At 72.0% G+C, this 57,671-nt stretch carries 41 protein-coding genes; 18 read left to right on the forward strand and 23 right to left on the reverse strand.

From position 1 onward, the window contains the following. Nucleotides 1-74: 74 nt before the first annotated feature. The 5 genes from BIV25_RS41295 to BIV25_RS41315 are packed head-to-tail and all read right to left on the reverse strand — an operon-like array spanning nt 75 to nt 5,724. Nucleotides 75-1,385 (reverse strand): DUF58 domain-containing protein, encoded by a 1,311-nt coding sequence (locus BIV25_RS41295; protein ID WP_071377717.1) that lies wholly within the window; start codon nt 1,383-1,385, stop codon nt 75-77. After that, on the reverse strand, nt 1,385-2,374 hold the full coding sequence (locus BIV25_RS41300; protein WP_107486649.1) for a MoxR family ATPase: 990 nt from the start codon (nt 2,372-2,374) through the stop codon (nt 1,385-1,387). The genes BIV25_RS41295 and BIV25_RS41300 overlap by 1 nt, the downstream gene beginning before the upstream one ends. Continuing rightward, nucleotides 2,374-3,570 (reverse strand): DUF4350 domain-containing protein, encoded by a 1,197-nt coding sequence (locus tag BIV25_RS41305; RefSeq protein ID WP_071377719.1) that lies wholly within the window; start codon nt 3,568-3,570, stop codon nt 2,374-2,376. The genes BIV25_RS41300 and BIV25_RS41305 overlap by 1 nt, the downstream gene beginning before the upstream one ends. Then, complete coding sequence (locus tag BIV25_RS41310; protein WP_177235609.1) at nt 3,567-4,358, reverse strand: DUF4129 domain-containing protein; 792 nt, start codon at nt 4,356-4,358, stop codon at nt 3,567-3,569. Before BIV25_RS41310 ends, BIV25_RS41305 begins: the two co-directional genes overlap by 4 nt. Before the next feature lie 4 nt (nt 4,359-4,362). Further along, nucleotides 4,363-5,724: a glycerophosphoryl diester phosphodiesterase membrane domain-containing protein gene (locus BIV25_RS41315; protein WP_071377720.1), complete on the reverse strand. Its 1,362-nt coding sequence runs from the start codon at nt 5,722-5,724 to the stop codon at nt 4,363-4,365. Between the two features lie 140 nt (nt 5,725-5,864). Between BIV25_RS41315 and mtnA the strand changes: the two genes are divergently transcribed. The 7 genes from mtnA (at nt 5,865) to BIV25_RS41350 (ending at nt 14,653) form a co-directional block, all read left to right on the forward strand. Beyond that, complete coding sequence (gene mtnA, locus BIV25_RS41320; protein ID WP_071377721.1) at nt 5,865-7,007, forward strand: S-methyl-5-thioribose-1-phosphate isomerase; 1,143 nt, start codon at nt 5,865-5,867, stop codon at nt 7,005-7,007. A gap of 4 nt (nt 7,008-7,011) precedes the next feature. Continuing rightward, complete coding sequence (gene mtrA, locus BIV25_RS41325; protein WP_191870552.1) at nt 7,012-7,701, forward strand: two-component system response regulator MtrA; 690 nt, start codon at nt 7,012-7,014, stop codon at nt 7,699-7,701. Nucleotide 7,702: 1 nt separating this feature from the next. Beyond that, a complete protein-coding gene (gene mtrB / locus BIV25_RS41330) occupies nt 7,703-9,817 on the forward strand; it encodes an MtrAB system histidine kinase MtrB (protein WP_177235610.1) in 2,115 nt (704 codons plus the stop codon). Next, nucleotides 9,807-11,648 (forward strand): LpqB family beta-propeller domain-containing protein, encoded by a 1,842-nt coding sequence (locus BIV25_RS41335; RefSeq protein ID WP_256257131.1) that lies wholly within the window; start codon nt 9,807-9,809, stop codon nt 11,646-11,648. The genes mtrB and BIV25_RS41335 overlap by 11 nt, the downstream gene beginning before the upstream one ends. Nucleotides 11,649-11,784: 136 nt before the next feature. Next, entirely contained in the window at nt 11,785-12,699 is a 915-nt protein-coding gene (locus tag BIV25_RS41340; protein ID WP_071377764.1) for a ComF family protein, read from the forward strand. Between the two features lie 310 nt (nt 12,700-13,009). Next, complete coding sequence (hpf, locus tag BIV25_RS41345; protein ID WP_071377722.1) at nt 13,010-13,702, forward strand: ribosome hibernation-promoting factor, HPF/YfiA family; 693 nt, start codon at nt 13,010-13,012, stop codon at nt 13,700-13,702. Nucleotides 13,703-13,906: 204 nt separating this feature from the next. Continuing rightward, complete coding sequence (locus tag BIV25_RS41350; protein ID WP_071377723.1) at nt 13,907-14,653, forward strand: response regulator transcription factor; 747 nt, start codon at nt 13,907-13,909, stop codon at nt 14,651-14,653. A 28-nt stretch (nt 14,654-14,681) separates the two neighbouring features. Here the strand turns inward: BIV25_RS41350 and BIV25_RS41355 are convergent, their stop codons facing one another. Both BIV25_RS41355 and BIV25_RS41360 read right to left on the reverse strand, forming a co-directional pair. After that, nucleotides 14,682-15,857, reverse strand: coding sequence for a winged helix-turn-helix domain-containing protein (locus BIV25_RS41355; protein ID WP_071377724.1), 1,176 nt, complete (start codon nt 15,855-15,857; stop codon nt 14,682-14,684). Nucleotides 15,858-15,920: 63 nt separating this feature from the next. After that, entirely contained in the window at nt 15,921-16,490 is a 570-nt protein-coding gene (locus tag BIV25_RS41360) for a GNAT family N-acetyltransferase (RefSeq protein ID WP_071377725.1), read from the reverse strand. 252 nt (nt 16,491-16,742) lie between these two features. On the opposite strand from BIV25_RS41360, the gene secA reads away from it, so the two are divergent. After that, the gene (secA, locus tag BIV25_RS41365) at nt 16,743-19,553 is read left to right on the forward strand and encodes a preprotein translocase subunit SecA (RefSeq protein WP_071377726.1); all 2,811 of its coding nucleotides are present in this window, start codon (nt 16,743-16,745) and stop codon (nt 19,551-19,553) included. 114 nt (nt 19,554-19,667) lie between these two features. Here secA and BIV25_RS41370 read toward each other — a convergent pair whose 3' ends face one another. Next, nucleotides 19,668-20,183: an Rv3235 family protein gene (locus tag BIV25_RS41370; protein ID WP_071377727.1), complete on the reverse strand. Its 516-nt coding sequence runs from the start codon at nt 20,181-20,183 to the stop codon at nt 19,668-19,670. 290 nt (nt 20,184-20,473) lie between these two features. Between BIV25_RS41370 and BIV25_RS41375 the strand changes: the two genes are divergently transcribed. Together BIV25_RS41375 and BIV25_RS41380 are read left to right on the forward strand one after the other, a co-directional pair. Beyond that, nucleotides 20,474-20,989, forward strand: a complete 516-nt coding sequence (locus tag BIV25_RS41375; protein WP_071377728.1) for a hypothetical protein — start codon at nt 20,474-20,476, stop codon at nt 20,987-20,989. Between the two features lie 71 nt (nt 20,990-21,060). Then, nucleotides 21,061-21,729, forward strand: coding sequence for an HAD family hydrolase (locus BIV25_RS41380; protein ID WP_071377729.1), 669 nt, complete (start codon nt 21,061-21,063; stop codon nt 21,727-21,729). Between the two features lie 98 nt (nt 21,730-21,827). On the opposite strand, the gene BIV25_RS41385 is transcribed toward BIV25_RS41380, so the two are convergent. Continuing rightward, nucleotides 21,828-22,394 (reverse strand): DJ-1/PfpI family protein, encoded by a 567-nt coding sequence (locus BIV25_RS41385; protein WP_071377730.1) that lies wholly within the window; start codon nt 22,392-22,394, stop codon nt 21,828-21,830. A 569-nt stretch (nt 22,395-22,963) separates the two neighbouring features. Here BIV25_RS41385 and BIV25_RS41390 point away from each other — a divergent pair. After that, the gene (locus BIV25_RS41390; RefSeq protein WP_071377731.1) at nt 22,964-27,898 is read left to right on the forward strand and encodes an NAD-glutamate dehydrogenase; all 4,935 of its coding nucleotides are present in this window, start codon (nt 22,964-22,966) and stop codon (nt 27,896-27,898) included. A 103-nt stretch (nt 27,899-28,001) separates the two neighbouring features. Then, entirely contained in the window at nt 28,002-29,522 is a 1,521-nt protein-coding gene (locus BIV25_RS41395) for a hypothetical protein (protein ID WP_371273133.1), read from the forward strand. A gap of 58 nt (nt 29,523-29,580) precedes the next feature. Here BIV25_RS41395 and BIV25_RS41400 read toward each other — a convergent pair whose 3' ends face one another. The 4 genes from BIV25_RS41400 to BIV25_RS41415 form a co-directional block, all read right to left on the reverse strand. After that, nucleotides 29,581-31,257, reverse strand: coding sequence for a glycosyltransferase family 2 protein (locus BIV25_RS41400; protein ID WP_071377732.1), 1,677 nt, complete (start codon nt 31,255-31,257; stop codon nt 29,581-29,583). Next, a complete protein-coding gene (locus BIV25_RS41405) occupies nt 31,254-33,461 on the reverse strand; it encodes a CDP-glycerol glycerophosphotransferase family protein (protein WP_071377733.1) in 2,208 nt (735 codons plus the stop codon). Before BIV25_RS41405 ends, BIV25_RS41400 begins: the two co-directional genes overlap by 4 nt. Before the next feature lie 232 nt (nt 33,462-33,693). Then, entirely contained in the window at nt 33,694-34,518 is an 825-nt protein-coding gene (locus tag BIV25_RS41410) for an ABC transporter ATP-binding protein (RefSeq protein WP_071377766.1), read from the reverse strand. A 61-nt stretch (nt 34,519-34,579) separates the two neighbouring features. Next, nucleotides 34,580-35,491, reverse strand: a complete 912-nt coding sequence (locus tag BIV25_RS41415; RefSeq protein WP_071377734.1) for an ABC transporter permease — start codon at nt 35,489-35,491, stop codon at nt 34,580-34,582. 201 nt (nt 35,492-35,692) lie between these two features. On the opposite strand from BIV25_RS41415, the gene BIV25_RS41420 reads away from it, so the two are divergent. After that, entirely contained in the window at nt 35,693-36,319 is a 627-nt protein-coding gene (locus BIV25_RS41420; RefSeq protein WP_071377735.1) for a TetR/AcrR family transcriptional regulator, read from the forward strand. Between the two features lie 25 nt (nt 36,320-36,344). On the opposite strand, the gene BIV25_RS41425 is transcribed toward BIV25_RS41420, so the two are convergent. The 4 genes from BIV25_RS41425 to BIV25_RS41440 form a co-directional block, all read right to left on the reverse strand. Beyond that, entirely contained in the window at nt 36,345-37,307 is a 963-nt protein-coding gene (locus BIV25_RS41425) for an ADP-ribosylglycohydrolase family protein (protein ID WP_071377736.1), read from the reverse strand. Nucleotides 37,308-37,502: 195 nt separating this feature from the next. Continuing rightward, a complete protein-coding gene (galE, locus tag BIV25_RS41430; protein ID WP_071377737.1) occupies nt 37,503-38,483 on the reverse strand; it encodes a UDP-glucose 4-epimerase GalE in 981 nt (326 codons plus the stop codon). A 118-nt stretch (nt 38,484-38,601) separates the two neighbouring features. Beyond that, nucleotides 38,602-40,335, reverse strand: a complete 1,734-nt coding sequence (locus tag BIV25_RS41435; protein WP_079177216.1) for a glycosyltransferase family 2 protein — start codon at nt 40,333-40,335, stop codon at nt 38,602-38,604. Nucleotides 40,336-40,571: 236 nt separating this feature from the next. After that, nucleotides 40,572-41,105 (reverse strand): MarR family transcriptional regulator, encoded by a 534-nt coding sequence (locus BIV25_RS41440; protein ID WP_079177217.1) that lies wholly within the window; start codon nt 41,103-41,105, stop codon nt 40,572-40,574. A 98-nt stretch (nt 41,106-41,203) separates the two neighbouring features. On the opposite strand from BIV25_RS41440, the gene BIV25_RS41445 reads away from it, so the two are divergent. After that, nucleotides 41,204-41,617 (forward strand): organic hydroperoxide resistance protein, encoded by a 414-nt coding sequence (locus tag BIV25_RS41445; RefSeq protein ID WP_071377768.1) that lies wholly within the window; start codon nt 41,204-41,206, stop codon nt 41,615-41,617. On the opposite strand, the gene BIV25_RS41450 is transcribed toward BIV25_RS41445, so the two are convergent. From BIV25_RS41450 to BIV25_RS41470, 5 genes are all read right to left on the reverse strand, one after another. Next, a complete protein-coding gene (locus BIV25_RS41450; protein ID WP_071377739.1) occupies nt 41,607-43,835 on the reverse strand; it encodes a bifunctional glycosyltransferase family 2 protein/CDP-glycerol:glycerophosphate glycerophosphotransferase in 2,229 nt (742 codons plus the stop codon). The genes BIV25_RS41445 and BIV25_RS41450 overlap by 11 nt on opposite strands. Before the next feature lie 162 nt (nt 43,836-43,997). Further along, nucleotides 43,998-44,906 carry a carbohydrate ABC transporter permease gene (locus BIV25_RS41455; RefSeq protein ID WP_071377740.1) on the reverse strand — a complete coding sequence of 303 codons (909 nt, stop codon included), beginning with the start codon at nt 44,904-44,906 and terminating at the stop codon, nt 43,998-44,000. Beyond that, complete coding sequence (locus BIV25_RS41460; RefSeq protein WP_071377769.1) at nt 44,903-46,189, reverse strand: carbohydrate ABC transporter permease; 1,287 nt, start codon at nt 46,187-46,189, stop codon at nt 44,903-44,905. The genes BIV25_RS41455 and BIV25_RS41460 overlap by 4 nt, the downstream gene beginning before the upstream one ends. A gap of 79 nt (nt 46,190-46,268) precedes the next feature. Beyond that, nucleotides 46,269-47,651 (reverse strand): ABC transporter substrate-binding protein, encoded by a 1,383-nt coding sequence (locus BIV25_RS41465; protein ID WP_071377741.1) that lies wholly within the window; start codon nt 47,649-47,651, stop codon nt 46,269-46,271. 196 nt (nt 47,652-47,847) lie between these two features. After that, nucleotides 47,848-51,393 (reverse strand): FHA domain-containing protein, encoded by a 3,546-nt coding sequence (locus BIV25_RS41470; RefSeq protein ID WP_071377770.1) that lies wholly within the window; start codon nt 51,391-51,393, stop codon nt 47,848-47,850. 316 nt (nt 51,394-51,709) lie between these two features. On the opposite strand from BIV25_RS41470, the gene BIV25_RS41475 reads away from it, so the two are divergent. The 4 genes from BIV25_RS41475 (at nt 51,710) to BIV25_RS41490 (ending at nt 57,174) form a co-directional block, all read left to right on the forward strand. Continuing rightward, nucleotides 51,710-53,374 (forward strand): serine/threonine-protein kinase, encoded by a 1,665-nt coding sequence (locus BIV25_RS41475; RefSeq protein WP_071377771.1) that lies wholly within the window; start codon nt 51,710-51,712, stop codon nt 53,372-53,374. A gap of 143 nt (nt 53,375-53,517) precedes the next feature. Beyond that, nucleotides 53,518-54,738 (forward strand): serine/threonine-protein kinase, encoded by a 1,221-nt coding sequence (locus BIV25_RS41480; RefSeq protein WP_071377742.1) that lies wholly within the window; start codon nt 53,518-53,520, stop codon nt 54,736-54,738. Nucleotides 54,739-54,783: 45 nt separating this feature from the next. After that, a complete protein-coding gene (gene prfB, locus BIV25_RS41485) occupies nt 54,784-55,890 on the forward strand; it encodes a peptide chain release factor 2 (RefSeq protein ID WP_071377743.1) in 1,107 nt (368 codons plus the stop codon). Between the two features lie 297 nt (nt 55,891-56,187). Then, the gene (locus tag BIV25_RS41490; protein WP_071377744.1) at nt 56,188-57,174 is read left to right on the forward strand and encodes a hypothetical protein; all 987 of its coding nucleotides are present in this window, start codon (nt 56,188-56,190) and stop codon (nt 57,172-57,174) included. Between the two features lie 120 nt (nt 57,175-57,294). Here the strand turns inward: BIV25_RS41490 and BIV25_RS41495 are convergent, their stop codons facing one another. Continuing rightward, nucleotides 57,295-57,486 carry a hypothetical protein gene (locus tag BIV25_RS41495; RefSeq protein WP_071377745.1) on the reverse strand — a complete coding sequence of 64 codons (192 nt, stop codon included), beginning with the start codon at nt 57,484-57,486 and terminating at the stop codon, nt 57,295-57,297. Between the last annotated feature and the right edge of the window lie 185 nt (nt 57,487-57,671).

Genomic DNA, 57,671 nt, shown 5'->3' on the forward strand with positions numbered 1-57,671 from the left:
CACACCTTATGGTGTGGGCCTTTCTGCGTTTTCAGGGCCTTTCCGTTCCCGAGGAACGGCGGGACGGGCTCTGTTCAGAGCAGGCCCGCCGTCTTCAGAGCGAGATACGCGTCAGCCAATGCCGGTGCCAGATCTTCGGGGGATGCGTCCACCACCGTCACCCCATGACGACGGAGCTGTTCTGCCGTGTGCTCACGCTCGCTCTGTGCCTGAGCTGCCGCCGCGGCCTCGTACACCGCCTCTGCGTTGCCACGGGCCTTGCCCATGCGCGCGATGTGCGGGTCGGCCACCGAGGCGACCAGAACCGTGTGCCGCTGTGTGAGTTGCGGAAGCAGCGGGAGCAGGCCCTGTTCCATCGGGGCCGCGTCGAGTGCGGTGAGCAGGACGATCAGGGACCGGCGTGGAGCCGTACGGAGTGCTGTGGCGGTGAGGCCGCGTGCGTCCGTTTCGACGAGTTCCGGTTCGAGCGGGGCCATCGCGTTGACCAGGGCCGGCAGGACGTCGCCTGCGGACCGGCCCTGGACGAGGGCGCGTACCCGGCGGTCGTAGGCCAGGAGGGCCACGCGGTCGCCGGCCCGGGAGGCGAGCGCGGTGAGGAGCAGGGCCGCGTCCATGGAGGCGTCGAGACGCGGGGCGTCGCCCACGCGGCCGGCAGAGGTGCGGCCCGTGTCCAGGACCAGCAGGATGTGCCGGTCGCGTTCCGGGCGCCAGGTGCGGACGGCGACAGTGGACTGCCGGGCGGTGGCTCGCCAGTCGATCGAGCGAGTGTCGTCGCCGGGGACGTACTCGCGGAGGCTGTCGAACTCGGTTCCCTCGCCGCGTGTCAGCACGCTGGTGCGGCCGTCGAGTTCACGCAATCGGGCGAGCTTCGACGGGAGATGCTTTCGGCTGGTGAACGGGGGCAGAATCCGTAGCGACCAGGGCACCTTGTGGGTGCCCTGGCGGGAGAACAGGCCGAGCGGGCCGTAGGAGCGGATCGTGACGCGGTCAGCCCGCCGGTCGCCGCGGCGGGTGGGGCGCAGTCGGGTCGTCGCGCGCCCGCGTTCACCCGGGGGGATGGTCAGGCGGTGGCGGGAGGCCTCGATCTCGGTGCCGGGCTGCCAGCTGCTCGGTGGCCAGGCGTCCCGTAGCTGGGCCCGCAGGGGGCGGCGGGACGGGTTGGTGATCGTGAGTGTGACGTCGGCGGTCTCGCCGAGGCGCGTGGAGGTGTCGCCGGAGCGGGTCAGGGCGAGACGCCGTACAGGAGCCGCGAGCGCGAAGTCGCAGGCGCAGGCCAGTGCCAGAGAGCCGTTGACCGCGAGGATGCCTGTCCAGCCGGGGTCCAGGATGCCGACGGGGATCGAGCCGAGGGCCGCGAGGAGGGCGGCGCGTCCCGTGAGCGCCATCAGCGGGGGACCTGGACGTGGGCCAGGATCGCGTTGATGACGGAGTCGGCCGTCACGCCCTCCATCTCGGCCTCCGGTCGTAGTTGGACGCGGTGGCGCAGGGTGGGCAGGGCAAGTGCCTTGACGTCGTCGGGAATGACGTAGTCGCGGCCCGTGAGCCATGCCCAGGCGCGCGAGGTGGCGAGGAGGGCCGTGGCGCCGCGCGGGGAGACGCCGAGGGTGAGCGAGGGCGACTCGCGGGTGGCGCGGCAGATGTCCACGACGTAGGCGGTGAGCTCGGGGGAGACGGTGGTCTTGGCGACGGCTGCGCGGGCCGCGTCGAGGTCGGCGGGGCCCGCGACGGGGCGTACGCCGGCGGCGCGCAGGTCGCGCGGGTTGAAGCCGGAGGCATGGCGGGTGAGGACGTCGATCTCGTCCTGGCGGGAGGGCAGAGGGATCGTCAGTTTGAGCAGGAAGCGGTCGAGTTGGGCTTCCGGGAGGGGATAGGTGCCCTCGTATTCGACGGGGTTCTGCGTCGCGGCGACCAAGAAGGGGTCGGGGAGCGGGCGCGGGGTGCCGTCGACCGTGACCTGGCGCTCCTCCATGGCTTCGAGGAGGGAGGACTGGGTCTTGGGCGGGGTGCGGTTGATCTCGTCCGCGAGGAGAAGGTTGGTGAAGACCGGGCCTTGCTGGAAGGAGAACTCGGCGGTGCGGGTGTCGTAGAAGAGAGAGCCGGTGACGTCGCTCGGCATCAGGTCGGGGGTGAACTGGACCCGTTTGGTGTCGAGTTCGAGGGCCGAGGCGAGGGCGCGGACGAGGAGCGTCTTGGCGACTCCGGGGACTCCTTCGAGAAGGACGTGTCCGCGGCAGAGAAGGGCGACGACGAGGCCGGTCACGGCGGGGTCCTGGCCGACCACGGCTTTGGCGATCTCGGCGCGCAGGGCTTCCAGGGAGGCTCGGGCGGTGCCCGCGTCCCCGGTGGTCCCGGCGTTGTCAGTGGTCGGGTCCATCATGAATGGCGTACCTCTCTTTCGAGGGCGTCGAGTTGGTCGGTCAGTGCGATGAGGGCCGCGTCGTCGCGGGGCGGCGGTCCGAAGAGGAGGAGGTGCAGGGTCTGTCCGTCGCCGGAGCGGTGGGCGGACAGGGCGGGTAGGAGGGCCTCGGGCGCGTGCGCCTGGGTGACGGGGACGCCGACGAGGGGGGCGAGCCGGGTGCGGGTGGCGGAGCGAAGAGCGGCGGCCGCGCGGTCGCGGGCGTCGGCTTTGCGGTAGAGGCGGGCGCGGCCTTCGGCGGTTTCGGAGGCGCGGATCGCGACGGGGAGTCTTTCGGACACGAGGGGGCCGAAGCGGCGTGCTCGCCACAGGGCGGCGAGGCCGGCTGCGACGAAGAGCTGGAGCGTGCCCCAGAGCCAGCCCGAGGGGAGCAGGTCGAGGAAGTTCTTCCGGCCGTCGTCGTGAGCGGCCGAGGTGTCGGCGAGCGAGGGGAGGTACCAGACCAGATGGGGGCGGGAGCCGAGGAGTTGGAGGGCGAGCGAGGCGTTGCCCTGCTTGTCGAGGCGGTCGTTGAGGAGGATGTCGGGGGCGCCGAGCACGACGGTGTCGCCTCCTCCGGACGCCGCTGGGATGCGCAGCAGGGTGGGGAGGCGTGCGCTGTGGTAGCAGGAGTCGGCGTCGAGGCGGGTGGTGGTGTAGCGGATGCCGCCGGTGTCCGCACTGCCCGCGCGCCGGGCCTCGGGGAGGGCGCAGCCGGGGGCGAGCGTGTCACGGCTGCTGGTGGTGGGGTCCGCGGCGACCCCGGGGGCGAGCCGCTCGATGGACCAGCTGCCGGCTGCGACCAGGACGGTGCGTCCGCCGGAGGTCGCGGTCGCCTTGCGTATCTGATCCTGCTGGCGGGTCGTCAGCAGGTCGGGTACGGCGACCAGGAGGGTGGTGTCCGGTCCGGTGGCGGCTCGCGCCTGGCCGAGGGTGGTGACCACGCGGGTGGAAATGCCGCGGTCGGCGAGGAGTTGGGCGACGGCGCGGCTGCCGTAGGGGTCGGCGGAGCGCGGGTCCAGCTCGCCGTGCCGGGCGGTGGAGCGCGCGGCGGCCATGATGATGGCCGCCGCGAGGAGCAGGACGACGGCGAGTGTGATGCCGCGCGCGCGGGTCCACATCTGGCGGGCGGTGGGCGCTGTGGAGGTGGTCGGCGTGGTGGCCTCGGTGGTCACTCGGCTGTCCCCTGGCGCGTGTTGTGGCTTGTGCTGTCGATGCTGCTGCCGGCGCTGTGGGCGAGGGCGGGCCTGGTGCGTTCCAGGTCTCGGTCGAGTTCGGCGACGCGTTGGTACGACTGCTCGCTCGCGCTGCGTCCGCCGTACGTGACGTCGTCGAACTCCCGTGCCGCGGAGGCGAGCCGGTCCGTGTGCGCCGGGAGTGCGCGGCCCGCTTCGGTGGCCGCCTCGTCGGCGGTGCGGCCGGGGCGGACGTCGAGCAGGGCCCGTTCTTCCAGGGAGCGGACGATGGCCCGCATGCGTTCCTGGACGGCTTGGTTCCAGTGGCCCTGGGCCGCGTGTGCCTCGCCGGCCGCGCGGTGTTCGGCGGCGCTGCGGGGGCGGTCGTCGAACAGGACGGTGGCGGAGGCGGGTTGGCGGCGCGGGGTGCCCAGGCGCCACCACAGGGCGGCCAGGGCGGCGACGACGAACAGGATCACGACGACCAGGCCGAGCGTGCCGCCGGGTGTCGCGGAGGCGGCCGAGCTGAGCAGCCGGTCGAGCCAGTCCCAGAACGCGTTCAGGGCACGCTGGAACAGGCCGGGTTCGTTCTCGTGGTACATGCGCTTGGACAGCTCGCGCCGGGCCGCCTCCCGCGCGGGGTCGCGCGAGATCGTCACCGGCGGCTTGTCCCCCGAGCCGCCTGCTGCGCGGACGGCCGTGTCCGACACGCGCAGCAGGCCGCGTACGACCGTGTTGCCGACGCCGGCCGGGGCTGCCGCCGTGAGAACTCCCCCCGTGAGACTCACCGCATCAGCTCCCCGGGACGGGACCGGGTGTGCCGGTGCCGTAGCCCTGGACACCGGCGGCGCGGGCCAGTTCGAGGTCGAGGGCCTCGCGGCGGATGCGCTGGTCGATGTAGAGGAGCACGGTGACGCCGGCGCTGATGGGGAGGGTGAGCGTGGCGCCGACCAGCGCGCCGATCCCTTGGATGATCAGGGTCGTCCAGCCGATGTGCCCGCCGTTGGCGCCGAGCAGGTCGTTCATGCCGTCACCGCTCGCGGCAGCCCCGATGAGGGTGAAGGGGATGGTCACGACGGCCGAGACGATGAGAGTGATCAGGAGGGTGAGCAGCATGATGCCGAAGATGCGCCACCAGGAACCGCGTACGAGCTTCGCCGAGCGCTTCAGGGACTTCACGATGCCCTGCCGCTCCAGCATCAGGGCGGGGGCGGCGAGGTAGTAGCGGATCAGCAGCCACACGCCGACGACGGTGCCGCCGAGGAAGCCCAGGGCGAGCAGTGCCGTTCCGGCGTTGTCGCCGCCGCCGGTGATCAGGACGAGCAGGCCGGGCAGTGCCCCGGCGAAGATCGCCCCGACGAAGATCAGGGCCAGCAGGATGAGCAGACCGAGCAGTTTCAGGATCTGCGGCCGGGCGTCGCGCCAGCTCTCCCGGGTGGTGACCGGTCGGCCGAGGACGGCCCGGCTGGTGATGGTGGTGAGCAGGGCGGTCGCGACGAGCATGGCGGCCGTGCGGATCACCGAGAGGACACCGGTGCCGATCATGGTGTCGCGCAGGGCGTGGAGTGCTTCGGAGGGAGTGGCGTCGGGGTTGCTGACCGTGGTCTGGACGTCGTTGAGCACGAATCCCTGCAGGAGGACCATGCTGACGTTCATGACCAGGGCGACGGCCAGCGAGATGCCGAGCACCGTGCGCCAGTAGGTGCGCATGGTGGAGACGGCACCGTCGAGGATCTCGCCGACGCCGAGCGGGCGGAGCGGGATGACACCGGGCTTGGCCGCGGGCGGGGGGCCGCCCCAGCCGCCGCCCCAGGCTCCGTAGCCGCCGGGGGTGCCGTAGCCGGCGGGCGGGCCCGCGTAGCCGCCGCGGTAGCCGCCGGGGCCCGGTGTGCCGGGCTGCTGTCCGCCCCAGCCCGGGCCGGGCGGCGGGGCCTGGTGCGAGCCGGGGGCGCCGGTGGGGGCGGACCACTGGCCGGGTGGCGGCTGTTCCTTGGACCACTTCGCGCCTGGGCCCGGTGCGTCGGTGCCCGGCTGTGGCGCGGGCTCGGCGTCGCTGGGGCGGTCGGCGGGCTCGGCGGGGCCGGACGCGCCGGGTTCCCGCCCCTCGGACGACGGGGCGGATCCGGGCGAGGCCCAGCCCGGAGTGTCTGTCATCGAAGCTCCTTCTCGGTGCCGATCCGCTGTCGCGGCGGCAGGTTGGCAGCCATCGTGCCATGGGGCGGTTGTCCCGGGACCTGCCGCGGTGGGCGCCGGACTCCTTCAATTGTCCGCGGGATCCGGGGCAGACTGATCGCATGGCTGATCAGCAGGCGCGAACTGACGGGGACAGGCGGCCGACCGAGATACCTGTGGTCCGATGGGAGGAACCACCCGAAGGTCCTGTGCTGGTCCTTCTCGATCAGACGCGGCTTCCGGCGGAGGAGGTCGAGCTGGTGTGCACGGATGCGCCGGCGCTGGTGGAGGCGATCTGTTCGCTCGCCGTGCGCGGGGCGCCGGTGCTCGGGATCGCCGGGGCGTACGGCGTCGCGCTCGCCGCCGCGCGGGGCTTCGACGTGGCCGAGGCGGCGCGGGCGCTGGAGGCCGCTCGGCCCACCGCGGTGAATCTGGCCGTCGGGGTGCGCCGGGCCGAGGCCGCGCACGCGGCGGCGCTGGCGAAGAGCGGTGATCCTGAAGCGGCGGCAGCCGCCGCACTGGCCGCTGCGCGGACGCTGCACCGTGAGGATGCCGAGGCCAGCGCGCGGATGGCAGCGCACGGTCTGGCGCTGCTGGACGAGCTGCTGTCCGGCGGCGGGCACCGGATCCTCACCCACTGCAACACCGGTTCGCTGGTGTCGGGCGGGGAGGGCACGGCTTTCGCGGTGGCCCTCCAGGCGCACCGTGAGGGGCGGCTGCGGCGGCTGTGGGTGGACGAAACGCGTCCGTTGCTGCAAGGTGCTCGCCTGACGGCGTACGAAGCGGCCCGCAGTGGGATGGCGTACACCTTGCTCACCGACAACGCGGCGGGTTCCCTGTTCGCGGCGGGTGAGGTGGACGCGGTGCTGATCGGGGCGGACCGCATCGCGGCCGACGGTTCGGTGGCGAACAAGGTGGGGAGCTATCCGCTCGCTGTGCTGGCGCGGTACCACCATGTGCCGTTCATCGTGGTGGCGCCGGTGACGACGATCGATTTGGGCACCCCCGACGGGGCGTCCATCGAGGTCGAACAGCGCCCCGGCTTCGAAGTGACGGAGATCACAGCACCCCAGGTGCCGGTGACGGGAGCAGGAGGCGGGATTCCGGTGGCACCCCTGGGGACCCAGGCGTACAACCCGGCGTTCGACGTGACGCCGCCCGAGCTCGTGACGGCCATCGTCACCGAGGGGGGAGCCGTTTCGCCCGTGACCGCGGAGGCTCTTGCGGAGCTGTGTGCGAGGTCACGCCAGGTAACGATTAGCTAATGGGATGATGTCGTTTATGAAGGGACGAGTCCTTGTCGTCGACGACGACACCGCACTGGCCGAGATGCTCGGCATCGTGCTGCGTGGTGAAGGTTTTGAGCCGTCTTTCGTAGCCGACGGCGACAAGGCGCTGGCCGCTTTCCGCGAGACCAAGCCCGATCTGGTGCTGCTTGACCTGATGCTGCCCGGACGAGACGGCATCGAGGTGTGCCGGCTGATCCGGGCGGAGTCCGGGGTGCCGATCGTGATGCTCACGGCGAAGAGCGACACCGTCGATGTCGTCGTGGGCCTGGAGTCGGGCGCCGACGACTACATCGTCAAGCCGTTCAAGCCGAAGGAGCTGGTCGCCCGGATCCGGGCGCGGCTGCGGAGGTCGGAAGAGCCGGCGCCGGAGCAGCTGACCATCGGTGACCTGGTCATCGACGTGGCCGGGCACTCGGTGAAGCGGGACGGGCAGTCGATCGCGCTGACCCCGCTGGAGTTCGACCTGTTGGTCGCGCTCGCGCGCAAGCCGTGGCAGGTGTTCACGCGCGAGGTGCTGCTCGAGCAGGTGTGGGGCTATCGCCACGCCGCCGACACGCGGCTCGTCAACGTGCATGTCCAGCGCCTGCGCTCCAAGGTCGAGAAGGACCCGGAGCGGCCGGAGATCGTGGTGACTGTCCGTGGTGTCGGTTACAAGGCCGGACCGAGCTGACATGTCCGGGGACAGCGCCGCTTCGGCTCCCGGCCGGTCCGGGGCCCGTCAGGGGCGGCCTGTCGGCCGGAGTGCCGGTGCGCGGTTCAGGCGGCTCTTCGAGGGCGGGCTGCTCCAGGGCGGGGTCCAGGGCAGCCCGGTCCTGCGGCTGTTCCTGCGCTGGGTGCGCCGTCCGCTGCTGCCGGTGATGCGGCTGTGGCGGCGCAACATCCAGCTCAGGGTCGTCGCCACGACCCTGCTGATGTCGCTGGGCGTCGTCCTGCTGCTGGGCTTCGTCGTGATCGGGCAGGTGCGCAACGGCCTGCTGGACGCGAAGGTGAAGGCCTCGCAGAGCCAGGCCACCGGCGGGTTCGCGGTGGCGAAGCAGAAGGCGGACGAGGCGGCGAGCGGGACCGCGACGGGGACGAACGCGGCCACCGCCACGGGCGACGGCACCTCGACCGCGGACGGGCGGCAGTCGCAGAACGTCATCCAGTGGATGAGCGATCTCGTGGAGTCGCTGTCCAGCGGTGGCGCGGGCGCCTTCGACGTGGTGACGCTGCCCGTCGGTGACGACAGCGGCGGCGGACGCAGCCCGCGCGGCTCCGGGAACGTCAACCCGACCTCCAGCGTGCCCGCGGACCTGCGTGAGCGCGTCAACAGCGGTACGACGGCCGCCCAGAGCTACACGCGGATCGTCTACTCCAACGGCAAGGACTCGCAGCCGGCGCTGGTCATCGGCAAGCAGGTCAGCGACCCCAACGGGCGGCCGTACGAGCTGTACTACCTCTTCCCGCTCACGCAGGAGGAGAAGTCCCTGAGCCTGGTCAAGGGCACGCTGGCGACCGCCGGGCTGTTCGTCGTCGTGCTGCTCGGAGCCATTGCCTGGCTGGTGGTGCGGCAGGTCGTCACGCCGGTGCGGATGGCGGCCGGGATCGCCGAGCGGCTGTCCGCCGGGCGGTTGCAGGAGCGGATGAAGGTCACCGGCGAGGACGACATCGCGCGCCTCGGTGAGGCCTTCAACAAGATGGCGCAGAACCTCCAGGTGAAGATCCAGCAGCTGGAGGACCTGTCGCGGATGCAGCGGCGGTTCGTGTCGGACGTCTCGCACGAGCTGCGCACACCGCTGACCACCGTCCGGATGGCGGCCGACGTCATCCACGAGGCGCGTGAGGACTTCGACCCGGTGACCGCGCGGTCGGCCGAGCTGCTCGCCGACCAGCTGGACCGGTTCGAGTCGCTGCTGGCGGATCTGCTGGAGATCAGCCGGTTCGACGCGGGCGCGGCGGCGCTGGAGGCCGAGCCGATAGATCTCAGAGAGGTCGTCCGGCGCGTGGTCAGCGGTGCCGAGCCGCTCGCCGAGCGCAAGGGCACGCACATACGCGTGCTCGGCGACCAGCAGCCCGTGGTCGCCGAGGCGGACGCCCGCCGCGTGGAGCGCGTGCTGCGCAACCTCGTGGTCAACGCCGTCGAGCACGGCGAGGGCAGGGACGTCGTCGTCAAGCTCGCCTCCGCGGGCGGCGCGGTCGCCGTCGCGGTGCGCGACTACGGCGTCGGGCTCAAGCCGGGTGAGGCCACGCGTGTCTTCAGCCGGTTCTGGCGGGCGGACCCGGCACGCGCGCGTACCACCGGTGGTACGGGCCTCGGGCTGTCGATCGCCCTGGAGGACGCGCGGCTGCACGGCGGCTGGCTGCAGGCCTGGGGCGAGCCGGGGGGCGGCTCGCAGTTCCGGCTGACGCTGCCGAGGACCGCCGACGAGCCGCTGCGGGGTTCGCCGATACCGCTGGAGCCCAAGGACTCGCGCCGCAACCGCGGCCTGGACGAGGCCGGGCTGCCCGGCGGGGGCGGGGAGAAGCGGGCCACGGTTCCGGTGCAGCAGGGCGGCGCCCAGGCGCCCGCGCTGCCGCCGCGCGCGCCGATCGCGCCGCGGCTCGCCGGGATGACCCCGGCCGCCGACCCGACCGCCCTGCCCGGCAACGGCAACGGCGCCCGGGTGGTGCCCCGCCCCGGCGGCGGTGTGCGGCGCCCGGACGACGTGCCTGCCGCGGGATCCGCGGCCAGTGCGGACGCGGTCCGGCCGGATGCGGCCGCACCGGAGGACTCGACCCAGCCAGGGGAGGCATTTCGTGGCCGCTGACCGCACGGGGGGCGCCCGGCAAAGATCCGGGCGCGCGGTGGCGTACGCCGCTCTGGGAGCCGTCCTGCTGGCGGGGTGTGCCTCGATGCCCGACAGCGGGGACCTGCGGAACGTGGAGTCCACGCCCCGGCAGGACACCGGAGTGCGGGTGTTCGCGATGCCGCCGGCCGAGGGCGCGGGTCCGGCCGAGATCATGCAGGGCTTCCTGGAGGCGCTGACCAGCGACGATCCCTCGTACGACACGGCTCGCAAGTATCTGTCGGACGGCGCGGCGCGCACGTGGCGCCCGGAGCGGTCGACCACGGTCCTCGCGAACGGGCCGAGCATCGAGACCGACTGCCGCGCGGGCGCCGGCCAGGAGCCGACCGACAGCGTCACCTGTGTCCTCGCGGGCACCCAGGTCGCGACCGTGGACGCGCAACAGGCGTACGAGCCCGCCGACGGCTCCTACCGCAAGAAGGTGCACCTCACGCGGAGCGCCAAGACCGGGCAGTGGCGCATCGACGGGCTGCCCGACGGCGTCGTCATGGGCAAGTCGGACTTCCAGCGCAACTACACGTCCGTCGACAAGTACTACTTCGCCTCGGACACGACGGCCGGGGCGACGGGGCAGCCGGTGGCGGTGGCCGACCCGGTGTTCGTGCGCAGCAAGGTCGACGCGATGACGCAGATGGTCCGCTCGCTGCTGAGCGGCCCGACCAGCTGGCTCGGCCCGGTCGTCAGGTCCGGTTTCCCGACCGGTACGGCCTTGCAGAAGGACGTGTCGGGGCTGGCGCCCGACGACCAGAACAAGCTCACGGTGCCGCTGAACCTCAAGGCGTCCCAGGTCGCGCCGGGCAAGTGCACCGAGATGGCGACGCAGGTGCTGTTCACGCTGCGGAACCTGGCGCCGACGCTGGAGTCGGTCGAGCTGGAAGGCGCCGACGGCCGCAGGCTGTGCGACCTGAGCGAGGAGCGCGCCGAGTCCGCCGCCTGGCACGGGTCGGCCAAGAGCCCCGATTACCTGTACTTCCTCGACGGCAAGCACCGGTTGGTACGGATGCCGACGGGAAGCACGGGTACCGGCGCGCTTCCGGTGCCGGGTGTGTTCGGTGAGAGCGACAAGGGCCTGGAGTCGGTTGCCGTCTCGCGCGACGAGCACAGTGCGGCCGGGGTCGGTGACGCCGGGAAGTCGTTGTACGTGACGTCGCTGGCGTCGGGCGGTTCGCTCGGCAACGCGCTGGTGACCAGCGCGGGCCCGACCGAGAGCGACCGGCTGACGACACCGAGCTGGGACGCCCGCGGCGACCTGTGGGTGGCCGACCGCGACCCGCACCAAGCGCGGCTGTACGTCGTCGAGCAGGGCACCGCCAAAGCACAGGAGGTCGCGATCCCGGGGCTGTCCGGCCAGATCAAGGACGCCCGGGTGGCGGCCGACGGGGTACGGATCGCACTGGTCGTGGAGAGCAAGGACGGCAAGCAGTCCCTGCTCATCGGCCGGATCCAGCGCGACGGCGGCACCGGACAGGGCACCTCTGTGGTGGAACTGCGGTCGGCGGCGCCGGACTTGGAGCAGGTCAGCGCCATGTCGTGGGCCGGGGACAGCAGGCTGCTCGCGGTGGGCAGGGAGCAGGGCGGCGTGTTGCAGATGCGGTACGTCCAGGTCGACGGCTCCACGCTGGACGGTCCGGCGCCCGGTGCCCTCACCGGCGTCAAGTCCATCGCCGCGTCTGAGGACGAGCGGGTGCCGCTGGTGGCCTACTCCGAGGACGACGGGATCGTACGGCTGCCGTCCGGCGCGCAGTGGCAGAAGGTGGACAAGGACGGAACGGCACCGGTCTATCCGGGCTGACAGTCTGTCCGGACCCCTGTTCATCTCTCCCTGCTCCCCCGTGTGGGTGACGGGCGTTGCGCGGTGCCTCCGGTTGTCCACAGTGCGTTGTCCACAGGGGTGGCAGGGCGGCTTCGGCGTTGGCACAGTGGTGGACATGCGGGGGTGGTGGCGGGACCTCACCGACCTGGTGCTGCCGGCTGACTGCGCGGGCTGCGGAGCACCGCGTACGGTGCTGTGCCCGCGGTGCCGGGCCGTGTTGGACGGGCGCGCACCGCGGCGGGTGCGACCGGTGCCGGAGCCGGCCGGGCTGCCGGTGGTGTACGCGGCGGCTCCGTACGCGCAAGAGGTACGGGAACTGCTCCTGGCGCACAAGGAGCGGGGCGCGCTGACGCTCGCGGGAGTGCTGGGCGCGGCTCTGGCGGGGGCCGTGCGGGCGGGGCTCGGCGGGAGCGGCGGCGGTGCCCGCGTCCGTCCGGACGCCGGAGCCACCGGCGACGGGCCGGGCGGGGCGGTGGGTGAGCGGACCGTGGTGCTCGTCCCCGTGCCTTCCGCCCGGTGGGCCGTGCGGGCGCGTGGGCACGATCCGGTGCGACGGATGGCGCTCGCGGCGGCCGGGGAGCTGCGCCGTACCGGGACACCGGCCCGGGTGGCGGCCGTGCTGCGCCAGCGCCGGGCGGTGGCGGACCAGGCCGCGCTCGACGCGCGACAGCGCCTGGAGAACCTCTCTGGCGCGCTGGAGGTGACGGCGGGCGGTGGCCGGCTGCTGGACGTGGGACGGGTCGTGCTCGTGGACGACCTGATCACCACCGGCGCCAGCCTCGCGGAGGCGGCGCGGGCACTGCGGGATACGGCCCTGTCGAGTCGAGAAGAGGGGTGCGGAGTGAGAACCTCCGTGTACGCGGCCGTAACTCGGGAAGGAAGGGAAGAACGACAGAGCGGAACGCGGTCGGACGACGGGAAGTGGGTGCATGGTGCACCAGAAAAGACGGCGTCGAACGCCCTCGGGTACGCGCTCCGCGCGGCCGTGGTCGCCGCTCCTCGGGATTCTTTCGAAATAAACAGGAACTGACCGTCAACCTGCATCGTTGCAGGTAGCGAGAGGGGAATTTCACCTGAACGGAGGTACGCCGCAGTAGAGGGTGACGACATCCGTCCGGGCGAGATATGTTCGGTTGTGAGGAAAGGCGCAGGCCACACCTCTCATATCCGAATGCCGTGGCGCGGGTTTTCCGCAATCACCCGCGCCCATGGGGTGGAGAGCTCGCCCATGGGGGAGGAGGAGGTGAAGTCACCAAGTCCGAGGTCCGGTGCTGACCGGACCTGGTGCAAAGGGAGATGCTCCGCCGACCGAGCGGAGCGATCCGGGAACGGAGTTCTGCGTGGACATCGTCGTCAAGGGCCGCAAGACCGAGGTGCCCGAGCGGTTCCGCAAGCACGTGGCCGAGAAGCTGAACCTGGAGAAGATCCAGAAGCTCGACGGCAAGGTGATCAGCCTCGACGTCGAGGTGTCCAAGGAGCCCAACCCCCGACAGGCCGACCGCTGTGACCGAGTGGAGATCACCCTCCGCTCCCGCGGCCCGGTGATCCGGGCGGAAGCGGCGGCCAGCGACCCGTACGCGGCACTCGACCTGGCGGCGGAGAAGCTGGACGCCCGGCTGCGCAAGCAGCACGACAAGCGATTCTCGCGGCGAGGAGCCCGCCGGATCTCGGCGGCCGAGGTTCCCGACCACGTCCCCGGCGCGGCGACGCTGAACGGCAACGGCCTGCCCGTCCACGAGGAGGACATGGACGGGGTACCGACGAAGAAGATCGGCTCGCTGGAGGTCAAGGGGGAAGGCCCCCTCATCGTCCGCGAGAAGACCCACGTCGCCTCACCGATGACCCTCGACCAGGCCCTCTACGAGATGGAGCTGGTCGGGCACGACTTCTACTTGTTCGTCGACGCCGAGACGAAGCAACCGAGCGTCGTCTACCGGCGGCACGCCTACGACTACGGTGTGATCCATCTCGACCAGGACCAGATGGTCGCTGAGGCGCAGGCCCCCGCGGCGGGGGGCACGCTGGGCGGCTGATCCACCCGGAAGAAGCGGAAACGGTGCCCCTGGCGACGCGTGTGCGCCCCCAGGGGCACCGGTGTGCGACCAGTTCACGCCCCGCATGTCACCTCTGCGTCGCCCGGGCATGAAATCATGGCCGAACCGGCCCAACCGGTGGGCCGTTGCCTTGGGTTGGCGATGGCGCGGGACAACAGGCCACAGCCTTCAGGGGGAGGAACGATGGCGGACACCTTCGGACCGATGCGGGACGAAGATGCCGACGACGGTGTCATCGGCAGGGGCCCGGACGCGGGTTCTTCACGCAACGAGCCGATCAGGGTCCTGGTCGTGGACGACCACGCCCTCTTCCGGCGGGGCCTGGAGATCGTGCTCGCGGCCGAGGAGGACATCCAGGTCATCGGCGAGGCCGGCGACGGCGCCGAGGCCGTGGAGAAGGCCGCCGACCTGCTGCCCGACATCGTGCTGATGGACGTCCGCATGCCCAAGCGGGGTGGGATCGAGGCCTGCACCTCGATCAAGGAGGTCGCCCCCAGCGCCAAGATCATCATGCTGACGATCAGCGACGAGGAGGCCGACCTCTACGACGCGATCAAGGCGGGGGCGACCGGATACCTCCTCAAGGAGATCTCCACGGACGAGGTGGCCACCGCCATTCGCGCGGTGGCCGACGGGCAGTCGCAGATCAGCCCGTCCATGGCGTCCAAGCTCCTCACCGAGTTCAAGTCGATGATCCAGCGCACCGACGAGCGCCGGCTGGTGCCCGCGCCGCGGCTGACCGACCGGGAGCTGGAGGTCCTCAAGCTCGTCGCGACGGGGATGAACAACCGGGACATCGCGAAAGAGCTGTTCATCTCCGAGAACACCGTGAAGAACCACGTCCGCAACATCCTGGAGAAGCTCCAGCTGCACTCCAGGATGGAAGCGGTGGTCTACGCGATGCGGGAGAAGATCCTCGAGATCCGGTAGGGCATGACGGCGGCGGGCCCGGCGGAGGTCAGCCGAGGGTGCGGGCGAGCTCGCTGACCAGTGGCTCGCGCAGTTCTGGTGCCGTCACTCGCTCCACGCGGACCTCCGTGCAGTCCACCCAGCCCGCGGCCTCGACCAGGGCCTGGGCGACCGCGGGGACGGCCTTCGCGTCCTCCACAGTGACCTGTCTGGCCACCAGCGTGCGGCCCTCGCGGGCCGGATCCACCCGTCCGATCAGCCGGCCGCCCGCCAGGACCGGCATCGCGAAATAGCCGTGGACCCGCTTCGGCTTGGGGACGTACGCCTCCAGGCGATGGGTGAAGCCGAAGATCCGCTCCGTGCGCGCCCGCTCCCAGATCAGCGAGTCGAACGGCGACAACAGCGTGGTCCGGTGCCGGCCGCGCGGCGAGGTCGCCAGGGCCGCCGGGTCGGCCCAGGCAGGCCTGCCCCAGCCCTCGACCTCGACCGGCACCAGACCCGAGTCTGCGATCACCGCGTCGACCTGCTCGGCCTTGAGACGGTGGTAGTCGGCGATGTCCGCGCGCGTGCCCACGCCCAGGGACTCGCCGGCCAGCCGGACCAGGCGGCGCAGGCACTCGGTGTCGTCCAGCTCGTCGTGCAGCAGCGTGCCGGGGATGGCCCGCTCGGCGAGGTCGTACACCCGCTTCCAGCCGCGCCGCCGGACGCACACCACCTCGCCGTACATCAGCGCGCGCTCCACGGCGATCTTGGTGCCCGACCAGTCCCACCATTCGCTGGTCCTCTTCGCGCCGCCCAGCTCCGTGGAGGTCAGCGGGCCCTCCGCGCGCAGCTGCTTGATGACCTGGTCGTACGCGCCGTCGGGCAGCTCGTGGTTCCAGTGCGGGCGATGACGGTAGGCGCGGCGGCGGAAGGCGAAGTGCGGCCACTCCTCGACCGGGAGGAGGCATGCCGCGTGCGACCAGTACTCGAAGGCGTGCGTGCCGCGCCAGTAGGCCGATTCGACCGCAGTGCGGCCGACGGCGCCCAGTCGGGCGTAGGGCACGAGTTCGTGGGAGCGCGCCAGGACCGAGATCGTGTCGAGCTGGACCGCGCCGAGGTGGCGCAGCACCCCGCGGACACCGGCCCGCCGGTCGGGCGCGCCGAGGAAGCCCTGGGCCCGCAGGGCGATGCGGCGGGCGTCGTCCGCGGTGAGGGAGGTGGTCGGGCGCGGAAGGGTCGTCATGCCCCGGACCCTAGAGGCCGCCACTGACAATCCGTGCTGACCTGGGCGTTCGCCCCGAGCGGGTCAGCCGCGGGCCGGCAGGTACGGCGTCGTGGAGGGCAGACCCAGGTCCGAGGGGAGCAGCGAGCCGACCCAGCAGTCCCGCCGGACTCCCTTGTTGTTCAGCGCGGAGCGCAGGGTGCCCTCGATGGTGAAGCCCGCGCGTTCGGCCACCGCGCGGGAGGGGTGGTTGCCGATCTCGGCGCGCCATTCGACCCGGTCGACACCGACCTCGGTGAAGATCCACCGGCAGGCCGTGAGCGTGGCCTCGGTCACGTAGCCGCGCCCGCGGTGGTCCGCCGTCGCCCAGAAGCCGACCTCCGCCACGCCGAGCGAGCGCATGGTGAGACTGAGCATTCCGGCGAGTTCCCCGCCCGGCAGGAAGACGCCGAAGGTGAACATCGAACCCTGTTCCCAGCCGTCGGGGACCAGCTGCTGGGTGAAGCCGCTCGCGTGCTCGGGCAGGTAAGGGGACGGGACGGTGGTCCAGCGCTGGATGCCGGGGTCCTGGGCGGCCTCGTAGACCGCCCGCGTGTCGTGCGGACCGACCGCGCGCAGGATCAGGCGGTCCGTGGTGAGAGTGACGGGTTCCATCGACCGATTGTGCTGGGCGTCCCGCGCGCGGGCCGTCGTTTTTCGCTATGCGTGAGCGCGTGATCACATTTCGCGCAATTCCTCGCTCCGATGCGGCACTATCCCCGTGCCCCGTCCGTTGTCCTGGATGAGGCAAGCCGTCGGGCCGCCAGGCCTCCCGGCCCAGCCGGGTCCTCGCATACGATGGCCGTTGCTCAGTACGTAAAAGGAAACCGACCGTCCCAGGCCCGACCGGCAAGGAGACAAACCCCCGTGTCCGTCCTCTCGAAGATCATGCGTGCAGGCGAAGGCAAGATCCTGCGCAAGCTGCACCGCATCGCGGACCAGGTCAACTCCATCGAAGAGGACTTCGTCGACCTCTCCGACGCCGAGCTGCGGGCCCTCACCGAGGAGTACAAGCAGCGGTACGCCGACGGTGAGAGCCTGGACGACCTGCTCCCCGAGGCGTTCGCCACCGTCCGTGAGGCTGCCAAGCGCGTGCTCGGCCAGCGGCACTACGACGTGCAGATGATGGGTGGCGCGGCCCTCCACCTCGGCTACGTCGCCGAGATGAAGACCGGTGAGGGCAAGACCCTCGTCGGCACGCTGCCCGCGTATCTGAACGCGCTGTCCGGCGACGGCGTCCACCTGATCACGGTCAACGACTACCTGGCCGAGCGCGACTCCGAGATGATGGGCCGCGTCCACAAGTTCCTGGGCCTGAGCGTCGGTTGCATCCTCGCCAACATGACGCCGGCCCAGCGCCGCGAGCAGTACGAATGCGACATCACGTACGGCACGAACAACGAGTTCGGCTTCGACTACCTGCGCGACAACATGGCGTGGTCGAAGGACGAGCTGGTGCAGCGCGGCCACAACTTCGCCATCGTCGACGAGGTCGACTCCATCCTGGTCGACGAGGCCCGTACGCCGCTGATCATCTCCGGCCCGGCCGACCAGGCCACCAAGTGGTACGGCGACTTCGCCAAGCTGGTCACGCGCCTGAAGAAGGGCGAGGCCGGCAACCCTCTCAAGGGCATGGAGGAGACCGGCGACTACGACGTCGACGAGAAGAAGCGCACCGTCGCCATCCACGAGAACGGCGTCAGCAAGGTCGAGGACTGGCTGGGCATCGACAACCTCTACGAGTCGGTGAACACCCCGCTGGTGGGCTACTTGAACAACGCCATCAAGGCCAAGGAACTGTTCAAGAAGGACAAGGACTACGTCGTCATCGACGGCGAGGTCATGATCGTCGACGAGCACACCGGCCGTATCCTCGCCGGCCGCCGCTACAACGAGGGCATGCACCAGGCGATCGAGGCGAAGGAGGGGGTGGACATCAAGGACGAGAACCAGACGCTCGCCACGATCACCCTCCAGAACTTCTTCCGCCTCTACTCGAAGCTGTCCGGCATGACCGGTACGGCGATGACCGAGGCCGCCGAGTTCCACCAGATCTACAAGCTCGGCGTGGTCCCGATCCCGACCAACAAGCCGATGATCCGCAAGGACCAGTCGGACCTGATCTACCGCACCGAGGTCGCCAAGTTCGAGGCGGTCGTCGACGACATCGCGGAGAAGCACGAGAAGGGCCAGCCGATTCTCGTCGGCACGACCTCCGTCGAGAAGTCGGAGTACCTCTCGCAGCAGCTCTCCAAGCGCGGCATCCAGCACGAGGTGCTCAACGCCAAGCAGCACGAGCGCGAGGCGTCGATCGTCGCGCAGGCCGGCCGCAAGGGCGCGGTGACCGTGGCGACCAACATGGCCGGCCGTGGTACGGACATCAAGCTCGGCGGCAACCCCGACGACCTCGCCGAGGCGGAGCTGCGCCAGCGCGGCCTCGACCCCGAGGAGCACATCGAGGAGTGGGCCTCGGCCCTGCCCTCCGCGCTGGAGAAGGCCGAGCAGGCGGTCAAGGCCGAGTTCGAGGAGGTCAAGGAGCTCGGCGGGCTCTACGTCCTCGGCACCGAGCGGCACGAGTCGCGCCGTATCGACAACCAGCTGCGCGGCCGTTCCGGCCGCCAGGGCGACCCGGGCGAGTCCCGGTTCTACCTCTCCCTCGGTGACGACCTGATGCGCCTGTTCAAGGCCCAGATGGTCGAGCGCGTGATGTCCATGGCGAACGTGCCGGACGACGTGCCGATCGAGAACAAGATGGTCACGCGCGCGATCGCGTCCGCGCAGTCGCAGGTCGAGCAGCAGAACTTCGAGACCCGTAAGAACGTTCTGAAGTACGACGAGGTGCTCAACCGGCAGCGCGAGGTCATCTACGGCGAGCGCCGCCGCGTGCTGGAGGGCGAGGACCTGCAGGAGCAGGTCGTGCACTTCATGGACGACACGATCGACGCGTACGTCGGCGCGGAGACCGCCGAGGGCTTCCCGGAGGACTGGGACCTGGACCGGCTGTGGGGCGCCTTCAAGCAGCTCTACCCGGTGAAGGTCGACATCGACGAGCTGGAGGAGGCCGCCGGCGACCGGGCCGGTCTGACGGCCGAGTTCATCTCCGAGTCCGTCAAGGAGGACATCCACGAGCAGTACGAGTCCCGGGAGACGCAGCTCGGCTCCGAGATCATGCGGGAGCTGGAGCGCCGCGTCGTGCTGTCGGTCCTCGACCGCAAGTGGCGCGAGCACCTCTACGAGATGGACTACCTCCAGGAGGGCATCGGCCTGCGCGCGATGGCGCAGAAGGACCCGCTGGTCGAGTACCAGCGCGAGGGCTTCGACATGTTCACCGCGATGATGGAGGGCATCAAGGAGGAGTCCGTCGGCTACCTGTTCAACCTGGAGGTCCAGGTCGAGCAGCAGGTCGAGGAGGTCCCGGTCGAGGCCGCCGAGCCGGTCGCCGAGGGCGTCCAGGACACGGTGCCGGCGCAGGCGGGGGCCCGTCCCGAGATCCGTGCGAAGGGTCTGGACGTGCCGCAGCGGCGGGATCTGCACTTCTCCGCGCCGACGGTGGACGGCGAGGGCGGCGTCGTCGAGCGCGACCTTGAGGACGACGAGCCGGTGCGGTCCGAGTCGGACGGCCTGACGCGCGCCGAGCGCCGCCGCCAGGCCAAGGGTGGACGGCGCCGCAAGAAGTGACACGCGCGCGGTCGTAGAGCGGCTGACCAGGGCCGGGCTCCCTCGGGGGAGCCCGGCCCTTTGCGCGTGGTGCCGGTGGCGGGCTCGCCCGGCCCCGGCGGTGTGGTGCGGAGGCTACGGCGTTGCCTCGGAGCGGGCCCCGGCTTCCACCGCCGTGCAGCGCCAGCGGAGGTCCTGGCCCAGTTCCAGACGGAAGGCCAGGGCGCGGAGCCGGCTGCCGGCGGAGATGCGGGCGAAGACCTCCAGGGCGCCGTCGCAGGGGACGTAGTAGCCGATGTCGCGGACGACGGGACGGGAGCCGTGCGTGCGCAGGGGGCTGCGTTCGGCGAGGCGGGCCAGGTCGTCGTAGGCGCGGCCGGCGGTGTGGCGGAGCATCCAGTGGACGGGGCGCTGACCGCTCAGGACGGCCAGGAGGCGGTCCGCGAAGACGTCGGTGGGGCGCTGTGGGGGCTGGGCCGTCTCCGGGGCCCTGGGGGGCGGGCCGGCCGTCCCGGCGGCCGTCGGTGTGTCGCGGGCGCTCCTCGTCGGGGGCTTGCAGGGCGGGGCGCCGCCGGGTCGGCGCGTGTCGTGGCGGGTCGGCGGGCGGTGTCGCGGGCGGGGCTGGACGGTACGGCTCATGACCTTGTTCATGGGGTCCCCGTTCGGCGGGCTCGGTTGATACCGGTCGGTAACTCGCTGGTGTGGATCTTGTACGGGGCGCGGAGCCGGGTGGCAAGGGCAGCGGTGCCCTCCGGGGAGGCGCGGAAAAGTTCGCTTATCCGGGGGACCCGCGGGTCCCGGAACCCCGGAATCCCGGGGGCGCACCGGGTGAATGCGCGGCCCGGTGTCCACGGCTTCACGGGCGTGGGCAGGGACTCGAAAGGGGACCCGCGCACGTATCCTGAAGCCTTCGAGCCCTTGATCAGGAAAGAGCGGCCAGCATGCGCGTCTACGTCCCCCTGACCCTTCCCGCGCTCGCCGAGGCGCACAAGACGGGTGAGCTGGGGAGCGGCCCCTTCGTCGCGTACGCGGTCACGCCCGCGCTGCGCGAGTGGTACGTCTCCGAGGACGTCGAGGAGCTGGAGTACGCCGCGCTCGGGCAGGCCGCGCTGGCCTCGCTGCGGCGGCTGGCGGCCGATCCGGGCGCGGCGCGGCGCCGGGTCGTGGTCGCCGTGGACGTGCCGGCCGGCGCCGCGAGCGCGGATCAGGACCGGGGGCCGGACCCGTCCGCGCCGGGCGAGGTGACCGTCGCGTCGAGCGTGCCGCTCGCGAAGGCGGCCGCCGTGCACGTCGACGCCGACGACGCGGAGCAGGACGTGGCCGCGGCGGCGCAGGCGCTGGCGGCGGCGGACGGCGGGGACGACGACGCGCAGTCCGTCGTGGACGGGGCGGACGACCACGAACTGCTGTGGTACGCCACCCAGGAGATCCCCAACCTGGTCGCACAAGGCGCCTGACGCCCGGCCCGACGTCGGCCCGGAGCATGCGGCCGGGGTGATTGTCAGTGGCGGCGAGTACGGTTTTCGGCATGGGGATGCACAAAAGCGCGCACATCGTCTGGGACTGGAACGGCACGCTGTTCCACGACAACGACGCGATCATCGGGGCGACGAACGCGGCCTTTGCGGAGCTGGGGCTCGCGCCGATCACGATGGAGGAGTACCGGGCGCTGTACTGCGTGCCGGTGCCGAAGTTCTACGAGCGGCTGCTCGGCCGGCTGCCGACCGAGGCCGAGTGGGAGCTGATGGACGGGGTGTTCCATCGGCACTACGCGGAGCAGCGGAGCCGGTGCGGGCTGACCGAAGGGGCGGCGGAGCTGCTCGCCGGATGGCGAACGGCCGGGCACAGCCAGTCCCTGCTGAGCATGTACGGACACGAGGAACTGGTACCGCTCGTGCGGGGGTTCGGCATCGAGGCGCAGTTCCTGCGGGTCGACGGGCGTACGGGGCCGTCCGGGGGGAGTAAGGCCGCGCACATGGTGCGGCACCTGGCGGCGCTCGGGACGGGCGTGGCGCCCGCGCGGACCGTGGTGATCGGGGACGCGGCGGACGACGCGGTCGCGGCGCGCGAGGTGGGTGCGCGGGCCGTGCTGTACACCGGGGGGTCGCACAGCCGGGACAGCCTGGAGGCCGTGGGCGTGCCGGTGGTGGACACACTGGCGGAGGCGGTGCAGGAAGCCCGGCGAATAGCGGCGTAGCCGGGGACCGGCACCGCTGCGGCGGTCCGGGAGCAGCGCCCGCCCCCGCCCCGCTGCTCCGCCCGCCCGCACGCGCTCCCCGCTCGTCCTCGCGCGGCTCAGCCCGCCGGTGCCGTGGCCCGCAGGACCTTCAGGAACTCGCGCATCCAGGCCGGGTGGTCCGGCCAGGCGCGGGAGGAGACCAGCGTGCCGTCGACGACCGCCTCGGTGTCCTGGAAGCCCGCGCCGGCCGCCTGCATGTCCGGTTCCAGGGCGGGGTACGCGGTGACCCTGCGGCCGCGCAGGGTGTCGATCGCCGCGGTGAGCAGCGGGCCGTGGCAGATCTGGGCGACGGGCTTGTCGGCGTCGAAGAACGCCTTCAGGATCTTGCGCAGCTCCGGGTCGTTGCGCAGGTACTCCGGGGCACGCCCGCCGGGGATGACGAGGGCCACGTACTCGCCGGGATCGACGTCGGCGAAGGCCAGGTCGGCGGGCCAGGTGTAGCCGGGCTTCTCCGTGTAGGTGTCGTAGCCGGGTTCGAAGTCGTGGACGACGAAGCGCAGGGTCTTGCGGGAGGGAGCGGCGACATGGACCTCGTAGCCTTCCTCCAGCAGGCGCTGATAGGGGTAGAGGACTTCCAGGGACTCCGCCGCGTCGCCGGTGACGAGCAGGATCTTCGCGGGCATGTGGGCTCCTCCGGGCAGGCAGGGTGTGCTCTCAGGGTGAGGTCGGGGATCTCGCGGCGCGACCTGACACTGACACCTACCCGGACGGGCCTGCCGGCTACCCGTGGCCCCGGCCGGATACGTCACCCGGGCCCGTCCCGCCGCTGTGCAGAACGTCAAACTTCGACCCCCTGTTTTGTACACATACGGCTCATGACGGGCCCGGGGTGAGGAGCGATAGCCTTGTGGCGTGATCAGCGCGATAGTTCGCGGGGACGATCGTGTCCCTGCCCTGCGCCCGGGTTGCACGGAACACCTCCGTGGCCGGGCGGCGGTCGCTGGTCTTCGCGGGCGGGGCGGGGCCGCAGAGGCTCCCGGGACGCCGCGGGCAACCCCGGACACGGCCGTGCCGAGAGCAGCGTCACACCCGACGGGTGTGACGACAATGGCCGAATTCCCCCCGCTCATCTCACCTCGCGGCATAGCGTCTGAGTGGTCCGGACACCCCGGGCTGTGGCGGCGAGCCGGAGGGAAAGAGACCGTACTTCCTTCTACGTCACGCAACGGCGCGCGACAGGAGTCAGAGGACAATGCAGACCAAGCTGGACGAAGCCAAGGCCGAGCTGCTCGGAAGGGCCGCCCGGGTAGCTGAGAACAGCCCGGTCGGGGGACACCTACCGACCGGGACCGCGGGCGAGGGCTCCCCGGACACCCCGGACAGCGAGTCCGTGCTCGCGTTCCTCCAGCGGTACTACCTGCACACCGCCCCGGAAGACCTCGCCGACCGCGACCCGGTCGACGTCTTCGGTGCCGCGGTCTCCCACTACCGTCTCGCCGAGACCCGCCCCCAGGGCACGGCGAACGTGCGGGTCCACACCCCGACCGTGGAGGAGAACGGGTGGACCTGCAGCCACACCGTGGTCGAGGTCGTCACCGACGACATGCCCTTCCTGGTCGACTCGGTCACCAATGAGCTGACCCGGCAGGGACGCGGCATCCACGTCGTCGTCCATCCGCAGTTCGTCGTCCGGCGTGATCTGACCGGCAAGCTGCTCGAGGTCCTGCCGGCCTCGCCCGGCGGCGACCTCCCGCACGACGCGCACTTCGAGTCCTGGATCCACGTCGAGATCGACCGGGAGACGGACCGCGCCGACCTGAAGCAGATCTCCGCCGATCTGCTGCGCGTCCTGTCCGACGTCCGCGAGGCCGTCGAGGACTGGGAGAAGATGCGCGCCACGGCGATCCGGATCGCCGACGAGCTGCCCGCCGACCCCGCCCCCGGCGACCTGGCCAAGGCCGAGGTCGAGGAGGCGCGCGAGCTGCTGCGCTGGCTGTCCGACGAGCACTTCACCTTCCTCGGCTACCGCGAGTACGAGCTGCGCGACGACGACACGCTCGCCGCCGTGCCCGGCACCGGTCTCGGCGTCCTGCGCTCCGACCCGCAGCACGCCGAGGACGACCAGCACCCGGTCAGCCCGTCCTTCGAGCGGCTGTCGGCCGACGCCCGCGCCAAGGCCCGCGAGCACAAGCTCCTCGTCCTGACCAAGGCGAACAGCCGGGCCACCGTGCACCGTCCGTCGTACCTGGACTACGTCGGGGTCAAGAAGTTCGACGCGGACGGCAACGTCGTCGGCGAGCGGCGCTTCCTCGGACTCTTCTCGTCCGCCGCGTACACCGACTCCGTGCGCCGGGTCCCCGTCGTCCGCCGCAAGGTCGACGAGGTGCTGCACCGCGCCGGGTTCTCGCCGAACAGCCACGACGGCCGTGACCTGCTCCAGATCCTGGAGACCTACCCGCGCGACGAGCTGTTCCAGACGCCCGTCGCCGAGCTCCAGTCCATCGTCACCTCCGTGCTCTACCTCCAGGAGCGCCGCCGGCTGCGGCTGTACCTGCGCCAGGACGAGTACGGGCGCTACTACTCGGCCCTCGTCTACCTCCCGCGCGACCGCTACACCACGGGTGTCCGGCTGCGGATCATCGACATCCTGAAGGAGGAGCTCGGCGGCATCAGCGTCGACTTCACCGCCTGGAACACCGAATCGATCCTGTCCCGGCTGCACTTCGTCGTCCGCGTCCCGCCGGGCACCGTGCTGCCCGAGCTGTCGGACGCCGACCGCGACCGCATCGAGGCCCGTCTCGTCGAGGCCGCCCGTTCCTGGGCCGACGCGTTCGCCGAGGCGCTGACCGCCGAGTGCGGCGAGGAGCACGCGGCCGAGGTGCTGCGCCGCTACGGCACCGCCTTCCCCGAGGGCTACAAGGCCGACCACACGCCGCGTGCCGCGGTCGCCGACCTGGTCCACCTGGAGCAGCTCGGCGGGGAAAAGACCTTCAGCCTGAGCCTGTACGAGCCGGTGGGCGCGGGTCCCGAGGAGCGCAGGTTCAAGATCTACCAGAAGGGCGGCTCGGTCTCCCTCTCGCAGGTGCTGCCGGTGCTCAGCCGCCTCGGCGTCGAGGTCACCGACGAGCGGCCGTACGAGCTGCGCTGCTCGGACCGTACGACCGCCTGGATCTACGACTTCGGTCTGCGCGTGCCCCAGGCGGCGGGCGGCGGGGACCTCGGCGACGACGCCCGTGACCGTTTCCAGGAGGCCTTCGCCGCCACCTGGACCGGCAAGGCCGAGAACGACGGCTTCAACGCGCTCGTGCTGGGCGCCGGGCTGTCCTGGCGGCAGGCGATGGTCCTGCGCGCCTACGCCAAGTACCTGCGCCAGGCCGGTTCGACCTTCTCGCAGGACTACATGGAGGACACCCTCCGCAACAACGTCCACACCACCCGGCTGCTCGTCTCGCTGTTCGAGGCGCGGATGTCGCCGGACCGGCAGAAGGCCGGCCTGGAGATCACCGACGCGCTGCTGGAGGAGCTGGACGCGGCCCTGGACCAGGTGGCGAGCCTGGACGAGGACCGGATCCTGCGGTCCTTCCTCACCGTCATCAAGGCGACGCTGCGCACGAACTTCTTCCAGGAGAAGGGCGACGGCACGCCGCACGACTACGTCTCCATGAAGTTCGACCCGCAGGCCATCCCGGACCTGCCCGCGCCGCGCCCGGCGTTCGAGATCTGGGTGTACTCGCCGCGCGTCGAGGGCGTGCACCTGCGCTTCGGCAAGGTCGCGCGCGGCGGTCTGCGCTGGTCCGACCGGCGTGAGGACTTCCGCACGGAGATCCTCGGCCTGGTCAAGGCGCAGATGGTGAAGAACACCGTCATCGTGCCGGTCGGCGCCAAGGGCGGCTTCGTCGCCAAGCAGCTGCCGGATCCGGCCAAGGACCGTGACGCGTGGCTGGCCGAGGGCGTCGCCAGCTACAAGACGTTCATCTCGGCGCTGCTCGACATCACCGACAACATGGTCGCCGGCGAGGTCGTGCCCCCGCAGGACGTGGTACGGCACGACGGCGACGACACCTACCTGGTGGTCGCCGCCGACAAGGGCACCGCGACGTTCTCGGACATCGCCAACGGGGTCGCCGAGAAGTACAACTTCTGGCTGGGCGACGCCTTCGCCTCCGGCGGCAGCGCGGGCTACGACCACAAGGGCATGGGCATCACCGCGCGCGGCGCCTGGGAGTCCGTCAAGCGGCACTTCCGCGAACTGGGCGTGGACACGCAGACCGAGGACTTCACGGTCGTCGGCATCGGTGACATGTCCGGTGACGTGTTCGGCAACGGCATGCTGCTCTCCGAGCACATCCGGCTGGTCGCCGCCTTCGACCACCGGCACATCTTCATCGACCCGACCCCGGACGCGGAGACCTCGTACGCCGAGCGCCGCCGCCTGTTCGAGCTGCCCCGCTCCTCCTGGGCGGACTACAACACCGAGCTGCTGTCGGCGGGCGGCGGGATCTTCCCGCGCAGCGCCAAGTCGATCCCGGTCAACGCCCACGTCCGCGAGGCCCTCGGCATCGAGGACAAGGTCACCAAGATGACCCCGGCCGACCTGATGAAGGCGATCCTGCACGCGCCGGTGGACCTGCTGTGGAACGGCGGCATCGGCACGTACGTGAAGTCGTCGGCCGAGTCCAACGCCGACGTCGGCGACAAGGCCAACGACGCCATCCGCGTCGACGGCGCGGACCTGCGCGTCAAGGTCGTCGGCGAGGGCGGCAACCTGGGTCTGACCCAGCTCGGCCGGATCGAGTTCGCCCGGCACGGCGGCAAGATCAACACCGACGCGATCGACAACAGCGCGGGTGTGGACACCTCCGACCACGAGGTGAACATCAAGATCCTGCTGAACGGCCTGGTCGCGGACGGTGACATGACCGTCAAGCAGCGCAACAAGCTCCTCGCCGAGATGACCGACGAGGTCGGCGCCCTGGTGCTGCGCAACAACTACGCGCAGAACACCGCCCTGGCCAACGCCCTCTCGCAGGCCAACGCCATGCTCCACGCCCAGCAGCGGTTCATCCGCCACCTGGTGCGCGAGGGGCACCTGGACCGGGCGCTGGAGTTCCTGCCGACCGACCGCCAGATCCGCGAGCGCCTCGGCCAGGCCCAGGGCCTGACCAGCCCGGAGACGGCCGTCGTCCTCGCGTACACGAAGATCACGGTCGCCGAGGAGCTGCTGCACACCTCGCTGCCGGACGACCCGTACCTGCGCGGCCTGCTGCACGCCTACTTCCCGACGGCGCTGCGCGAGCGGTTCGCCGAGGCGATCGACAACCACCCGCTGCGCCGCGAGATCACCACGACCGTGCTGGTCAACGACACGGTCAACACGGGCGGCACCACGTATCTGCACCGGCTGCGCGAGGAGACCGGCGCCTCCCTGGAGGAGATCGTCCGGGCGCAGACCGCGGCCCGCACCATCTTCTCCTCGGCTCCGGTGTGGGACGCGGTCGAGGCCCTGGACAACAGGGTCGACGCCGACGTCCAGACCCGCATCCGGCTGCACTCGCGCCGGCTCGTCGAGCGCGGCACGCGCTGGCTGCTCAACAACCGGCCGCAGCCGCTCCAGCTCGCCGAGACGGTCGAGTTCTTCGCCGAGCGGGTCGAGCGGGTCTGGCAGGAGCTGCCGAAGCTGCTGCGCGGCGCCGACCTGGAGTGGTACCAGCACGTGTACGACGAGCTGTCCGCGGTCGGCGTCCCGGACGAGCTCGCCACCCGCGTGGCCGGTTTCTCCTCGGCCTTCCCGACGCTGGACATCGTCTCGGTGGCCGACCGCACGGGCAAGGAGCCGCTCGACGTCGCCGAGGTCTACTACGACCTCGCCGACCGGCTGAACATCACCCAGCTGATGGACCGCATCAGCGACCTGCCCCGCAACGACCGCTGGCAGTCCATGGCCCGCGCCTCCATCCGCGAGGACCTGTACGCGGCCCACGCGGCGCTCACCGGGGACGTGCTCGCGGCCGGCAACGGCACCTCGACGCCGGTGCAGCGGTTCGAGGCCTGGGAGCAGAAGAACTCCGCGATCCTGGGCCGGGCGCGCACCACCCTGGAGGAGATCCGCAGCTCGGACTCCTTCGACCTCGCCAACCTGTCGGTGGCGATGCGCACGATGCGGACGCTGCTGCGCACGCATTCGTAAGGTCCGCACGTAAGGAAGGCGCCGACGACGCCCCGGGCACCCAGCGGCCCGGGGCGTCTCGCTTCTTGCCGACCCTTAAGAAACCTCGGCTAGGGTCAGCAGGATGCACGCCGCACCGTCTGACACCGAGCCCGTGAGCCGCACGGAGTCGCCGCTGAACCCCACCGCGCGGGCCGGCAGGGCACTGCCCCAGGCCGTCGCCGTGCTCGTCGTGGTGCTGCTGCTCCTCGTGATCGTCCGTCTGCCCTGGGCGGGCGACCTCGGCATGCACGCGGCCACCATCGAGCGCCTGCGCCACAACCTGCTGCATCCGGGCAACCCGCTGGTCGACGCGGACACGCCGAGCCCGTACTACTCGCCGTGGATGCTGGTGCTGGGCCTGGTCGCCAAGGTGACCGGCCTGTCGGTGTTCGTCGTCCTGCGCATCGCCGCGGTCGTCGGCCTCGGCCTGCTGGTCACGGGCGTGTGGCGGTACGTCCGCACCCTCAGCGCCCACCGCGCCGCGCCCGCCCTCGCCCTGCTGAGCCTGGTCCTGCTGTGGGGCCCGGAGCTGTTCAACTGGTCCGGCTTCGTGGGCCTGAACTCGCTGGCGCTGACGGTGTCGTACCCGAGCGTGTTCGCGATCGGCCTCACCTTCCACTTCTGGGCGTGGCTGACGCGCGCGCTGCGTGCGGGCGAGCCGGTGACATGGGCGCGCTGGGCGGTGCTGGGCCTGCTCTGGGCCGTGATCCTGCTCAGCCACCAGTTCACCGGAGTCGTCTCGTCCCTGGGCGCGCTGGCCATGGTGATCGCGGCCCGGCCCTCCCGCCAGGTGCTGCTGCGGCTGGCCGCCGCGCTGGCGCTCGGGATGCTGCTGCTGGGCCTGTGGCCGTACTACGACTTCTTCTCCCTCTTCTCGGCGGGCGCGGACCTGGAGGCCATCCACAAGCCGCTCTACGAGCACCTGGCCGGGCACTTCGGCTTCGTCCTGCTGGGTGTGGCGGCCCTCGTCCTGCGCCTGCGGCGCGACCGCTGGGACCCGCTGGTCCTGTTCTTCGTCCTGGGCGCGCTGATGTTCGCCGCGGGCGGGCTGACCGGCCACTACTCCTGGGGCCGTGCGCTGCCCGCCGCGCTGATCCCGGCCCAGCTCGCGGCCGCGCTGGAGGCCGTGACGGCGGGGCGGCGCGCGTGGGAGAGGACCGGCTGGGCGTGCGTGCTCGGCGCCGTACTGGCCGTGGGGGCGTGGACGCAGGCCGGCACGCTCGGCTATGTGGTCCCCAAGAGCGCGCTGCCGGCGCCGGTCGCGGACAAGTACCACACGCCGTGGGTGGGCTACCACTGGATCACGCCGTGGGTGAAGTACGGCGACGTGGTGATGGCGCAGACGTTCCCGGCGCGGCAGATCCCCGCGTACGGGCCGTACACCGTGACGCCCGGCTACCCCGACTTCTTCCTGCCGGACGAGAAGCAGCGGGACGCGGCGGTGTCGCACTACTTCGCCACGGACACGTCCGCCGCCGGACGGCAGGCGATCCTGCGGAAGTACGAGGTGCGGTGGGTCGTCGGGTCGAAGAGCCTGGCGGGCCCGGGGCTGAAGAGGGTGACGACGGGTCCGGGGGACCAGGTCCTGTACAGGGTGGTGTGACGCCGGAAGGGGCGCGGGGAAGTTCCCCGCGCCCCTTCGGCACAACGCTGCCAGGACGTCACCGCAGCACGCTGGACAGCAGCTTCGCCGCCTTACGGATCTTGGGCCGCGCCACCTTCCTGATGACCGGGCGGATCACCTTGGCCGTCATGCCCACCGGACGCCAGCGGATCTGGAGGCGGCCGGGGTTGCGGCCCTCCGGCTCGATCGTGACGTCGTGCGGGGTCGCGCCCGAGCGGTACTCGATGCGCGCCGTGACCGCCGGGAAGTCCAGCGGGGCCAGCAGGACGCCCGAGTGGGCGAGCCCCTGCTGCTGGAGCCGGATCTGGGGGTGCCGCAGGCCCTCGAAGCCCTGGAGCGGGACGGGAGCCGCCGCCAGGTCCAGGCGCACCGTGCCCTCGAAGAGGCCGGGGCTGATCGGGTCGAGACGGAAGGGGACCGTCATCCGCTTGTTGCCGGGGGACAGCAGGAGGCTCGCGCGCTGCGGGCCCACCGGCAGGCGCAGGCCCGGGTCGTACGTGCGGATCGCGAGCGTCAGGGCGGCCCCGCGCTCCCGCTTCAGCTCCGTGATCTCGTGACGGAACTGCGCGCTCGGGAACGGGCGCGTGTCCAACTCCAGGTCGGACAGGTCCAGTTCGCGGCGGGCGCGGTCGGTGGAGGGAACCTCGCCGCCCCAGTACGGCACGCCCGACGCGTCGGCCGTGACCTGGCGCGGAGCCACCTTGTCGCCGAGACCGCGGGCCGCGAGCCGGGCGTCGGCCAGGCGGCCGTCCCGCAGCAGCCCCAGCACCACCCGCTCCGGACGCGGCAGCCGGGCGTAGGCGCCGTCGGCCAGCGTGTCCAGGTACGGGTTCATGATCTCGGCGAAGGCGCGCATCCACTCCTCGTCGCGGTAGGGCAGGTCGCCCGCGTACATGCGGAAGTCGTGCTTGAGGAACTTGAAGTCCTTGTCCTCGCGCAGCCCGGCGTGCCCGCTCTCGACCAGGAAGTCGTCGATCATGCGCTGGACGTTGACCCGGTCCGCCACGTTCTGGACCTTGTGGCGCTGGTTGGAGATGGATGCCGAGGCGGCCGCCGCGAACGGGTCGATGTACCAGACGTACACCGGGTCCGGGATGATCGTGAACGCCGTCGCCAGGCAGTAGGCCTGGGCCGAGAACAGCTGGTCCTCGTAGTGGATGCCCTCGGGGAAGCGCAGGTCGTGCCGGTCGAGGAAGGAGCGCGCGTACATCTTGCTCGTCGACAGGTGCTCGAACAGCAGGCGCGGGTCCTTCTCGATGCCCTCGACCGTGCGCCTCTCGGTCACCAGGTGCGGCATCCACGTCGAGCGCCTGCCGTTGTCCACCCGCACGCGGCGGACCGCGCCCATGGTGAAGTCGACCTCGCGCTCGCGGTGTGCGGCGAGCAGCAACTCGACCGCGCGGGGCGGGAGTTCGTCGTCACTGTCGAGGAACATCAGATACGGCGCCCGGGCGATGTCGATGGCCCGGTTGCGCGGGGCGCTGCATCCGCCGCTGTTCTCCGGCAGCCGGAGGTAGCGCACGCGCTCGTCCTGCGCCTCCAGCCGGCGCGCCACGGTGGGCGTGTCGTCGGTGGAGTGGTCGTCGCTGATGATGATCTCGATGTTCGCGTGCGTCTGTGCGCGCAGCGACTCCACGGCTCGGGGCAGGCGCTCCGCGTCGTTGAAGACGATGACCGTGACCGTGACGTCAGGGGTCGTGGTCGTGGTCGTCATGCCGAGGCCTCCTCGGGGGTCGGGGCGGGGGTGCGGTCCTCGATCGGGAGCACCGGGGGCAGGGAGTCCTCCGGCTCGCCGAGGAACACCCGGCGTACGACCCGTTCGGCGGCGCGGCCGTCGTCGTACTCGCAGAAGCGGCGGCGGAACGCGGCCCGTGCCTTCGCCGCACTCTCGTCGCGCCAGGCGCCGGAGACGAAGATCTCCGTCAGCTCCTCCTGGGTGCGCGCGACCTGGCCGGGGTGGTCTTCCATCAGGTCGAAGTAGACGCCGCGGGTGGTGCGGTAGGTCTCCCAGTCGTCGGCGTAGACGACGATCGGGCGGTCCAGGTTGGCGTAGTCGAACATGATCGACGAGTAGTCCGTGACCAGCGCGTCGGCGGCCAGGCACAGCTCCTCGACGGGGTCGTAGGAGGAGACGTCGATGATCCGGCCGGAGCGGCGCAGGCCGGTGAGCGGGGAGGCGGCGCCGCCGTAGAAGTAGTGGGCGCGCACCAGCAGGACCGTGTCCTCGCCGAGCCGGTCGGCGAGCTCCGCGAGGTCCAGGCGCGGGGTGAAGCCGGCCTCGTAGTCGCGGTGGGTCGGGGCGTACAGCACGGCCTTCTTGCCGGGGGCGATGCCGAGGCGGCGGCGGGCGGCGCGGACGTCGTCGGCGGTGGCCGTGTAGAAGACGTCGTTGCGCGGGTAGCCGTAGTCCAGCGAGGTGAAGCGGGCCGGGTAGGCGCGCTCCCACATGCGGGTGGAGTGGCTGTTGGCGCTGACGCTGTAGTCCCACTTGTCGATACGGCCCAGCAGGGCGTCGAAGTCCAGGCCCTTGGCGGCCGCCGGGTGCTCCATCTGGTCCAGGCCCATGCGCTTGAGCGGGGTGCCGTGGTGGGTCTGGAGATGGATCGCGTCCGGGCGCTTGACGACCGCGTTGGGGAAGTTGACGTTGTTCACCAGGTACTTGGCGGTCGCCATGGTCTCCCAGTAGCGGCGGGTGCCGGGGATGACGTAGTCGGTGCCGGGCGGCAGCAGGGCCTCGTTGCTCTTCGACACCACCCACACCGGGTGGATGTGCGGGGTCAGTTCGGCCATCTTGGCGGCGATCGCGGCCGGGTTGCAGGCCACACCGCGCTCCCAGTAGGCGGCGAACACGGCCAGGTGCGGGTTGACCGGGCGGCTCAGCGCGCGCTGGTACTGCTGGTCGCGCAGCTTGGCGCCCAGCTCCTTCTTCCGGCTCTTGACGGCCTTCTTGGCGGCGCGCCGGGTGCGGTTGGCGGCCTGGAACGCGCGGTACTTGGTGTACGCGCCCTCCTCCAGCAGTGCGTGCCGCACGCCCTCCACGCCTGCCGGGCGCTCGTGGTTCTCGGGCCGCCAGCGGACGGCGACGAGGGAGGCGCGGCGGAAGAACTCGCGCGCGACCGCGTCGGGGAGGTTCTCGCCGGCGAAGGTGCGCACCAGGTCGCGCATCATCAGGTCGTACAGCACCGCGCGGGTGGCGCGGCGGTCCCTGGCGAGCGGGAGCAGCGACTCGTAGCGGTCGATGAGCGCGAAGCGGTCCTCGGGGTCGAGGGGCGGCAGGCTCTCGGGGCGCAGCTCGCGGTTCTCGTACGCCGCCTGGTTCAGGCAGGCGACGCGGCCGGCGTGCAGCAGGGTCGCGTGGGCGGCCTGCGGCTCGTCGCCGGAGGTGAGCTGCTCCTCGTGCGCGCGCCAGAAGTCGGCGCGCAGCGCGCGGTTGCCGAGGATCGGGGTGAGGCGCAGCAGGTCCGCGGCCTCGTTCAGGGGGAGGCCCTCACGGCCGACGGCGGCGAGCAGACGGCCGTCGCGGGAGGCCCGGGCGGCGGTCTGCCAGGTGGTGACGACGTGGTCGAAGAGGAGTACGTCCACCGGGGCGCCGGGCTCGGCGTCGAGTTCGGCGGTGCGCTCGGCGAGCTGGCGCGGCGCACCGGCCGGCAGGCCGTCCTTGGCGTGCACGAAGTGCAGCCAGCGGCCGGAGGCGCGGGCGGCGCCGGCCGCGCGGGCGGCGGCGTCCCCGGTGCCTTCCGGAAGGGGTACGACGATCGTCTCGGGGGCGTGGCCCTCGGCCGTCTCCCGGGCCCAGTCGCCGACCGCGGCGACGATGATCTCGGCGTCGAGGAGGGGGTGGGCTTCCACGGAGTCCAGCAGCTCTGTCAGGTGCCCCTGTGCGTTCGGTCCGTAGACGATGACGCTGAGTTGGGGCATCGCAGTGGACTCCTTAGATCGTCGGTTCTGGCCACCCTTCATAACATACTGTCACTAAGCGTATGAAAAGGATAACCGGGATGGAGTAAGAGGGCGGCCGGATGAGGGGCCCAGAGTGGAAGACGAACTTCCGCGGCCTGGGGTTTCTTCCGGCGTAACTTTCCAGCCACCTTCTTACTGTCGTTCTTGTGATCTGCTTACTCGGTCCCTTGCGGGCCGCTTACCCGGGCGGTCAGGCCGCCTTCTTCTTCGCGCCCTTCTCGCCGCTGAAGGCCTCGTACTCCTTCATAACCTCCTCGGTCGGGCCGTCCATACGCAGCTCACCGCGTTCCAGCCAGATGGTCCGCTCGCAGGTGTCGCGGATGGACTTGTTGTTGTGGCTGACCAGGAACACCGTGCCCGCCTTCTCGCGCAGCTCGCGGATCCGGTCCTCGGAGCGCATCTGGAACCTGCGGTCACCGGTGGCGAGGGCCTCGTCGATCAGCAGGACGTCGTGGTCCTTGGCAGCGGCGATGGAAAAGCGCAGACGTGCGGCCATACCGGAGGAGTAGGTGCGCATCGGAAGAGTGATGAAGTCACCCTTTTCGTTGATCCCGGAGAAGTCGACGATGTCTTGATATCGATCCCTGACCTCTTCGCGGGACATGCCCATGGCGAGGCCGCCGAGCCAGACGTTGCGCTCGCCGGTGAGGTCGTTCATCAGGGCGGCGTTGACGCCGAGCAGCGAGGGCTGGCCGTTGGTGTAGATGTGGCCGTTCTCCACCGGAAGCACGCCGGCGATCGCCTTGAGCAGGGTCGACTTGCCGGAGCCGTTGGTGCCGATCAGGCCGACCGCCTCGCCCTTGTAGGCGACGAACGAGACCTTCTTCACGGCGTGCACCGTGCGCACGCCCGCAGCCTTCTCGGCCTGCTTGCGGCGCATGATGCGGTTGAGGGCGGCGGTGGCGGAGCCGCGGCCGGAGCCGGTGCCGTGGACGCGGTAGACGATGTCGACGTTGTCGACGACGATCGTGGGGACCGTCTTGGCCTTCGCGAGGCGCTCGTAGCGCTCGCGCATCTCGCGCGCCTCGGGGGTCTCGGCCTCGTCGTCGGGGAGTTCGGGGTTCTCGGGAGTCTGCTCAGCCACGGCCGTACTGCTCCTCTGCCTTCCAGAAGTAGATGAAGCCGCCGACACCGGCGACCAGGGCCCAGCCGACGGCGAGCGGCCACACGTGCGGGGGCAGCTGCTTGGCGTGGAAGCTGGCGATCAGCGCGTAGCGCATGAGGTCGATGTAGACCGCGGCCGGGTTGCTCTCCAGCAGGACCGTGACGATGTGGGGCAGGTGGTCGCTCTTGGTGAGCTTGCTGATGCTCCACATCACGCCGGACATGTACATCCAGGTGCGCAGGATGAACGGCATCAGCTGGGCGATGTCGGGGGTCTTGGCGCCCATCCGCGCCATGATCAGCGACATGCCCGCGTTGAACAGGAACTGGAGGGCCAGCGCGGGGATCACCAGCAGCCAGGACAGGGAGACCGGCAGGCCGAAGCAGAGCAGGATGACGACCAGCGCGGCCATCGAGAACAGCAGCTGCTGGAGCTGCTGGATGCAGAAGGAGATCGGCAGGGCGGCGCGCGGGAAGTGCAGGGCGCGCACCAGGCCGAGGTTGCCGGAGATCGCCCGGGTGCCGACCTGGATCGAGCTCTGTGTGAACGTCCACACGAACACGCCGGTGACCAGGAACGGGATGTAGTCCGGCACGCCCTTCTTCGAGCCGAGCAGCACGCCGAAGATGAAGTAGTAGACCGCGGCGTTCAGCAGCGGGGTCATGACCTGCCAGACCTGGCCGAGCTTCGCCTCGCTGTACTGCGCGGTGAGCTTGGCGGTGGCGAAGGCGGTGATGAAGTGGCGCCGGTCCCACAGCTGGCGGATGTACGCAGGCAGGGTCGGGCGGGCGCCGCTGACCGTCAGGCCGTGCCGGGCGGCGAGCGCCGAGAGATCGTCTTCCGGGACCTGGGTGGGGGGCGGTGTGTCGAGGACCTGGCTCACATCCGCTGCTTTCGCTCGGGGGAGGGGGGTGCGCGTCCGGCTGGCCGCCGGGGCGCGTCGGGGTCGGTCGTCCGACGTTTCCTTACGCTTCTCTTCACGTTCTCTTACGTCGGGACGGGACCGTATCGTCGCAACGCGAGAGTAGAGCCAATCAACGTCGGAACGCAACCGTATCGTCGTCGCGCATCTATGCTGTGAGTCATGACGACGAACGCCGACGAGCTCCCGAAGCGTGCACGCCGTAGGACTCCTGCCGGGGCCGCCGTGCTCCGGGAGGACGTGACCGAGGCCATCCGGGCCGCGGTCTTCGAGGAGCTCGCGGCGGTGGGCTACGCCCGCATGTCCATCGAGGGCATCGCGCGCCGGGCGGGCGTCGGCAAGACCGCGGTGTACCGCCGGTGGCGTTCCAAGCTGCACCTGGTGCTCGACGTGGTCTCGGCGATGGCGGTCCTGGGCCTCCCGGCCCCGGACACGGGCGCCCTGGAGGGGGACCTCCGCCTCCTGTACGAGGTCACGTCCCGCGCCCTGCGCCACCCGGTGGCCTCGCAGATCATCCCCGACCTCCAGGCCGAGGCGGCCCGCAACCCCGACATCGCCGAGGCCTTCCAGAAGGCCCTGCGGGACGGCCAGGAGGGCGTGGCCAGCAAGATCCTCGCGGCGGCGGAGGCGCGCGGCGAGGTCAGGGCCGGCATCGACCCCGACCTCGCGCTGGACCTGATCTCGGGCCCCCTGTACTGGCGCGCGGTGGTGATCAGGTCCCCGAAGCCGCCGAAGGGCTACCTGGAGAACCTGGCGCGGGCCACGGCGGGAGCGCTGAAGGCCCTGTAGGCGCGCGGCGCGGGGGCCGCGTGGGCTACAGGGCGCACGGGGCGAGGAGCCCGCGGGCCAGTTCCGTCAGGTCCCCGGCCCGCAGCACGCGCTCGCCGAAACCCGGCAGCGGTACGTGCAGGGGTTCGGTCCAGCGGGCCGGGATCGCGCTCGGGCCGTACACCGCTCCGGCCAGCGCTCCGGTGACCGCCGCCACCGTGTCGGTGTCACCGCCGAGGTCGATCGCCGCGCGGACCGCCTCCTCGTACGAGCCCGTGGTCCGCAGGGCCCAGACCGCCGAGCCCAAGCACGGCCAGACGGCGCCGTTGAATTCCGTGGCCCGGTCCGGGTGCCAGTCGGGGGCGAGGACCACGGCGTAGCGCTCACGGTGGGCGGGGTGGAGGGCGCCCAGGGTGTCCGGTACGGCCGTGAGCGGGTCCGCTCCGGTCAGGGCCACCCGGACCAGCTCGTGCAGGGCCGCCGTGCCCTCCCAGGCCGCCGGATCCCCGTGCGTGAGGGCGGAGAGGCGGCGCGCGGCGGTCATCGTCGCCTCGCGGCCGTGCCGGGCGAAGCGGACCGCGGAGGGGGCCGCCCGCATCAACGCGCCGTTGCCGGCGGCCCGTTGGCTGATCTGGAAATGGCGCGCGGCGGCCGTGTCCCACGGGTCGCCGCCGGTCAGGACGGCCTCCGTCTGGAGACCGATGTCCTTCGGGCCGGCGGCCGCCCAGCGCCGGAAGCGGGCGAAGACGTCCGGCAGGTCCAGCCGGCCGCGCTCCAGCAGCGACTCGGCGGTCAGGACCGCCAGCTGGGTGTCGTCCGTGGCCTCGCCCGGGTCCCAGCCGCCGCCCCCGCACATCTCGCCGCCCCCTCCCGGGTGGGGGAAGCGGGCGGAGAACGCGCCCTCGGGGCCGAACTCGAAGGGCGCTCCGAGGGCGTCACCCACGGCGGACCCGAGTACGGCGCCGAGGCCACGCTCGACGAGACGTGCGGGGCGGGAACCGGCGGTCATGCGGGCAGACTAGCCAGGCAGTCGTGCCCGTGCGCCAGGGGTGCCGTTCGGATCATCCCGGCGTCGCGGACCCTGGTACGCCCTCCTCCAGAGGGGGGCACCCCAGCGGCGTTGTCGTCGATCGCCGGCTCCGCCACGCTCGGGCCGGCCGGCAGGCGCCGTCCGTCATGGCCGGTCTGATCCGAACAACACCCTCTAGTCGCGCGCCGCCTCGGGGTGGTGGTGGACCCAGCCCTCCCAGGCCGAGGTGATCATGTCCTGGACGTCGTACTTGGCCTGCCAGCCCAGTTCCGTGGCGATGCGCTCCGCCGAGGCGACGACACGCGCGGGGTCGCCGGGGCGGCGCGGGGTGACCGTCGGGGGGCGGTCGTAGCCGGTGACCGCGTTGATGCGGTCGATCATCTCGCGCACCGACACGCCCTCGCCGCGGCCGATGTTCAGGGTCAGGTCCCTGCCGGGGGCGGAGCTCAGGGCGCGGGCGACGGCGACGTGCGCCTCGGCCAGGTCGACCACGTGGATGTAGTCGCGCACGCAGGTGCCGTCCGGCGTGGCGTAGTCGTCGCCGAAGATGCGCGGCGGCGCGCCCTCGGTGAGCTTCTCGAAGACCATCGGGATCAGGTTGAAGACCCCGGTGTCGGCGAGCTCGGGGGTGGCCGCGCCCGCCACGTTGAAGTAGCGCAGCGAGGCGGTGGACAGGCCCGTCGCCTTGCCCGTCGCGCGGACCAGCCACTCACCGGCCAGCTTCGTCTCGCCGTACGGCGACATCGGGACGCAGGGGGTCTCCTCCGTCACCAGGTCGACGTCCGGCATGCCGTAGACCGCCGCCGAGGAGGAGAACAGGAAGGACGGCACCTCCGCCGCCGTGACCGCCTCCAGGAGCACCCGCAGGCCTTCCACGTTCTCCCGGTAGTAGTGCAGCGGAAGGTCCACCGACTCACCCACCTGCTTCTTCGCCGCGAGGTGCACGACCCCGCTGATCTCGTGCTCGGCGAGGGTGCGGGCCACCAGGTCCGCGTCCAGCGTGGAACCCCGCACCAGCGGGACGTCCGCCGGCAGGCGCTCGGCGATGCCCGTGGACAGGTCGTCGTACACGACCGCGCGCTCGCCCGCCTCGGTCATCGCTCGTACGACGTGTGCCCCGATGTATCCGGCACCGCCGGTGATCAGCCAGGTCATGGAAAGGCCGTCCTCTTGTCCGTTGGCCCGTGGAACCGCTCGGTGGAGCAGCGGGCGTCTTTCAGTGAAGCAGCAGGTGGGGCAGGTGCGTGGCGGTACGCGCGCGCGTACCGAGTGTTCACCGGCGCAGCAGGCGCTTCAGGCGCCGCCGGGCCACCCGGACCGCGCCGCCCACGCCGCTCGCCAGCCGTACGGCCAGCGCGCCGGAGTGCGTCGCGTAGGGCTGTACCAGCAGCACGCCGTGCCGCAGGCTCGGGACGGCGCGTCGGCGCAGCCGGCCGGCGCCCGCCATGGCGTGCGCCGTGATCTCCCGCCGTGCGCCGTCCGCGAAGTGCACGGTCAGCCGCAGGTCCCAGGTGCCCGCGCCGAGCACGCCCAGATCGACCGGTGCCTCGGCCGTCCAACTGCCCGCGTCCGCATCCGCGTTCGCGCCCGTACCGATGCCTGTGCCCGTGCCGGAGCGCGTGAGCGGGACCGTCGTACGCCCCCGTGTGAGCTCTGTGTCCTCGTGGTTCTCGCGCTTCCCGCGCTTCCCGCGCTTCCCGCGCTTCTCGCGCGCCACCCACTCCACGTCCAGTTCGACCGGCCCGGCCTCGGCCATCCGGCCGTACAGCTCGTGCAGCCGCAGGCGCACGCGCGTGCCACGCGCACGTACGTCCAGTTGCCCGTCCACCGCGATCGGCAGGATTTCGGTGGGGCGGATCAGGAGCGGCGTCAGGGGGACCTGCGGGAGGTCCGCGGACCAGACGGGGACACCCTCGGCGTCCCGGGCGTACGGCGGCAGCAGACGCGCCGGGCGCGCGGCGAGCTCCCGCAGGCGCGGCAGGTCGCGCGGCTCGGGCGCCTCCACCACGACACGCGCGAGCACGCGGCCCGGCGCCCCCGGGTTCAGCTCCCAGTCGGCGGCGTCGTAGCGCGCGAGGTACTCCTTGGTGTGCGTCCACCACGCGCGCTGGTAGTCCGCGTCGCGCAAGCCCAGTTCGCGCGCGTACATCCGCACCTCGTGGTCGAGGAACTTCGCCCGCGCCGCCCGCGCCAGCTCCTTCTGCCCGGCGTTCAGCAGCGTCTCGTACGCCAGCGCGCACGCCTCCGTGCGCGCCTGCCAGTTCTCGATGCGCTCCCGGTCCAGCGAGAGCGACAGCTGCTCGGCGGACCGGCGTACGTGCCACACGTACACGCGGTCCGGGACGAGTGCCATGCGTGGGGCGGCGGCCAGCACGCGCGAGGTGAAGACGATGTCCTCGTAGAGGAAACGGCCGTCGGGGAAGCGGATGCCGTGCTCGCGCAGGAAGTCGGTGCGGTACAGCTTGTTGACGCAGAGCGTGTCGTGGACGAGTCGGGGGCGCTCGGCGGGGCGCGCGAGGACCGTGTGCGCCGTATAGAGGGGCTCCTGCCAGGGCGTCTCGTGCCCCGAGGGCAGCTCGCGGCGCACGCACAGTCCGCCCGCGACCTCGGCGCGCGCCCCCGTGGCAGCCGCCAGCAGGGCGTCCACGGCGCCGGCGGGCAGCACGTCGTCGCTGTCCAGGAACATCACGTACGGGGCGGTCACCGCGTCGATGCCGTCGTTGCGCGGGCTGCCGCAGCCGCCGCTGTTCACCGCGCGGCGCACCACCCGGAGCCGGGGCTCCCCGGCGGCCAGCCGGTCGAGCAGGTCGGCGCTGCCGTCCGTGGAACAGTCGTCCACGGCGACGACCTCGGCGACGGCCGGACCCTGTGCCAGTGCCGAGCGCACGGCATCGCCCACATGAGCGGCGTCGTTGTAGCCGATGACGATCACACCGACCTGCGCCGGCCGCGCCGGTGCGGCGTGCGTGTCGGTCGTCTCAGGCGTGCTGTGCGGGTCAGGTCGCATGGGGTCCACGGGCCGGGAGCGTAGAAATCTTCGGTAATACCCGGTTAAGAAAGGCTTACGGCTCGGCCCCGAAGACGGTCGGAATCCGCCCCGGGTTCCCCTCTTTGCGCCCTCTTTTCATCACCTGTGCCGTCCGCCACAACCGGATGAACGAGAGTACTGCGGCGGCCGCCCGGGTGAACGTCGCTCCCGCGGGGGCGGCCCTGTCGTTGACGGGCCTGATCCGAACGACACCCCTAGTCCGCCGCCGCAGCAGCGGCAGCTGCCACCGCCGCCGCGTCCAGTGTGTCGGTGAGCTGGTCCAGGCGGTCGCGCAGGTCGGCGATCTCGGCCGGGTCGAAGCCGGTCGCGGCCACGATGCGGCGCGGCACCTCCCGGGCCCGTTCGCGCAGGGCCGTGCCCTCGCCGGTGAGTACGACCCGGACCGAGCGCTCGTCCTCGGCGCTGCGCTCCCGGCGCACCAGACCGGCCGCCTCCAGCCGCTTGACCAGCGGAGACAGCGTGCCGGAGTCGAGTCGCAGATGTTCGCCGAGCTGCTTGACCGGCAGGTCGCCCTGCTCCCACAGCACCAGCATCACCAGGTACTGCGGGTAGGTGAGCCCGAGGTCCTTGAGGACGACGCGGTAGACGCCGTTGAAGGCGCGGGACGCGGCGTGCAGGGAGAAGCAGATCTGGCGGTCCAGGCGGAGCCAGTCGGACTCGGCGGCCGCGGGGGTGTCGGTGGTGCGGGTCGTGGCGGTCATGGGTCCAGGGTAGCTCTTGCGGGTCATTTGATTGCACACAACTTAATTGTGTGCTCTACTTGTGGTCGTGAGGCGGCCAGGACAGGTGGCCGCCGGAACACCGACTCCGTAAAGGGATGGTTCTCATGGACGCGCTCTACACCGCTGTCGCCACCGCCACCCACGGCCGCGACGGTCGTGCCGTCTCCTCCGACGGCAGGATCGACCTCAAGCTGGCCCCGCCGGTCGAGCTGGGCGGCAACGGCGAGGGCACCAACCCCGAGCAGCTCTTCGCCGCCGGTTACGCCGCGTGCTTCGGCAGCGCCCTCGGCCTCGTCGGCCGGCAGGCGAAGGTCGACGTCAGCGACGCCGCGGTGACCGCCGAGGTGGGCATCGGCAAGCAGGGCGAGGGCTTCGGCCTGAAGGTGACGCTGCGCGTCGAGCTGCCCGACACCGTGGACCAGGAGACCGGCCGCAAGCTGGTCGAGACCGCCCACCAGGTCTGCCCCTACTCCAACGCCACCCGCGGCAACATCGAGGTCGACCTCGTCATCGAGTGACCCGCACACCACCGGAGGGCTGCGGCACGGTGGCCGCCGGGGTGCGCGTGCAGGCCGACGGCACCGGATGGCGCTCCGCGAGCGGCACCACCGCCGGCAGCGCCTCCGGCGGCTCGCCGAGCATCACATGCCGTACGACGCGTTCCGCGGCGCGCCCGTCGTCGTACGGGCAGAAGCGCTCGCGGAACGCCGCGCGCAGCTGGGCCGAGCGCGAGCCGCGCCAGTGGCCGCTCGTGAAGATGTCGGTCAGCTCGTCCTCGCTGCGCGCGACCGCGCCCGGCGGGAACGCCCGCAGGTCGAAGTAGGCGCCACGGGCCGCCTCGTACGCCGCCCAGTCGGCGGTGTGCACGACGATCGGCCGGTCCAGGCACGCGTAGTCGAACATCAGCGAGGCGTAGTCGGTGAGCAGCGCGTCCGAGGCCAGACAGAGGGACGGCACGCTCGGGTGGTCGCGGACGTCGATGATCCGGCCGCCCGCGTCGCCCCCGGCGCCCGGGTCGTAGGGCGTGCGGGCCAGGATCACGAAGCGCGGGCCGAGGCGCCGGGCGACCCCCGCCAGGTCGAGCAGCGGGCCCTGGGTGCGCCGGTGGTCGCGGTGGGCCGGCGCGTACAGGATCGCGACCGCGCCGGGCGGCACGCCCAGCGACTCGCGCAGCCGGGTCACGTCCGCCGAGGTCGCCCGCTGGAAGACGTCGTTGCGCGGGGCGCCGTACTCCAGCGTGCGGTACCGGCCCGGCAGGACCCGCTCCCAGACCAGCGTCGCGTGCCGGTTGCCGGACAGGACGTGGTCCCACTGGTCGACGCCCCGCATGAGCGCCGTGAAGTCGGTGCCCCGAGCCGCCGCCGGACGCTCCAGCAGATCCAGGCCCATGTGCCCGAGCGGTGTGCCCTGCCCGGTCCGGATCACCACCTGCCCGCGCCGCTTGCGCAGCCGCCGCTCCAGGACGTCGTCCGTGACCAGGAACGCGGAGCGGGCCAGCGCCGTCCAGTAGGCGGCCGTGCCGGGACGGATGCGGCGCGGACCCGGCGGAAGGGCGTGCTGCTGCTCGGGGCGGGCGAGCCACGCGGTCCGGATGTGCGGGGCGTGCGCGCGCAGCGCCTCCTCCAGCGCACCCGGGTCGCCGGGGCCCGCCTCGGCGGCGAACAGCGCCCGGTCGGCGCGCACCGGCAGCCGCAGCTGGACGCGGTAGTGCAGGCGCAGCGCTCCGGCGCGCAGGGCACGGGCCAGCTTCACCGCCGTCCTCAGCGCGCGCCGGCGCGCGGCCGAGGCCAGCCGGAGCGCGCGGAAGGTGCGGCGCAGTCCGAAGCGGACCAGGGCGTGGCGCGGCCGCATCCGGGTGCCGGGGACCCGGTACCGGCGGTAGTGGGCGCGGGCCAGACGGAGGAACTCGGCGTGGCTGCCGCGCGGCAGCCGGCCCCGCCTGGTGACCACCGCCGCGTAGTGGTCGATCATCCGGCGGAACAACTCCGGCCGCCAGCGGTCCAGTTCGGGATGTGCCTCAAGGTGCGCGAACACCCGGTCGTACTGCGTGAACAGGTCGAAGTGGCGACGGTCGGCGCCGGCGGGGACGCTGCCCCGGCGCCGCTGCCGGTAGTGCACGCAGACCCGGTCCAGGGTGGCGATCGACTCCGCCGCCATGAGCACCGGGAAGGTCCAGGGGGTGTCCTCGTAGGAGCCCGGCGGGAAGACGAAGCCGTGCCGTTCGACGAACTCCCGCCGGCAGGCCTTGTTCCAGGCCGCCATCAGCACCCTGAGCACTCCCGGCCGGTCCGCCAGCCGGAACGGCGCGGGGCCCTCCTCGGCGAGCCGGCCGGCGAGCTGGTTGCGCACCTGGCGGCCGTCCCAGTACGTGCGCGCGTAGTCGTAGACGAGGACGTCCGGCTCCCCGGTCTCCTCGATCCGGTCGGCGAGCGCCCGCAGCGCGTCCGGGGCGAGCGTGTCGTCGCCGTCCAGGAAGACCAGGTAGTCGCCGCTCGCCGCCGCCATCCCCGCGTTCCGGGCGCCGCCGGGCCCCTGGTTCTCGGCCAGGTGTACGGCCTTCACGCGCGCGTCCCCGGCCGCGTACTCGTCGATGAGCGCGCCGCAGGCATCCGGTGAGCAGTCGTCCACGGCGATCAGTTCCAGATCCGCACACGACTGCGCGAGCACCGAGTCCAGGCACTGGGACAGATAGGCCTGGACCTGGTACGCGGGGACAATGACACTGAACCTGGGCAAGGGGCATCCATCGGTGGTCGATCGGCGGGAGGAGTCCGACCAGGAACGGCCGTTGGAGTGAATTGGTTACGGCGGCGTACGGCATGTGGGGGACCACGTGGTGTCGGCGAAGGGGCGGGCCCCGTGAGGCCCGCCCCTTCGCCGACGGCTGCCGGAGGGCCGCTACTTCACCGCGCCCGCCATCACCCCGGACACGAACTGCCGCTGGAACGCGAAGAACACGGCCAGCGGGATCACCATGGAGATGAACGCACCGGGCGCCAGCACGTCGACGTTGTTGCCGAACTGCCGTACCTGCGTCTGCAGGGCGACCGTGATCGGCTGGGTGCCCGACTTGGTGAACACCAGCGCGACCAGCATGTCGTTCCACACCCACAGGAACTGGAAGATGCCGAGGCTCGCGATCGCGGGCCCGCCGAGCGGCAGCACCACCCGGGCGAACAGCCGCAGTTCACCGGCGCCGTCCAGGCGGGCCGCCTCCAGCAGCTCGCGCGGGATCTCCGCGAAGAAGTTCCGCAGCAGGAACACCGCGAACGGCAGCCCGAAGCCGGTGTGGAACAGGATCACGCCGAAGATCGTTCCGAACAGGCCGATCTTCCCGAACAGTTCGGCGATCGGGATCAGCGCCACCTGCACCGGCACCACCAGCAGGCTCACCACTCCCAGGAACCACCAGTCCCGGCCCGGGAACTCCATCCACGCGAACGCGTAGCCCGCGAGGGAGCCGACCACGACGACGAGGAGCGTCGCCGGGACCGTGATCAGGACCGTGTTCCACAGGGAGCCGGTGATGTCGCTGTTCTCCAGCAGCTTCTGGTAGCTGTCGAAGGTGAGTTGGGACGGCTTGGTGAACACCGTCCACCAGCCGCTCGCGCTCATGTCCTGCGGGGAGCGCAGCGAGGCCAGCAGCAGACCGACGGTCGGCACCAGCCAGAACAGGCCCACGAGGATCAGCAGGACACGGACCAGACCGCCGCCCAGCCGCTCCGCGATCCGCGAGCCGAGGGACCGCCCGGCCCGCACCGTCCGGGCGGGGCCGGCATTCGTCACGCTGTCGGCGGTCGCCGTCATCGCCGCACCTCCCGCTCCCGCCGCAGCCGCCGGATGTTGAACGCCATCACCGGGATCACCAGCACCAGCAGCAGCACCGCGATGGCGCTCGCGACGCCCGGCTGGTCCTCCGCGAAGCCCCTGCGGTACAGCTCCAGGGCGAGCACGTTCGCGTCGGCCTGGGAGGAGCCCGGGGCGATGATGTAGACGAGGTCGAACACCTTCAGCACATTGATCATCAGCGTGACGGTGACGACCGCGAGGACGGGCGCCAGCAGCGGCACGGTGACCTTGCGGAACACCTGCCACTCGGTGGCGCCGTCCACCCGCGCGGCCTCCAGCAACTCCCGGGGCACGCCCGCGAGTCCGGCCGCGATCAGCACCATCGCGAAGCCCGCCCACATCCAGACGTACGCCCCGATGATCGCCGGGGTGACCAGCGTCGGGCCGAGCCAGGTGACCCCGTTGTACGGCTCCCTGAAGTTGCTCGCCGGAAGCCGCAGGCGTGCCCCGTCGGCGGACGCGGGCAGCGTGAAGGTACCGTCGCCGGCGGCCTTGGCGGAGGCGACCACCCTGCCGTCCTTCACCGCCTCGATCCGCATCCCCGCGTAGCCCAGTTCGGACGGGTCGGGCACGCCGAGCCGGCCGACGCCCTTGCCACGGGTGAAGTCCTGCCAGGTGGTGCCGGTGACCTTCCCCGGCTCCGGCCCGGCGGCCACGGCCTTCTTCGCGCCGTCCGGCATCTGGTCGGGCGCGACGCCGACGAGGGGCAGGGTGACGCTCTGGCCGGTGCGGACGGGCACCTTGGTGATGAAGCCGCCCTGCTCGGCGACGAGGGGCGACTCGCGGCCCGGGTGGGCGTTCGGGAACGCGGACGACGGGGCGAAGGTGTCGTGCACCCCCACCCACACCGCGTTCGCGACGCCCTTGTGCGGATCCTGGTCGTACACCAGCCGGAAGATGATCCCGGCCGCCAGCATCGAGATCGCCATCGGCATGAAGACGACCAGCTTGAACGCCGTTCCCCAGCGCACCCGTTCGGTCAGCACCGCGAAGACCAGACCGAGCGCGGTGGAGACCGTGGGCGCGAACACCACCCAGACGACGTTGTTCTTGAAGGCGGTACGGATGCTGTCATCCGAGAACAGCGTCTTGTAGTTGTCGGTTCCGGCGAAGCCGTGGCCGGAGTTGCTCACGAAGCTGCGGACCAGCGAGTACCCGATCGGGTAGACCACGAGCGCGCCGAGCAGCACCAGGGCGGGCAGCAGGAACAGCGCTGCCACGGCCCGGCGGGTCCCGGTCACGCTCTTGCGGCTCTTGGCGGAGGGGGGTGCGGCGGGACCCGGTGGGGCCCCGGCCGCCGCTGCCGACGCCATCGCCGGGTCAGCTCCCGCTTCCGTACGCCGCCGCCGCGTCCTTCTCCAGCTTCGCCTGGGTGCCCGCCACGTCCGACGGGTTGCGCAGGAAGTCCTGGAGGTCCTTCCACTCGCCCTTGCCCGGGGTGCCGCCGAACGCCTGCGGCGCCTGGTCGGACATGTCGAAGCGGAAGTCGTCACCGGACGCGATCAGCGCCTTGGCGATCTTCTGCTGCACCTCGTTCGGGTACGCCGGGATCGGCACGTTCCTGTTCGGCGAGAGATAGCCGCCGAGCTTGGCCTGGATCGTCGCCGCGTCCGGGGAGGCGAGGAAGGTGACCAGAGCCTGGGCCGCCCTGGAGTCCTTCAGGATCACCGCCGCGTCACCGCCTGAGACCACGGGCGCGCTCGCGCCGACCGCCGGGAACGGGAACACCTTCGCGTCCGTGCCCACCTTCGCCTTGGTCTCACCGATGTTGACCTGTACGAAGTCGCCCTCGTAGACCATCGCGGCCTTCGGCTGGTCACCGCCGGTGAAGGTCTGGGTGACCGAGGCCGGGAACTCGGTCTGCAGCGCCCCGGTCTGCCCGCCCGCGAGGTAGTCCTTCCTGCCCCAGATCTGCGCGAGCGTCTGCAGGGCCTGCTTGACCGACGGATCCGTCCACTTGATCTTGTGCTGGGTGAGCTGGTCGTACTTCGCGGGCCCCGCCTGGGACAGATAGACGTTCTCGAACCAGTCCGTCAGCGGCCAGCCGTCCGCGCCCGGCACCGAGAACGGCGTGACCCCGGAGTCGTAGACCGCCTGCGCGGTGGTCAGCAGGTCCTTCCAGGTCTTCGGCTCCTTGGCGCCCGCGTTCGCGAAGACCTTCGCGTTGTACCAGATCAGCGACTTGTTGGCGGCCTTGTAGTAGACGCCGTACTGCTTGCCGCCGACCTTGCCGATGTCCTGCCAGCCCTGCGAGTAGTTCTTCTGCAGCTCCTTCAGGGCGTCCGGGCCGAGCGGCTTGGCCCACTTCTGCTGCACGGCCTGCTTGATGGCGCCGGGCTGCGGCAGCATCGCCACGTCCGGCGGCTGGCCGCCCGCGATCTTCGAGCCGAGGAAGTTGATGATCGGGTCCTGGGCGGGCACGAAGGTGACCTTCGCGCCGGTCCGCTTCTCGAACTCGGCCAGCACCTGCTTGAAATTGCTCTGTTCCTGGCCGGTCCAGACCGCGGCGATCTCCAGGGTGGCGCCGTTCAGCTCGGGGAGGCTGACGGTGGAACCGGCCGGGGTGGTCCCGCCGCCCTTCTTCCCCGTGTCGCTCTTGTCGCCGCCGCCGGAGCACGCGGAGAGCGCGAGGGCTCCCGCGAGCAGGGCGGCGACCGTGGTGACGGTCCTGCGTGTCCGGATGGTGCTGCTGCTCCTGCGCATCACTTCCCCGTTCGTCGTTCTCCGTTGAACGTCAAGAAGACTGTCCCGTGCGGTCCGGTGTACGACGGGCCGCTCAGGGCGGGCAAGAGCGCCTGCGGGGCCGGAGCGGTCATCGTGACCGGCTCGTGACCGAGAGTGTATGCGAGCGGGTTCGAGGCGAACATGAAACGCGCATCGGCGCGAGGGGGCAGGGGGGTCAGAGCAGGGACGGCACCTGGGCCGCCGACACCTCCCGGGCCGCCCGCTCCACCGCGCTCGCGAGCAGCGCCAGGTCCGTCGGGCCGTTGCCCAGCTCCCGCACCGGCCGGCGGGCCGGCGGGTCGCCCATGCGGGCCCAGTCCAGCGGGACGACCGTCGGCCGCTGGGTCGCGGTGCGCGGGATACGGCCCGTCACCCGGCCCGCCTGGAATCCGGTGGCCCGGCCGCCGGCGGCCGTCAGCCGGCCGCGGCCCGGCGCCGGTTCGTCGGGACCCGTCGTCGGGGCGTCCAGCACGACCCGCAACGTGGCCCGGCGCGCCGGTTCCGTCTCCGCCGTACGGTCCCCCGCGCCGCTCGCCGCCACCAGGTGCACGCCGAGCCGCTCGCCCTCCCGGGCCACCGCCTCCAGCGCCCGCATCACCGACCCCGCGGCGGGCCGGCCGGGTGAGCCGAGCGCGGGCGAGACCAGCGCGTCCAGATCGTCGACGACCACCACGAGCCGGGGCAACGGCGGTGCCGCCTCGGCCCGCCCGCGCGCGGCGGCTCCCGGCCGCAGCCGCAGGGTGGAGCTGGGCGGGGCCTCTATGTCCCCGGAGGAACCGGCCGAGGCCGTGCGCTGCGCGACGATACGGCCCGACAGCGTGAGCCCCGCGTGCCACTCGGCGAAGTCCGACCGGCCCAGCAGCTCCGCACGCCGCTTCAGCTCGGCGGCCAGCGCCTGGGCGAACTCCCGCATGCGTACGGGGTCGTTGGCGGTGAGGTGAGTGGTGACATGCGGTATGTCGGTGCACGCGCGCAGCCCTTCACCGCGCCCGCTGCCGCCCCCGACCCCGTCCCGTCCGTCGATCAGCACGATGCCCAGCCGGTCCGGCCGCTCGGCGGCGGCCAGCGAGGCCACCAGGGAGCGCAGCAGCTCCGTACGACCGCTGCCGGCCGGCCCCTCGATCAGCAGATGCGGCCCGTCGGCCACCAGGTCGGCGGTGAGCGGCCCGCGCGGCCCGGCACCGAGCACCGCCCGCGCCCGGCCGCCGAGCACCTGTGTGTCGTCGGCGGCGTCCGCCCAGCGCGCCATCAGCGACGCCGGGGTGGCCCGGGCGAGCCCCAGCTCGTCCAGCAGACGGGCCGACTGGGGCAGCGGTGCGGCCACGCGCGTGTGCGGCTCGACGGCCGGGCCGTCCGGGCGCAGCGGCGCCAGCGCCCGCGCGAACCGCTCCGCCCAGGCGCCGGAGACGGCGTCGACGGCGGCGAGCACCCCGGGACCCACCGGCCCGCCGGGCGCGACCCGCATCAGATGCAGCGCGGTCGCGACGTCCCCGCCGAGCAGCGCCACGGCCCCGCAGTGCCGCAGGGTCGGCGTCGCCGCGCAGGCCGCCTCGTACGTCGCCGCCACGGGGGACTCCGCCGACGCGGGGCCGGTCTCGGCGAGACACACCACGTGCACCCCGACCCGCGGCCCGGCCACGGCGAGCCGCGCGAGGGCTTCCTGCAGGGCGGTCCCGCCGGGATCGCCGTCCACGACGACGACCGTGTAGGGGCCGGGGAAACCACCGGCACCGGCGGGATCCGCGCCGTCCTTCGCCCAGGAGGGGCGGCGCTCGGCGTCGGCGGGGAAGGTGGCGTGCGCTCCCCGGGCGTAGGCGGTTCGGTGGGCGGGTGTGCCGGGCGGCGGGGTGGGCCCCGGGACGCCGGGCAGGGGGTGGCCGGCCGCCTGTTCGTGGGCGGGCAGGCCGTGGGCGGACCGGCCCGGCGCGGGTGAGGGCGAGCCGGACGGGGGGAAGCCCGGGGTGTCCGGCGCGGCAGCCGTACCGGAGGCGGCGGGGCGGCTCATGGTGCCGGGCGCGGCGGGGGCGCCCGGCGGGGTGTCCTGGGCGGGCGGACCCGCGGGCGGGGCCGGGGCGAGGGCGTCCGGGAGCGCGGCGCGCGTGGCTGCGGCGCCCGGTGCCGGGGCGGCGGTGGGGTGGGCCGTGCCTCTGCCCGTCGTCGTGTGGTCGTCCAGCCGGCGCAGCAGTTCCTCCGCGCGGGCCGCCGCCTGCTCGCGGTCGTAGGCCAGCAGGAGGCGGCAGTCCTGGCCGTGGCCCGGCCGGACGTGCGGCAGCCAGCCCAGCCAGGACCACTCGGCCGTGCGCTCCTCGACGGGCCGGGAGCGGTCGGCGCTGATCAGCACGATCTCCAGCAGATCGGGGGAGTGCATCGCGGTGAGCTGGGCCAGCACCGCGCGGGCCAGCCCGGACAGCCGGGGCCGCGGACCGGCCAGGCCCAGCGAGCCCGCCTCGCGCAGCGCCGCCGTCACCGGCACGGCGGGCAGCAGGCCCGAGCCGTCCGGCGCGCTCCGGTCGGCCGTGCCGACCCGCACGGTCAGCGCCTCACCGTGGCCCGGCCCGCGCTCCCACAGCCGGGGCCCGGGACCGAGCGCCGTCAGCAGCAGGGCGGCGGGATCCGGCCAGATCTCGGGCTGCCTCGGGGGGTCGGCCACGGGGGCGGTGCCGGGGGAGCGGTCCACCTCGGTGTCGTACGGCTCCGCGTCTCCCGGATGCTCCGCGCGGCCCCCGGCCAGGCGCCGGGCCCACTTGCCGAGGCCGCGCCTGCGGGCGGTGTGCGGGGCGTCGGTGCCCCGGAGCGGAGTGTCCTTGCGGCCGTCGCCCGGCGGTTCCTCGCCCGCCCCGGCGATGCCGAAGCGCCCCGCGTGCGTGTCCCCGCCCGGAGCCGCCTCGCGCGCGCTCTCGATCCGCGGTGCCCCGACCTGCCCGGGTACCAGGAGCGACTCCGCACGCCCGTGCTCCTGACCCGCCGCGCCCCCGGGGCCGGCGCCGTCGACGGAGGCGCCGCCCGCGCCCGAGGCACCCGCGCCCGGGGCGCCGTCGTGCCCCGCGCCGCCGGTGACCCGCAGGCACCCCTCCCCGTCCGGCACCGCGCCCACCCGCGCCCCCGGCCCGCCGGCCGGAGTGACCCGCAGGGCCGACTCGCCGATCCGCAGCAGTCCTCCGGCCGGGACGCGCACCGGCCGCTCCCCGATCCGCACGCCGTCGAGCACCGTGCCGTTCGTGGAGCCGAGGTCGGCGACCGAGACGCGGCCGTCGGCGCCGACCGTGACCGAGCAGTGCAGCCGGGAGACGTCGGGGTCGTCCAGGGGGACGTCGGCGTCGGCCGAGCGGCCCACGCTGATCCGGCCGCCGTGCAGCAGATGGACCCCGCCCGCGTCCGGCCCCGCGACGACGTGCAGCTGGGCCGGCGCGTCGTCCAGCTCGGGGTGCGGCTCGGCGGCCGCGGGGGCGCCGAGGGACAGCACGGCACCGTCGACCAGCGGGGGCTCGCCGAGGGTGCAGCGGCGCGGGTCCAGGCGCTCGGTGCCGGCGTACAGGACGAGGCCCGGGCCGGCGGCGGCCTGGCCCTGGCCGGCCTCGGCGCCGACCGCCCCGGCCAGCGCGGACGCGACCGCGGCCAGATCCGTGCCGGTGGGCGCCGTGACCAGCACGTCGCGGCTCGCGGCGCGGCCCCGCTGCGGGGCCGGGCCCAGCGGGTCTACGACGGTCAGCCGGATCTGCATCCCCACCCCAACACGAGCACGTCGGCCAGTACTGGGAGGCATCCTCGCACCTGCCACTGACACCGCGCCCCGCACCCGGTGACAAGTGATCTTGATTGGTCGCCTCTGCCCCCAAAAGTGCCTGACCAATAGTCCGCCGACGATCACTTGAGATCGGTCACGTCCGCTCCCCGGCAACCGACGCACCGGTGCGCGCGTCTTTCCGTCGAACACATCGAACATCCTCGGGAACGCTTACGTAGTGCCCAGGAAGGCGGCACTACAGTGGGTCGAAACACCGGCAGTGAAGGCAAGCAAGCAGCAGGGAGCGCGTGACGTGCGGCCAGTCGGCAGCAAGTACCTGCTTGAGGAGCCGCTCGGACGCGGCGCCACAGGCACCGTCTGGCGTGCCCGCCAGCGGGAGACCGCGGGTGCCGAGGCGGCCGTGCCCGGCCAGCCCGGCGAGACGCTCGCGATCAAGGTCCTCAAGGAGGAGCTGGCGAGCGACCCGGACATCGTGATGCGCTTCCTGCGCGAGCGCTCCGTACTGCTCCGGCTCACGCACCCCAACATCGTCCGGGTCCGTGACCTCGTCGTCGAGGGCGATCTGCTGGCCCTGGTCATGGATCTCGTCGACGGCCCCGACCTGCACCGCTACCTGCGCGAGAACGGCCCGCTCACCCCGGTCGCCGCCGCTCTGCTGACGGCCCAGATCGCCGACGCGCTCGCCGCGAGCCACACCGACGGGGTCGTGCACCGCGACCTGAAGCCCGCCAACGTGCTGCTCGCGCAGAACGACGGCCGGATGCACCCGATGCTGACCGACTTCGGCATCGCCCGCCTCGCCGACTCCCCGGGACTGACCCGCACCAGCGAGTTCGTCGGCACGCCCGCGTACGTGGCGCCGGAGTCCGCCGAGGGCCGCCCGCAGACCTCCGCGGTGGACATCTACGGCGCCGGCATCCTGCTGTACGAGCTGGTCACCGGCCGCCCGCCGTTCTCCGGCAGCACCGCCCTCGAAGTCCTGCACCAGCACCTGAGCGCCGAGCCGCGCCGCCCCTCCACCGTCCCGGACCCGCTGTGGACGGTCATAGAGCGCTGCCTGCGCAAGAACCCCGACGAACGGCCGAGCGCCGAGAGCCTCGCGCGCGGGCTGCGCGTCGTCGCCGAGGGCATCGGCGTGCACGCGAACGCGGCGCAGATCGCGGCCGCCGAGGGCGTGGGCGTGCTGCTCGCCCCCGACCCGGCGCCGACGGCCGTACCGGGCGTGCCCGGCGCCGCCGATCCCACCCAGGTGCTCCCGACGAACGCGCCGCAGGCGTACGACCCGAGTGCCGCGACGAGCGTCCTGCCGCACACCGGCGGTCCGGCCGGCGCCGCCGACCCCACCGCCGTACTGCCGAACACAGGGGCCGCCGACCCGACGGCGGTGCTGCCCGGCACCGGCCCCCAGGGGCAGCAGCCCGACCAGCCGCACCCCTGGCAGAACCAGCTGCGCGCTGCCCGGGACCGCAACGAACAGACGCAGGTCCAGTACCTCTCCCCGGAGGACGACCCGCTGCACCACCGGCCGCAGCGCCAGGTCGCCCGGCCCCAGCAGCAGCCGCGCCAGGCCCCCCAGGCCCGCCCCCGGCAGCCGCAGCCGCGCGGCCGGCAGCAGGGCTACCAGCAGGGGTACGGCTACGGGCAGCAGCAGCCCCAGCAGTACGCCCCGCCGCAGCAGCAGCCGCAGCGGTACGCCCCGGAGCCGCAGCGCCCCGCGCGCGAGCCGCGGGAACCGCGCCGGCGCAGCGCCAACCCGATGAAGATCCCGGGGCTCGGCTGCCTGAAGGGCTGCCTGTTCACGATCGTCATCCTGGTCGTGGCGAGCTGGCTGATCTACGAACTGACCCCGCTGCACACCTGGGTCGGCCAGGGCCGCAGCTACTGGCACGAGGTGACCCACTGGGTCGGCCAGGTCAGCAAGTGGGCGAAGGACCTCGGCGGTTCCTCGGGCAATTGATCCCGGAACGCCCATAACTCGACCGTGAGTTTGCGGATTTGTCGACATCTGGCGGGTGATTTCCGTCTCCGCGGTGAAGGTTGGCTCCCCGGACGCGTAGTTTTGACGACACCACGCGACAACGCGCGCCTGTAGGAGCAGTCTTGGCACGGAAGATCGGCAGCCGGTACACCGCGAACCAGATCCTGGGGCGGGGCAGCGCCGGCACGGTGTGGCTGGGCGAGGGGCCGGACGGGCCCGTCGCCATCAAGATGTTGCGCGAGGACCTCGCCTCCGACCAGGAGCTCGTCGGACGCTTCGTCCAGGAGCGCACCGCGCTGCTCGGCCTGGAGCACCCGCGCATCGTCACCGTGCGCGACCTCGTGGTCGACGGCAACGACCTGGCCCTGGTCATGGACCTCGTGCGCGGCACCGACCTGCGCACCCGGCTGGAGCGCGAGCGGCGGCTCGCCCCCGAGTCGGCCGTGGCGATCGTCGCCGACGTCGCCGACGCGCTCGCGGCGGCCCACGCGGCCGGGGTCGTCCACCGCGATGTCAAGCCCGAGAACGTGCTCCTCGACATGCAGGGGCCGCTGGGGCCGGGCGGCTCGCACCCCGCCCTGCTGACGGACTTCGGCGTCGCCAAGCTGATCGACTCGCCGAAGCGGACCAAGGCCACCAAGATCATCGGCACGCCGGACTACCTGGCCCCGGAGATCGTCGAGGGCCTGCCCCCGCGCGCGTCCGTCGACATCTACGCCCTCGCCACCGTCCTGTACGAGCTGCTGGCCGGCTTCACCCCGTTCGGCGGCGGCCACCCGGGCGCGGTGCTGCGCCGCCACGTCACCGAGACCGTCGTCCCGCTCCCCGGGATCCCCGAGGAGCTGTGGCAGCTGATCGTGCAGTGCCTGGCCAAGGCGCCCGCCTCCCGGCTGCGCGCCTCGGAGCTGGCGGCACGGCTGCGCGAGCAGCTCCCGATGCTGGCCGGGATGCCGCCGCTGGAGGTGGACGAGCCGGACCAGGCCGAGGAGCCGGAGGCGCAGGAACCGGCGGCCGCGCCGGCCGAGCCGGCCCGGCGCCGGGGCGCGGTCTCACTGGTGCCGGGCGCCAGGCCGGACTCCAACCGGGACACGCACACCTCGATGCGCGTGCCGGGCCCGGACGAGCTGGCCGGCGGCGCCCACGGGACCGCGCGCGCTCCCCGGGCCACCGGTGCGCCCCGGCCGGGTTCGGCCCGCCACCGGGCGGTGGTGCGGCGGCGCCGGATCACGCTCGGCGTGGCCGGGGTGGTCGTGGCGGCGGTGGTGGGCGTCGGCGCCTACGCGGCCTCCTCCTCCGGCGACGACGGGCCGGCCCGGGACACCCACAGCACCCAGGCGCCCTGACCGCGCCCTGCCCGGGCTCCTTGCCACAGCCGTTACGCTGGAGGCGTGGCAGTCGTCGATGTATCCGAAGAGCTGAAGTCCCTCTCCTCGACCATGGAGTCGATCGAGGCCGTCCTGGACCTCGAAAAGATGAGGGCAGATATCGCCGTGCTCGAGGAGCAGGCGGCCGCGCCGTCCCTGTGGGACAACCCGGACGAGGCGCAGAAGATCACCAGCAAGCTCTCCCACCTCCAGGCCGAGGTCAGGAAGGCGGAGGCGCTGCGCGGCCGGATCGACGATCTCGCCGTCCTCTTCGAGATGGCCGAGGAGGAGGACGACCCGGACACCCGCGCCGAGGCCGAGTCCGAGCTGGCCTCCGTCAGGAAGTCGCTGGACGAGATGGAGGTCCGCACCCTCCTGTCCGGCGAGTACGACTCCCGTGAGGCGCTCGTCAACATCCGCGCCGAGGCCGGCGGTGTCGACGCCGCCGACTTCGCCGAGAAGCTCCAGCGCATGTACCTGCGCTGGGCCGAGCAGCGGGGCTACAAGACCGAGCTGATCGAGACGTCGTACGCCGAAGAGGCCGGCATCAAGTCGACGACCTTCGCCGTCCAGGCGCCGTACGCCTACGGCACCCTCTCCGTCGAGCAGGGCACGCACCGCCTGGTGCGCATCTCGCCCTACGACAACCAGGGCCGCCGCCAGACCTCCTTCGCGGGCGTCGAGGTGCTCCCCGTGGTCGAGCAGACCGACCACATCGAGATCGACGAGTCCGAGCTGCGCGTGGACGTGTACCGGTCCTCGGGCCCCGGCGGCCAGGGCGTGAACACCACCGACTCCGCGGTGCGGCTCACCCACCTCCCCACCGGCATCGTGGTCTCCTGCCAGAACGAACGCTCGCAGATCCAGAACAAGGCCACGGCGATGAACGTCCTCCAGGCCAAGCTGCTGGAGCGCCGCCGCCAGGAGGAGCAGGCCAAGATGGACGCCCTCAAGGGTGACGGCGGCAACTCCTGGGGCAACCAGATGCGTTCGTACGTCCTGCACCCGTACCAGATGGTCAAGGACCTGCGCACCGAGTACGAGGTCGGCAACCCGGAGTCCGTGTTCAACGGCGAGATCGACGGGTTCCTGGAGGCCGGCATTCGCTGGCGCAAGCAGCAGGAGAAGTAACTTTGTCGACATGACAACTGCCGCCCGCGAGGCGGCAGTTGTCGTTATGTCTGGGTTTTACGTCACAATTACAGGTTCCAGGTCGCCGCATAAACACCCCCAACGGACAATGCGCCCGCAATGCCCTTGACGTTGCTTTGAAGAATGGGAAGAGTTGCACGCGGCATGCGTACTTGAGGGGCGCATGTGAACCGGGGGAATGAGTTGACGCGCTTCGTCACCGGCTGCCTCCCGTCGATCACGGCAACGCCCCACGCGCCGCCTCATTGACGAACAGCTACTGGGGGTAGCAACCATATGACGAAGAAGACGCGGATCCGGGTCGCGCGGATAGCCGCGGGCGCCGTGATCGCGGCCGGTGCGTCGCTGACCGCAGCCGGCGCGGCCTCCGCCGCGGGCATCGATGTCCAGGCCGGTCCGATCAGCCTGGGCGTGCACACGGACGCCGGGAACGACAGCGGCGGCACCGACGGCGGCTGCCCGGTCGCGGTCTGCACCGACGGCGGCACCACGACCGGCGGCGACTCCTCGACCGGCGGCACTGGCACCACCGGCGGCGACTCCACCACCGGCGGGGACTCCACCACTGGTGGCACCTCCACCACGGGCGGGGACTCCTCGACCGGCGGTTCCAGCACCACCAGCGGGGACTCCTCGACCAACGGCGGCGTCACCATCGGTGGTCTCGTCACCGGCGGCGACAGCTCCACCGGGGGTTCGAGCAGCACGGGTGGTGACAGCGGCACCGGCGGCACCAGCTCCACCGGTGGTGACAGCGGCACCGGTGGCTCCAGCAGCACCGGCGGCTCCAGCACCACGGGTGGCTCCAGCTCCACTGGCGGCTCCAGCTCCACCGGTGGCACCAGCTCCACCGGTGGCACCAGCTCCACCGGTGGCTCCAGCAGCACCGGTGGCACCAGCACCTCGGGTGGCAGCTCCACCGGCGGCTCCGGCTCCACCGGCGGGTCCAGCACCACCGGCGGGTCCAGCACCACGGGCGGCTCCGGCAGCACCGGCGGTTCGAGCAGCACCGGCGGCAACAACGACAAGCCCCAGGGTGGCAACAACAACGCCACCCAGGACCAGGGCTCGTCGAACCTGACCGACACGGGCTCCGACAACGGCAACAAGGCCCAGGCCCAGGGCGGTGACAAGCAGCTCGCCGAGACCGGTGCCGGTCCGACCGAGTTCCTGCTCATCGGCGCCGCGACGATGATCGCCGGCGGCATCGGCTTCCGTGTGCTGCCGCGTCTGATGAACGGCCGGGGCGGCGCCGCCGCCTGACCGTGACCCCAAGGTCGCACCGCGTACGCACACCGTACGCACAAGGGCCCGGAGCTTGGCGCTCCGGGCCCTTGGCCGTCTCTGCGGCGTTCTCGCGCGCTGTTCGCGCCGTCCGCGTCCCTACGCGGTCTGGTGCGCCAGCAGCGCCACGGCGGTGATCAGCACCGCCAGCAGCGCGATCAGCGCCATCGGGTTCACCCCGCCGAGGAAGCCCTCTTGCTGAAGTCGCTCGCGGTTGGCACGGCACACCGGGCACCGGCCCTCGCTCACGGGCGCCGCACAGTTCGCGCACACCAGCCGGTCGTACGTCATGCGCTCGCCCTCCTTGCACCGGTCATCACTTCTAGAACGCTCATAGGAACGAGAACGTTCCCACTCCACTGTGCCAGGTTCCCGCAAGCGGTGCGCAGGGCACCGGGAGAGCGGACGGAAGCAGGGGAGGGAACACGGGATGCAAACATGTCCCGGTACAAAAACGTACAAGTCTTGCCCAAGCT

The sequence above is a fragment of the Streptomyces sp. MUSC 14 genome (assembly GCF_001866675.1).
Taxonomy (GTDB): domain Bacteria; phylum Actinomycetota; class Actinomycetes; order Streptomycetales; family Streptomycetaceae; genus Streptomyces.

Coding starts and splice junctions, on each gene's coding strand:
- BIV25_RS41300 (WP_107486649.1), bottom strand. CDS start 2,374: ATGGACCCGACCACTGACAACGCCGGGACCACCGGGGACGCGGGCACC.
- BIV25_RS41340 (WP_071377764.1), top strand. CDS start 11,785: ATGCGGGGGTGGTGGCGGGACCTCACCGACCTGGTGCTGCCGGCTGAC.
- BIV25_RS41360 (WP_071377725.1), bottom strand. CDS start 16,490: ATGGAACCCGTCACTCTCACCACGGACCGCCTGATCCTGCGCGCGGTC.
- BIV25_RS41470 (WP_071377770.1), bottom strand. CDS start 51,393: ATGCAGATCCGGCTGACCGTCGTAGACCCGCTGGGCCCGGCCCCGCAG.
- BIV25_RS41390 (WP_071377731.1), top strand. CDS start 22,964: ATGCAGACCAAGCTGGACGAAGCCAAGGCCGAGCTGCTCGGAAGGGCC.
- BIV25_RS41410 (WP_071377766.1), bottom strand. CDS start 34,518: ATGCGCGAGCGCTACGAGCGCCTCGCGAAGGCCAAGACGGTCCCCACG.
- BIV25_RS41400 (WP_071377732.1), bottom strand. CDS start 31,257: ATGACGACCACGACCACGACCCCTGACGTCACGGTCACGGTCATCGTC.
- BIV25_RS41465 (WP_071377741.1), bottom strand. CDS start 47,651: ATGCGCAGGAGCAGCAGCACCATCCGGACACGCAGGACCGTCACCACG.
- mtrA (WP_191870552.1), top strand. CDS start 7,012: ATGATGTCGTTTATGAAGGGACGAGTCCTTGTCGTCGACGACGACACC.
- BIV25_RS41405 (WP_071377733.1), bottom strand. CDS start 33,461: ATGCCCCAACTCAGCGTCATCGTCTACGGACCGAACGCACAGGGGCAC.
- BIV25_RS41295 (WP_071377717.1), bottom strand. CDS start 1,385: ATGGCGCTCACGGGACGCGCCGCCCTCCTCGCGGCCCTCGGCTCGATC.
- BIV25_RS41445 (WP_071377768.1), top strand. CDS start 41,204: ATGGACGCGCTCTACACCGCTGTCGCCACCGCCACCCACGGCCGCGAC.
- BIV25_RS41370 (WP_071377727.1), bottom strand. CDS start 20,183: ATGAACAAGGTCATGAGCCGTACCGTCCAGCCCCGCCCGCGACACCGC.
- mtrB (WP_177235610.1), top strand. CDS start 7,703: ATGTCCGGGGACAGCGCCGCTTCGGCTCCCGGCCGGTCCGGGGCCCGT.
- BIV25_RS41495 (WP_071377745.1), bottom strand. CDS start 57,486: ATGACGTACGACCGGCTGGTGTGCGCGAACTGTGCGGCGCCCGTGAGC.
- mtnA (WP_071377721.1), top strand. CDS start 5,865: ATGGCTGATCAGCAGGCGCGAACTGACGGGGACAGGCGGCCGACCGAG.
- BIV25_RS41490 (WP_071377744.1), top strand. CDS start 56,188: ATGACGAAGAAGACGCGGATCCGGGTCGCGCGGATAGCCGCGGGCGCC.
- BIV25_RS41395 (WP_371273133.1), top strand. CDS start 28,002: ATGCACGCCGCACCGTCTGACACCGAGCCCGTGAGCCGCACGGAGTCG.
- BIV25_RS41380 (WP_071377729.1), top strand. CDS start 21,061: ATGGGGATGCACAAAAGCGCGCACATCGTCTGGGACTGGAACGGCACG.
- BIV25_RS41440 (WP_079177217.1), bottom strand. CDS start 41,105: ATGACCCGCAAGAGCTACCCTGGACCCATGACCGCCACGACCCGCACC.
- BIV25_RS41455 (WP_071377740.1), bottom strand. CDS start 44,906: ATGACGGCGACCGCCGACAGCGTGACGAATGCCGGCCCCGCCCGGACG.
- BIV25_RS41385 (WP_071377730.1), bottom strand. CDS start 22,394: ATGCCCGCGAAGATCCTGCTCGTCACCGGCGACGCGGCGGAGTCCCTG.
- BIV25_RS41375 (WP_071377728.1), top strand. CDS start 20,474: ATGCGCGTCTACGTCCCCCTGACCCTTCCCGCGCTCGCCGAGGCGCAC.
- BIV25_RS41350 (WP_071377723.1), top strand. CDS start 13,907: ATGGCGGACACCTTCGGACCGATGCGGGACGAAGATGCCGACGACGGT.
- BIV25_RS41435 (WP_079177216.1), bottom strand. CDS start 40,335: ATGCGACCTGACCCGCACAGCACGCCTGAGACGACCGACACGCACGCC.
- BIV25_RS41315 (WP_071377720.1), bottom strand. CDS start 5,724: ATGACAGACACTCCGGGCTGGGCCTCGCCCGGATCCGCCCCGTCGTCC.
- BIV25_RS41355 (WP_071377724.1), bottom strand. CDS start 15,857: ATGACGACCCTTCCGCGCCCGACCACCTCCCTCACCGCGGACGACGCC.
- BIV25_RS41425 (WP_071377736.1), bottom strand. CDS start 37,307: ATGACCGCCGGTTCCCGCCCCGCACGTCTCGTCGAGCGTGGCCTCGGC.
- BIV25_RS41420 (WP_071377735.1), top strand. CDS start 35,693: ATGACGACGAACGCCGACGAGCTCCCGAAGCGTGCACGCCGTAGGACT.
- galE (WP_071377737.1), bottom strand. CDS start 38,483: ATGACCTGGCTGATCACCGGCGGTGCCGGATACATCGGGGCACACGTC.